The 57,671-nt window shown below is 29.7% G+C and carries 52 protein-coding genes, 1 tRNA gene and 1 pseudogene (1 of these 54 running past the window's edge); 35 read left to right on the forward strand and 19 right to left on the reverse strand.

Going from position 1 to position 57,671, the window contains the following annotated elements:
- Both LQ675_RS11840 and LQ675_RS11845 read left to right on the forward strand, forming a co-directional pair.
- A partial coding sequence (locus tag LQ675_RS11840; protein WP_239732948.1) for a Rib/alpha-like domain-containing protein occupies positions 1 to 338 on the forward strand: 338 nt, incomplete at its 5' end.
- A gap of 141 nt (positions 339 to 479) precedes the next feature.
- The gene (locus tag LQ675_RS11845; protein WP_239727544.1) at positions 480 to 2,102 is read left to right on the forward strand and encodes a poly(glycerol-phosphate) alpha-glucosyltransferase; all 1,623 of its coding nucleotides are present in this window, start codon (positions 480 to 482) and stop codon (positions 2,100 to 2,102) included.
- A gap of 248 nt (positions 2,103 to 2,350) precedes the next feature.
- Here the strand turns inward: LQ675_RS11845 and LQ675_RS11850 are convergent, their stop codons facing one another.
- From LQ675_RS11850 to LQ675_RS11865, 4 genes are all read right to left on the reverse strand, one after another.
- A complete protein-coding gene (locus tag LQ675_RS11850) occupies positions 2,351 to 2,803 on the reverse strand; it encodes a MarR family winged helix-turn-helix transcriptional regulator (RefSeq protein ID WP_239724304.1) in 453 nt (150 codons plus the stop codon).
- A 760-nt stretch (positions 2,804 to 3,563) separates the two neighbouring features.
- The gene (lip, locus tag LQ675_RS11855) at positions 3,564 to 5,702 is read right to left on the reverse strand and encodes a YSIRK-targeted triacylglycerol lipase (protein WP_239727560.1); all 2,139 of its coding nucleotides are present in this window, start codon (positions 5,700 to 5,702) and stop codon (positions 3,564 to 3,566) included.
- Between the two features lie 731 nt (positions 5,703 to 6,433).
- On the reverse strand, positions 6,434 to 6,661 hold the full coding sequence (locus tag LQ675_RS11860) for a hypothetical protein (RefSeq protein WP_239727562.1): 228 nt from the start codon (positions 6,659 to 6,661) through the stop codon (positions 6,434 to 6,436).
- Between the two features lie 327 nt (positions 6,662 to 6,988).
- Complete coding sequence (locus LQ675_RS11865; RefSeq protein ID WP_239727566.1) at positions 6,989 to 7,534, reverse strand: NAD(P)H-binding protein; 546 nt, start codon at positions 7,532 to 7,534, stop codon at positions 6,989 to 6,991.
- A gap of 367 nt (positions 7,535 to 7,901) precedes the next feature.
- Between LQ675_RS11865 and LQ675_RS11870 the strand changes: the two genes are divergently transcribed.
- The 3 genes from LQ675_RS11870 (at position 7,902) to LQ675_RS11880 (ending at position 9,710) form a co-directional block, all read left to right on the forward strand.
- A complete protein-coding gene (locus LQ675_RS11870) occupies positions 7,902 to 8,519 on the forward strand; it encodes a CadD family cadmium resistance transporter (protein WP_239727569.1) in 618 nt (205 codons plus the stop codon).
- Positions 8,520 to 8,537: 18 nt separating this feature from the next.
- The gene (locus LQ675_RS11875; protein WP_065381430.1) at positions 8,538 to 8,885 is read left to right on the forward strand and encodes an ArsR/SmtB family transcription factor; all 348 of its coding nucleotides are present in this window, start codon (positions 8,538 to 8,540) and stop codon (positions 8,883 to 8,885) included.
- 186 nt (positions 8,886 to 9,071) lie between these two features.
- The gene (locus LQ675_RS11880) at positions 9,072 to 9,710 is read left to right on the forward strand and encodes a LysE family translocator (protein WP_239727573.1); all 639 of its coding nucleotides are present in this window, start codon (positions 9,072 to 9,074) and stop codon (positions 9,708 to 9,710) included.
- Between the two features lie 915 nt (positions 9,711 to 10,625).
- On the opposite strand, the gene LQ675_RS15010 is transcribed toward LQ675_RS11880, so the two are convergent.
- The gene (locus LQ675_RS15010) at positions 10,626 to 10,760 is read right to left on the reverse strand and encodes a hypothetical protein (protein WP_255307886.1); all 135 of its coding nucleotides are present in this window, start codon (positions 10,758 to 10,760) and stop codon (positions 10,626 to 10,628) included.
- A 78-nt stretch (positions 10,761 to 10,838) separates the two neighbouring features.
- On the reverse strand, positions 10,839 to 11,378 hold the full coding sequence (locus LQ675_RS11885; RefSeq protein ID WP_058611737.1) for a hypothetical protein: 540 nt from the start codon (positions 11,376 to 11,378) through the stop codon (positions 10,839 to 10,841).
- A gap of 367 nt (positions 11,379 to 11,745) precedes the next feature.
- Here LQ675_RS11885 and chrA point away from each other — a divergent pair, with 367 nt between their 5' ends.
- The 4 genes from chrA (at position 11,746) to LQ675_RS11905 (ending at position 16,085) form a co-directional block, all read left to right on the forward strand.
- Entirely contained in the window at positions 11,746 to 12,909 is a 1,164-nt protein-coding gene (gene chrA, locus LQ675_RS11890; protein WP_239727576.1) for a chromate efflux transporter, read from the forward strand.
- A 108-nt stretch (positions 12,910 to 13,017) separates the two neighbouring features.
- On the forward strand, positions 13,018 to 14,055 hold the full coding sequence (locus tag LQ675_RS11895) for a 2,3-butanediol dehydrogenase (protein WP_239727578.1): 1,038 nt from the start codon (positions 13,018 to 13,020) through the stop codon (positions 14,053 to 14,055).
- Between the two features lie 185 nt (positions 14,056 to 14,240).
- Positions 14,241 to 14,756, forward strand: coding sequence for a type 1 glutamine amidotransferase domain-containing protein (locus LQ675_RS11900; protein WP_058611740.1), 516 nt, complete (start codon positions 14,241 to 14,243; stop codon positions 14,754 to 14,756).
- A 177-nt stretch (positions 14,757 to 14,933) separates the two neighbouring features.
- The gene (locus LQ675_RS11905; protein WP_239727581.1) at positions 14,934 to 16,085 is read left to right on the forward strand and encodes a zinc-dependent alcohol dehydrogenase; all 1,152 of its coding nucleotides are present in this window, start codon (positions 14,934 to 14,936) and stop codon (positions 16,083 to 16,085) included.
- A gap of 106 nt (positions 16,086 to 16,191) precedes the next feature.
- Here LQ675_RS11905 and LQ675_RS11910 read toward each other — a convergent pair.
- The 4 genes and pseudogenes from LQ675_RS11910 to LQ675_RS11925 form a co-directional block, all read right to left on the reverse strand.
- Positions 16,192 to 17,427, reverse strand: a pseudogene (locus tag LQ675_RS11910) (IS256 family transposase).
- A gap of 235 nt (positions 17,428 to 17,662) precedes the next feature.
- A complete protein-coding gene (gene arsC, locus LQ675_RS11915) occupies positions 17,663 to 18,058 on the reverse strand; it encodes an arsenate reductase (thioredoxin) (RefSeq protein WP_058611744.1) in 396 nt (131 codons plus the stop codon).
- Between the two features lie 17 nt (positions 18,059 to 18,075).
- Positions 18,076 to 19,365, reverse strand: a complete 1,290-nt coding sequence (gene arsB, locus LQ675_RS11920) for an arsenite efflux transporter membrane subunit ArsB (protein ID WP_239727583.1) — start codon at positions 19,363 to 19,365, stop codon at positions 18,076 to 18,078.
- Positions 19,365 to 19,679 carry an ArsR/SmtB family transcription factor gene (locus LQ675_RS11925; RefSeq protein WP_058611746.1) on the reverse strand — a complete coding sequence of 105 codons (315 nt, stop codon included), beginning with the start codon at positions 19,677 to 19,679 and terminating at the stop codon, positions 19,365 to 19,367. The genes arsB and LQ675_RS11925 overlap by 1 nt, the downstream gene beginning before the upstream one ends.
- A 679-nt stretch (positions 19,680 to 20,358) precedes the next feature.
- Between LQ675_RS11925 and LQ675_RS11930 the strand changes: the two genes are divergently transcribed.
- The 7 genes from LQ675_RS11930 to LQ675_RS11960 all read left to right on the forward strand — a co-directional run bounded on the left by LQ675_RS11930 (position 20,359) and on the right by LQ675_RS11960 (position 28,417).
- Positions 20,359 to 21,753 carry an NAD(P)H-binding protein gene (locus LQ675_RS11930; RefSeq protein ID WP_058611747.1) on the forward strand — a complete coding sequence of 465 codons (1,395 nt, stop codon included), beginning with the start codon at positions 20,359 to 20,361 and terminating at the stop codon, positions 21,751 to 21,753.
- Between the two features lie 645 nt (positions 21,754 to 22,398).
- Positions 22,399 to 22,899: a TspO/MBR family protein gene (locus LQ675_RS11935; protein ID WP_025907145.1), complete on the forward strand. Its 501-nt coding sequence runs from the start codon at positions 22,399 to 22,401 to the stop codon at positions 22,897 to 22,899.
- A gap of 4 nt (positions 22,900 to 22,903) precedes the next feature.
- A complete protein-coding gene (locus LQ675_RS11940; protein WP_037560298.1) occupies positions 22,904 to 23,377 on the forward strand; it encodes a glycosyl-4,4'-diaponeurosporenoate acyltransferase CrtO family protein in 474 nt (157 codons plus the stop codon).
- Positions 23,378 to 24,874: a phytoene desaturase family protein gene (locus LQ675_RS11945; RefSeq protein ID WP_025907141.1), complete on the forward strand. Its 1,497-nt coding sequence runs from the start codon at positions 23,378 to 23,380 to the stop codon at positions 24,872 to 24,874.
- Positions 24,875 to 24,934: 60 nt separating this feature from the next.
- Positions 24,935 to 25,978: a glycosyltransferase family 2 protein gene (locus LQ675_RS11950; protein WP_058611749.1), complete on the forward strand. Its 1,044-nt coding sequence runs from the start codon at positions 24,935 to 24,937 to the stop codon at positions 25,976 to 25,978.
- Between the two features lie 55 nt (positions 25,979 to 26,033).
- The gene (locus LQ675_RS11955; RefSeq protein ID WP_025907137.1) at positions 26,034 to 26,915 is read left to right on the forward strand and encodes a phytoene/squalene synthase family protein; all 882 of its coding nucleotides are present in this window, start codon (positions 26,034 to 26,036) and stop codon (positions 26,913 to 26,915) included.
- Positions 26,912 to 28,417, forward strand: a complete 1,506-nt coding sequence (locus LQ675_RS11960) for a phytoene desaturase family protein (RefSeq protein WP_239727584.1) — start codon at positions 26,912 to 26,914, stop codon at positions 28,415 to 28,417. The genes LQ675_RS11955 and LQ675_RS11960 overlap by 4 nt, the downstream gene beginning before the upstream one ends.
- Before the next feature lie 48 nt (positions 28,418 to 28,465).
- Here LQ675_RS11960 and LQ675_RS11965 read toward each other — a convergent pair whose 3' ends face one another.
- A complete protein-coding gene (locus LQ675_RS11965) occupies positions 28,466 to 28,891 on the reverse strand; it encodes a pyridoxamine 5'-phosphate oxidase family protein (RefSeq protein WP_025907133.1) in 426 nt (141 codons plus the stop codon).
- Positions 28,892 to 29,074: 183 nt separating this feature from the next.
- Between LQ675_RS11965 and LQ675_RS11970 the strand changes: the two genes are divergently transcribed.
- Positions 29,075 to 30,457: a cryptochrome/photolyase family protein gene (locus LQ675_RS11970; protein ID WP_239727594.1), complete on the forward strand. Its 1,383-nt coding sequence runs from the start codon at positions 29,075 to 29,077 to the stop codon at positions 30,455 to 30,457.
- Positions 30,458 to 30,495: 38 nt separating this feature from the next.
- Here the strand turns inward: LQ675_RS11970 and LQ675_RS11975 are convergent, their stop codons facing one another.
- A complete protein-coding gene (locus tag LQ675_RS11975; protein ID WP_239727596.1) occupies positions 30,496 to 30,645 on the reverse strand; it encodes a hypothetical protein in 150 nt (49 codons plus the stop codon).
- Positions 30,646 to 30,697: 52 nt separating this feature from the next.
- Positions 30,698 to 31,138, reverse strand: coding sequence for an antibiotic biosynthesis monooxygenase family protein (locus tag LQ675_RS11980; protein WP_232152089.1), 441 nt, complete (start codon positions 31,136 to 31,138; stop codon positions 30,698 to 30,700).
- A 214-nt stretch (positions 31,139 to 31,352) separates the two neighbouring features.
- Here LQ675_RS11980 and LQ675_RS11985 point away from each other — a divergent pair, with 214 nt between their 5' ends.
- The 4 genes from LQ675_RS11985 (at position 31,353) to LQ675_RS12000 (ending at position 35,436) form a co-directional block, all read left to right on the forward strand.
- Positions 31,353 to 33,326, forward strand: coding sequence for an AAA family ATPase (locus LQ675_RS11985; protein ID WP_239727608.1), 1,974 nt, complete (start codon positions 31,353 to 31,355; stop codon positions 33,324 to 33,326).
- An 18-nt stretch (positions 33,327 to 33,344) separates the two neighbouring features.
- Positions 33,345 to 34,586: a Shedu immune nuclease family protein gene (locus tag LQ675_RS11990; protein WP_239727610.1), complete on the forward strand. Its 1,242-nt coding sequence runs from the start codon at positions 33,345 to 33,347 to the stop codon at positions 34,584 to 34,586.
- A gap of 77 nt (positions 34,587 to 34,663) precedes the next feature.
- The gene (locus tag LQ675_RS11995) at positions 34,664 to 34,969 is read left to right on the forward strand and encodes a hypothetical protein (RefSeq protein WP_239727613.1); all 306 of its coding nucleotides are present in this window, start codon (positions 34,664 to 34,666) and stop codon (positions 34,967 to 34,969) included.
- A gap of 26 nt (positions 34,970 to 34,995) precedes the next feature.
- Positions 34,996 to 35,436, forward strand: coding sequence for an 8-oxo-dGTP diphosphatase (locus tag LQ675_RS12000; protein ID WP_239727615.1), 441 nt, complete (start codon positions 34,996 to 34,998; stop codon positions 35,434 to 35,436).
- A 110-nt stretch (positions 35,437 to 35,546) separates the two neighbouring features.
- Here LQ675_RS12000 and LQ675_RS12005 read toward each other — a convergent pair whose 3' ends face one another.
- Positions 35,547 to 35,933, reverse strand: a complete 387-nt coding sequence (locus LQ675_RS12005; RefSeq protein WP_239727617.1) for a carboxymuconolactone decarboxylase family protein — start codon at positions 35,931 to 35,933, stop codon at positions 35,547 to 35,549.
- 206 nt (positions 35,934 to 36,139) lie between these two features.
- Between LQ675_RS12005 and LQ675_RS12010 the strand changes: the two genes are divergently transcribed.
- Positions 36,140 to 36,664: a TetR/AcrR family transcriptional regulator gene (locus LQ675_RS12010; RefSeq protein ID WP_239727619.1), complete on the forward strand. Its 525-nt coding sequence runs from the start codon at positions 36,140 to 36,142 to the stop codon at positions 36,662 to 36,664.
- A 108-nt stretch (positions 36,665 to 36,772) separates the two neighbouring features.
- Here the strand turns inward: LQ675_RS12010 and LQ675_RS12015 are convergent, their stop codons facing one another.
- The 3 genes from LQ675_RS12015 to LQ675_RS12025 all read right to left on the reverse strand — a co-directional run bounded on the left by LQ675_RS12015 (position 36,773) and on the right by LQ675_RS12025 (position 42,712).
- Positions 36,773 to 38,077 carry a TrkH family potassium uptake protein gene (locus tag LQ675_RS12015; protein ID WP_239727622.1) on the reverse strand — a complete coding sequence of 435 codons (1,305 nt, stop codon included), beginning with the start codon at positions 38,075 to 38,077 and terminating at the stop codon, positions 36,773 to 36,775.
- A 300-nt stretch (positions 38,078 to 38,377) separates the two neighbouring features.
- Positions 38,378 to 41,398 carry a YhgE/Pip domain-containing protein gene (locus LQ675_RS12020; RefSeq protein ID WP_239727624.1) on the reverse strand — a complete coding sequence of 1,007 codons (3,021 nt, stop codon included), beginning with the start codon at positions 41,396 to 41,398 and terminating at the stop codon, positions 38,378 to 38,380.
- 276 nt (positions 41,399 to 41,674) lie between these two features.
- Positions 41,675 to 42,712 (reverse strand): 2,3-butanediol dehydrogenase, encoded by a 1,038-nt coding sequence (locus LQ675_RS12025; RefSeq protein ID WP_239727627.1) that lies wholly within the window; start codon positions 42,710 to 42,712, stop codon positions 41,675 to 41,677.
- A 323-nt stretch (positions 42,713 to 43,035) separates the two neighbouring features.
- Here LQ675_RS12025 and LQ675_RS12030 point away from each other — a divergent pair, with 323 nt between their 5' ends.
- Complete coding sequence (locus LQ675_RS12030; protein ID WP_119650421.1) at positions 43,036 to 43,722, forward strand: hypothetical protein; 687 nt, start codon at positions 43,036 to 43,038, stop codon at positions 43,720 to 43,722.
- Positions 43,723 to 43,922: 200 nt separating this feature from the next.
- On the opposite strand, the gene LQ675_RS12035 is transcribed toward LQ675_RS12030, so the two are convergent.
- On the reverse strand, positions 43,923 to 44,234 hold the full coding sequence (locus LQ675_RS12035; RefSeq protein WP_058590970.1) for a hypothetical protein: 312 nt from the start codon (positions 44,232 to 44,234) through the stop codon (positions 43,923 to 43,925).
- Between the two features lie 165 nt (positions 44,235 to 44,399).
- Between LQ675_RS12035 and LQ675_RS12040 the strand changes: the two genes are divergently transcribed.
- The 9 genes from LQ675_RS12040 (at position 44,400) to LQ675_RS12080 (ending at position 52,968) form a co-directional block, all read left to right on the forward strand.
- Entirely contained in the window at positions 44,400 to 44,987 is a 588-nt protein-coding gene (locus LQ675_RS12040; protein WP_058590969.1) for a class F sortase, read from the forward strand.
- 55 nt (positions 44,988 to 45,042) lie between these two features.
- Positions 45,043 to 45,600 (forward strand): RNA polymerase sigma factor, encoded by a 558-nt coding sequence (locus LQ675_RS12045; RefSeq protein ID WP_025905379.1) that lies wholly within the window; start codon positions 45,043 to 45,045, stop codon positions 45,598 to 45,600.
- Position 45,601: 1 nt separating this feature from the next.
- Positions 45,602 to 46,348 (forward strand): anti-sigma factor, encoded by a 747-nt coding sequence (locus LQ675_RS12050; protein ID WP_058590968.1) that lies wholly within the window; start codon positions 45,602 to 45,604, stop codon positions 46,346 to 46,348.
- An 88-nt stretch (positions 46,349 to 46,436) separates the two neighbouring features.
- Entirely contained in the window at positions 46,437 to 47,693 is a 1,257-nt protein-coding gene (locus tag LQ675_RS12055; protein WP_153654221.1) for a copper amine oxidase, read from the forward strand.
- Positions 47,694 to 47,789: 96 nt separating this feature from the next.
- On the forward strand, positions 47,790 to 49,265 hold the full coding sequence (locus tag LQ675_RS12060; RefSeq protein ID WP_239727629.1) for a Mur ligase family protein: 1,476 nt from the start codon (positions 47,790 to 47,792) through the stop codon (positions 49,263 to 49,265).
- Between the two features lie 208 nt (positions 49,266 to 49,473).
- Positions 49,474 to 49,544 (forward strand) — tRNA-Gly (locus tag LQ675_RS12065).
- Positions 49,545 to 49,929: 385 nt separating this feature from the next.
- The gene (locus LQ675_RS12070; RefSeq protein WP_107617295.1) at positions 49,930 to 51,303 is read left to right on the forward strand and encodes a cryptochrome/photolyase family protein; all 1,374 of its coding nucleotides are present in this window, start codon (positions 49,930 to 49,932) and stop codon (positions 51,301 to 51,303) included.
- 33 nt (positions 51,304 to 51,336) lie between these two features.
- On the forward strand, positions 51,337 to 51,768 hold the full coding sequence (locus tag LQ675_RS12075) for an antibiotic biosynthesis monooxygenase family protein (protein WP_239727631.1): 432 nt from the start codon (positions 51,337 to 51,339) through the stop codon (positions 51,766 to 51,768).
- A 159-nt stretch (positions 51,769 to 51,927) separates the two neighbouring features.
- Positions 51,928 to 52,968 carry an NAD(P)-dependent alcohol dehydrogenase gene (locus LQ675_RS12080; protein ID WP_058590963.1) on the forward strand — a complete coding sequence of 347 codons (1,041 nt, stop codon included), beginning with the start codon at positions 51,928 to 51,930 and terminating at the stop codon, positions 52,966 to 52,968.
- A 205-nt stretch (positions 52,969 to 53,173) separates the two neighbouring features.
- On the opposite strand, the gene LQ675_RS12085 is transcribed toward LQ675_RS12080, so the two are convergent.
- Entirely contained in the window at positions 53,174 to 54,154 is a 981-nt protein-coding gene (locus LQ675_RS12085) for a tRNA dihydrouridine synthase (RefSeq protein ID WP_025904672.1), read from the reverse strand.
- Between the two features lie 220 nt (positions 54,155 to 54,374).
- Here LQ675_RS12085 and LQ675_RS12090 point away from each other — a divergent pair, with 220 nt between their 5' ends.
- The 3 genes from LQ675_RS12090 to LQ675_RS12100 all read left to right on the forward strand — a co-directional run.
- Positions 54,375 to 55,772: an MDR family MFS transporter gene (locus LQ675_RS12090; RefSeq protein WP_078355398.1), complete on the forward strand. Its 1,398-nt coding sequence runs from the start codon at positions 54,375 to 54,377 to the stop codon at positions 55,770 to 55,772.
- A 188-nt stretch (positions 55,773 to 55,960) separates the two neighbouring features.
- Positions 55,961 to 56,824: an alpha/beta hydrolase gene (locus LQ675_RS12095; RefSeq protein ID WP_078355397.1), complete on the forward strand. Its 864-nt coding sequence runs from the start codon at positions 55,961 to 55,963 to the stop codon at positions 56,822 to 56,824.
- A gap of 258 nt (positions 56,825 to 57,082) precedes the next feature.
- Positions 57,083 to 57,671 carry the beginning of a DUF2075 domain-containing protein gene (locus LQ675_RS12100; RefSeq protein ID WP_078355396.1) on the forward strand. 1,142 nt of this gene lie beyond the right edge of the window, so 589 of the gene's 1,731 nt are visible here — the first part of the coding sequence; it begins with the start codon at positions 57,083 to 57,085; the stop codon falls past the right edge of the window.

The raw sequence follows: 57,671 nt of genomic DNA on the forward strand, positions 1-57,671 counted from the left end.
CGGATGGTAAAACACCAGGTACAACAGAAGTAGATGTGACAGTAACATATCCAGATGGCACAACAGATCACATTAAAGTACCAGTAACAGTCGGTGAAGAAGCAGACAGCGATTCAGATATGGGAATGGGTTCAACTGATTCAAACAACAATGATGGAAACGGCATTGCAAAAGCTGCAACTACAGATGATCATGATAAATCAAATAATGATAAGAAATTACCAGACACTGGTGAACAACCAATAAATAACGGTGCTTTATTCGGCGGTTTATTTGCTGGAATTGGATCATTATTCTTACTTGGTCGTCGCAAAAAAGACAACAAAGAAAATAACTAGAATTATATAAATGAAATTTTATGGCTGGGGCAAATTTTTTGTCCCAGCCTCTATGATTTTTAGGATAGTGTCATAATTTTCATTAATAAAATAGATTTAGGCTAGTTTTTATAAAAGTTAATACAGAAAGGTATGTAATGAATGGATATATCTAATCAACTAAAGAATTTATTCAATAGTCATTCAGATGCAGAAAAAATTTTTGTTAGTATTGGTCATCCTTCCCAAAAGGCTTTAGTAAAAATGTTTAAATCACATAATGATGACCGAAATATTAAAAAATATATAGAAGCATTTCGAAAAAATACTGGTAAAAAAGCCGAATGGATCAAAATAGATTTCGTTACATCAATTGAAAAAATTAAATATGAACAATTAAAGCATGATTTAACTCATACACGTAGAAATTATGTAGAATATGGCTTTTCATTAGATAATAATTGGGAGTTAGAATTCTTACCTGAAGAAATTAATAACAATGCATTTATAAGACCAGAACCTAATAGTAAAGAGCTTTTCATGTCTGAGAAGAACATTAACAACTATATTAAAAAGTATAAAAGAATAAGAAAATATTTCACACATCGTAATTATGAAAATGAAGATGTTTATAAGTTCTACACGAAAAGCTATTTTATTGAAAAAGATCAACTTATTGAATTAGAAGAAAAGGGATATCGTAAAGGTCTAAGAAAAATTGATAATATTAATGAAGAAATTGATCGATTAATTGAGACAAGTACTCATTTTTTGAAAAATCAAATTCAAGATAACGGAAAGTATATTTATGGTTATTTTCCACATTTCGATAAAGAAATAGGATTTTATAATAATTTACGTCATTCATCATCAACATATGCATTAATAGAAGGTCTGAGTTATTTAAATGAAGATGTGACGATTGTAGAAAAGGCGATTGATTATTTAATCAAACATTATTTATTTGAAGTTGATGGTGCGGGATATATTTTTGATGATACTGAAGGTGTGAATGAAATAAAATTAGGTCAAAATGCTGCATTTATCTTCGCGATTTGTGAATATTTAAAGCACGTACCTGAGAAAAATCAATATTTAGAAGCTGCACAGAAAGTTGCTAAAGGGATATTGACGATGATTGATGATCAACAACAAACGATTCATGTATTAAATTATCCTGATTTAACGACTAAAGAACAATTCAGAATTGTATATTATGATGGTGAAGCTGCTTTAGCATTATTAAGACTTTATCAAATTGATCATAATGAAGAATGGGTGAATACTGTCAAAATGTTATTCGAAATGTTTATAGAGAAAAAATATTGGAAATATCATGATCACTGGTTAGGATATTGTACAAATGAATTAGTACAAATTGATCCACAAGAGAAATATTATAAATTTGGCATTCAGAACGTATCGAGTTATTTAGATTATATGCAACAAAGGGAAACGACATTCCCAACATTTTTAGAAATGTTAATGGCGACTTATCACTTAGTCGAAAAAGCTAAAAAGACAGGATATGCTGAACTTGTTGAAACTTATTTAGATGAAGAAAAATTCATTAATACAATACATTTAAGAGCTGATTATGAAAGAATAGGCTACTTTTATCCTGAAATTGCAATGTACTTTAAAAATCCAGCACGCATTGTGAATTCTTTCTTCATTAAGCATCATGGGTACAGAGTAAGGATTGATGATATTGAACACTATTTATCAAAGTATGTTCAATATCAAAAAGTATTTAGCACTAAAAAAACTAATATTTATATTTAAATTATAAGTATTACTCGTATAAACCTTCTTATTTAAATAATTATAGGAAGACTATGGTATATATTTCATACTATCAAATTAATATAATATAATATTTAATACTAGGATTGATTCCAGTCCTGGTATTAAATATTAAAATGTAATTAATAATTAGAATCTAAGTTGTTGAAAAATAATTGTAAAAAAACATTGTGGAGGTTTATTGATATAATTTAAATATTTTTTCCTTTTAAATTAAATGAAATCACTTAATCCCTCAATAAATTAGTAATATGAGCATCAAGCCTTTTCATCAAATGTATAAAATTAGCTTTTTCTTTATCATTATAGATGATTAAAAGTTCATCTATAATTTTTGAACATTCTTCTTGTACATCATTAATCATATTCTCCCCTTTCTTAGTTATAAATATATACGTTTTTCTTTTGTCATCAATTTCCTTTTTTTTCTCTAGAAATCCTAAATTTATTAATTTATCAATTAATCTACTTAAGTTCCCTTTATCATCATTAAATTTTATGCTTAATTCATTTAAGTTTAATCCATCATGAAATTTAATAAAATATATCAATTTACATACCTTAACTGAATATCCACAATTATTAGTTGTTTTTTTAACTAGTGAATCAACATTTTCATTTAAATTGAGAATAGTGTTTCTAAATTCAATTTTAAATTGAGTTTCTTCTTTAATAACCATAAAAACAATCCCTCTTTCTATTGTTAATATAAGTAAAGTATCTTTTATAAAATAATTTTACCAAAATATGACAATTAAATAAAGGTTAAATAAGAAATTTATAAAAAAATATTGTTGTTTTATACAACATTATATAAATTATATTTTGGACAATTGTTTCGGTGGTTTTATAATTATTATAGTGTATAATTTTAGCAGAACTATTGATAAGGGGAACTCATCGAGAGATGGCAAATAAGATAGTTTTAGTACTCTGTAATTTTAGGTATAAGGTATATTATAACCGTTTTAGTCTACCCAGCCATACACAACCAGTATTCTGTAACTAATAGTTATAGTTAATATATGTTGAATGTCTCTTAATTCTTTATCACCCATTAACTGCTTAACTGTTTCATATAAAACTAATGCAGCATAAAAAAACCAATGTCCTTAACACTTAAATCTAAGTCATTACCTTGTTTTTTGTTCTTGCTTAATTTTTTTAACCATTTAGATTAAGTTTTCTACTACTTTTGAAATTACTACTACATAATTGAAATGTAACTTATATGTCCCTTTAATTAAGCACTATCTTATAAAACTTGACATTAAAAAGCACCACCCAATGATATGTGAACATTCCTATTCATTGGGTGGTGCTTTTTGTATGTTTAATTAAAAGAATAATGAATTTATGACTTTAAAAAATGAGGAAAATAATTGAAAGATATCTCCAGACATAAGATACAACCACCTTTCTTTTTATACATGTTTAAATTTAATCGTTTTGAGTTGAAGTGAGTGTTTCACTTTGAACTAAATCATCAGCTAAATCGTACCAGAATTGTTGTAGTTCTTTTTGATTACGATTTGTATCTTTACTATCTTGACCCACAAAATCGACATGATCCCAGTCGTGTTTTGTTGGTGTTACTTGCCAGATACCTTTTTGATTAACATCTGTTGCTTCTGTATAAGCTTGATTAAATGGATGTTGAGATGAAATTACAGAAACAAGTCCATCGTTTTCTCTCCATTCTTTCTCTGGTGCTTTACCAATGACATTTGCCGTAGCTGTGAATGGTAAGAAAAGATTATAGTCCGCTTTATATTTACCCGATAATGTAGGGTGTGTTGCTTCACCTGTATACGTTTTGTATACGATATTAGGATTGAGTGATGTTTTACGATTAAGATCTGTGGCACCATCACGTGTTAAATCGTAAAAAGCATTATCTTTTGTTTGCCATAGTTTAGAAGTTTTAGCTCGTGAAAGGTATGATAAATAAGATTCTCCAGGTTGTTGTATTAAACCCCATTGAGATAGACCGAAGTCTACACGAGAGTATTTATTACCAAGTTTTTTACCTAGATCAAACGCAATTTGACGAACAATGGGCTCATTACCCAATTTATCAGAGGCGTGTGTACCATTATGTGGTGTACCTAATGTCGTAATTGAGGAAACCATATTATCGTGCCCCCCTTGTAATAAAGGAGAAATATCGCCACCATGTGTCTTTTGATATGCAATTTCTTCTTTACTACCATTTCTTAATAATTCTTCTAATTGACGAATAGTTTGACCGCCCATACTATGTCCCACTAGATGTACTTTTTGGTCAGGTTGCCAATCTTGATAAACGCCTTCATATGTTTTGCCATAACGTTCATGTCCATATCTTTCAGCATGAGCAGCACCATAATCTACAGTACCACCTTTAATGTAATAATAAAGCTCTACCGCTCTATCATAGTTACTACCAAATGCACTAATACTTGCTTCATAAGAATTATATCCATTTTCCTCCAAATATTGTCGGATATTTAGTTTGTCTCCACCCCAATAGTGTGATAAGACATTGGGGTTAATATCATCAGTAAAGCCATTAAAACCATGAACAAGAATAATAGGATCTTGATTTTTGTACTGGGTTTGTTTAGCAACTTTATTAGTCTGATCTTTAGTTGTTGATGAAGATTGTGTTCTATTTTGATTATTTACTGTGGGAACTGTATTATTTTTTAGTGTATCTAAATCGGTTTGTTCATCTTTTTGATTTTTAGCGTCTTTGTTTGCGAGTTTTTCATTGGCTATACTATTATCTGAAATGTCTTCAGTATTCATGTCTGCACGTGATGTCATTGATGTTTTGATATCTTCTTTTTCAGTCTTATTTAGTGTTTTCTTTGTTCTGTCTGCTAGTATTTCAGCATTTGCGTTAGTTTCATTTGATGACGCTTTATTAATTTTATTTCTTTTTAATTCAGTAGATGTATCATCTTTTTTAGGTACGTCGTCTTGTTTTGGTGTTTGAACTTTAGTAATAGATGCATGTTCTTTTGTTTCAACTGAAGGTGTATACTTTTGAGATATTGTATTTTTAGTACCAGATGATGCAGTTAATTGGCCTCTTGTAATTTCTTCTTTTGATATTTCAGGCTTTTGAGAATTGTTGTTTTCATTATCTGATGATGTAGCTTCTTGAGATGATTGATTTTGGGAGTTTGCTTTAGAATTTGTTTCAGCTACTTGCTGCGTTTTAACCGTCAATGGCTCTGTAGTTAAATTTTGTTCAGGATTAGTCATTTCATTAATTGAGATTGTATCTTTGGTGTCGTTCTCTCTCTCAATTGGTTTATTTTTATTATGTATGCTTAACGAATTATCAATTTCATCATTATTATTTTGTGACTCAGTAGTTGATGATTCTGTTGATGAAACCTTTTCTATATGGGTGCTTTGATGATTATACCCAATAGATTGTACTGTTGCTGTATGAGAATTCCCCACTTCATGTTTTGTTTCTGCTGCTTGTGCAGTGAGACCTCCCATGAATAATAATGACGTTACTAAGGTAGATGCTAGTCCTACACTAAATTTACGAATACTATATCTATTTTGACTTACCTTCATTAATATCACCTCTATTAATTATTTTTAATATAAACTATATAAAAATATTGATAATTATACGTGGAATAAATCCAAAAATCTTACTAAATACCACTCCAATATTATCCAAAGTAATCATCCTTTCATAACTTATAAAATTGTAAACGCTTTCAATAACGATGAAAAAAATTTACTATATGTAAAATAAAATACATATGAGATAAACAATCAACGTTGTTGATTAAAATTAAATAAATTATATCGATATATGAAAGCGTTGTCAATAATTTATTTAAACCATATAAGGAATATGTATTTTAAAGGCATATAAAATTAATGCGGATAATAAAATATGGAATAAAAGTATATAAATATAACAATGTGTCTACTCTTAAAAAATATTAAATTTATGTATTTAGATATATATTTTTTTAAGTAGAGCATCCAAATAGAATAAACTGAAAGAATTCATAAATGAATCAACAAAAAATATTTACCGATTAGAAATATACTATAAATTATAATAAGGATGTAAATTCAATTTACAAAAGTTCATTTATTAACGCTAAGAAATTATAATTTTAGGGTTATAAAAGTTACGTATCTATAAATCAAATTAATAATCGTCTCACCTTCATCATTATAGTGTTCAACCTCAATAGCATTTGTAATTATTTCGTGGAAAAAGGTTATTCTCTACTATGCTAGGTTAAATATAAATAGTAATTGTACGTCATCTGTTTTAATACTTATCAGATTATTAAAACAAAGATATAAAAATTAATATGTAAAGTAAATAATATTTCTTTCACTATACTAGAAGTAAACCTTATAGAATTAAATCCGCTCATTGTGGCTTCAATTCTAAGTAATGCTTCTTTTTCAGTCCATTTGTTATACCATGGATCTCCCTCATAAGCTGAAACTAAATTTTTAGCACAAGCAGTATAGTCTTTATTTTGAATACTTCTAAATTTCATATACATCCCTCTTTTTGATTGTATATATTTTCTGTTATTACTGTTTTTTATCTAGTATTTCTTGTAATGGTGTTTGTTTTTGATTAAGTACCTTTTCTAAGTCATTGCTATATAAATTTAAATGATTTTCTTTTATGTCTTTTTGTATAGCTAAAGTAAAATCGATAAGGTCACTAGGTAGATTAGATTCTTCTAAGATTTTTTTGTTTTCCTTTTCGTTTACATTTATCAGATTAATATTTAAATCTAATATTTTTCCTAATTCTTCATAGGTAATAGGTGTACCACCTAATTCATATATTTCTTGCTTAGGTGCTAATTCTGATATTATACGTGCAGCTGCAATTGCATAATTTTTTTAAGAGCCCATCCTACTTTTCCATTACCAGCTGAATGTTTGAAGTCTTCTCCTTTTTTTGCAGCTTCTAATAAAAGAAATTCGTTTTCAAGATACCAGTTGTTTCTTAAAAATGCGTGTTCGATACCTGATTCTGAAATTAATGTTTCTGTTAGTTTGTGGTCAGGAGCGATTATAGATTCAGATTCTGTTGCATTAGATGCTGAAGTATAAGCAACAAAACTTACGTTTGACTCTTTTAATGCTTTTACTACATTTTCATGTTGTTCTTGTCGCCTTTCTAAATTTCCAGAAGATATAAATAAAACTTTATCAATGCCTTCAAAAGCTTTAATCAATGATTCTAAATTAAAATAATCTGCTTGTCGTATTTCTACTCCTAAATCAACTAAAGATTGTGCTTTATCAAGGGAACGAACAGTAACGGATACATTGTCTACTCCTACTATTTCAACAAGTTCTTTTGTCGCTATATTTGCTAAATCTCCAGTTGCGCTTGTTATTAAATATTTCATTTTATCTTCTCCTTTTTTATTACTTATTCTATTAATTTACTCGTTTTCTTTAAAAATCAAAGCGTTTTGCTTGGGTTTTTGATTATGATTAGTGGCAATAGACATTTATATTAGATCTACAGAGCAGACAAAGAAAGAACATGCATTTATGCCGAGAAAATTTATTGAAGTTGAGAAGAATCCTTAACTAAACTTGTAGACGAATGTCGGCATAACGTGAGCTATTTAGCCGACCATTCAACAAGTTTTGGGATTGTTAAGGGTCCCGAGGCTCAACGTCAATAAAGCAATTGGAATAAAGCATCTATAATTATTTGAAAATATAAGTTACAATATATTCAAAAATATTTTTGAATGAGGTGTAATTGTGATTCAGACTATTGTAACTGCTGCTATTCTTTATATTGCCACTGCAGTAGATTTATTAGTGATTTTATTAATATTTTTTGCTAGAGCAAAGACTAGGAAAGAATATCGAGATATTTATATTGGTCAGTATTTGGGTTCTATTATTTTAATATTAGTTAGTTTGTTTTTAGCTTATGTATTAAATTATGTTCCTGAAAAATGGATATTAGGATTATTAGGATTAATACCGATTTATTTAGGTATTAAAGTAGTAATTTATGATGATTGTGAAGGAGAAAAAAGAGCTAAAAAAGAATTAAATGAGAAGGGGCTATCAAAATTAATTGGTATTGTTGCTATAGTAACGATAGCAAGTTGTGGTGCTGATAATATTGGTTTATTTGTTCCGTATTTTTTGACATTAAGTGTTGCTAATTTATTAATTACTTTGTTTGTCTTTTTAATTTTAATTTTCTTCTTAGTATTTACCGCACAAAAATTAGCTAATATTCTAGGAGTTGGGGAAATTGTTGAGAAATTTAGTCGTTGGATTATGGCTGTTATTTATATAGCTTTAGGTTTATTTATTATTATTGAAAATGATACTATTCAAACAATTTTAGGTTTTATATTTTAATTTAGGGTGTGATTTTATATGAGTTATGAAAATGCTTGTGATGTGATCTGTGTACATGAGGATAAAGTTAACAATGCTTTAAATTTTTTAGAAGATGATAAATCTAAGAAATTACTTACCATTTTAGAAAAAATTTGTGATGAGAAGAAATTGAAAATCATATTATCTTTGATTAAAGAAGATGAGTTGTGTGTTTGCGATATTTCTTTGATATTGAAAATGAGTGTTGCTTCAACTTCACATCATTTAAGGCTTTTATATAAAAATGACGTACTTGATTTTTATAAAGATGGAAAGATGGCATATTATTTTATTAAAGACGATGAAATAAGAGAGTTTTTCTCTAAAAATCAGGAGGGTTTTTGAAACGAGTTCCTTCTTGTCTTGATGTGGATCGGGATTTTTGTTGTAGTTTTTATCTTACTATTTTGGAGAAAAGAAAAATAAATAGATCACGTATTTATACAGAGAAAATTTATTGATGTTAAGGGTTCCGAGGCTCAATGTCAATAAAGCAATTGGAATAAAGTAATAAATTTAAGGAGTGTTATTGTGGAATTTTTAGGTATTGAATTAGCACAATTTTCAGCATTTATGATTGCTGTTGTAATTATTATTATAGCTCCTGGTCCAGATATGTTTTTTATTTTAAGTAGGAGTATTTCAGGAGGTAGGAGATTAGGATTTTTAACAACTTTAGGGATACTACTAGGCGTAATGTTTCATATCTTTTTAGCTGCTTTGGGTATATCTTCTATTTTGATGGCTTCATCGTTAGCATTTCAAATCGTTAAATATATTGGGGCTGTTTATCTTATTTATTTAGGTGTTAAGAGGTTTAGAGAGAAAAGTTTTTTTGATACTAATATTGAACAAGTACCTGTTTCTGGTAAATCAGCGTTTATACAGGGAGCTATTACAAATGTTTTCAATCCAAAAGTTGCATTGTTCTTTTTAACGTTTTTACCTCAATTTGTTAATGAAAATACAGGTAATATCTTTATTCAATTTGTATTTTTAGGCTTTTGCTTTGCCTTTTCAGGATTTATATTTGATCTTATTTTATCTTTCTTAGCGAGTTCGATAATTAGTTATTTTGCTAAAAGTAAAATTGCTATGCTTTTACAGCAAAAAATTAGTGGTGCTATTTTGGTAATATTAGGTCTATTTTTAGCTTTAGAAAAAAGCTAATTTTTTTGTGATTTTGTAACGAGTTTCTCCTTGATAATCAAACATAATGAACAATATATAGAAGTAATTTAGGTAGAGTTATTTTTCATTATAAATTATGCTATAATCTTATTAGATTTGGTTACTTCCCCTGATTTAATCAAATTATAAATAAGTCTCTATCATACACCTCACTAATGTGGGGTGTGTTTGTTTAATAAATGACAAAGTTCAATGATTTTAGAAACATGTTCATTACTAGCGGAGTATATATTTAAAAGAATTTATATGTTAATGTGTATGTAGACATATTAAACACAATTATGCGGAGAATCTACTCGATTATTTGAGTAGATTTTTATTTTGATTAGAGTGTCCAAAGTGATATACTTAATATAGTTTAAACCTATATCTCTGTTTTAGATTTAAACTCATATTTGGTAATACCTTTTTCACCTCACTAATTAGTGAGGTGTTATTGTTTATAGGATAAAGAAATGATATAGTAGTTAGATGAAACTGTGTTACCCTAAAACACTTAACCTCTACACAATGCCATGATGTGGAGGTTTTTTTATTGATTAATATATAATGATGTAGTATTACTATATATGAGTACATTTTATGTACTTAATTTTCATATACAATAATCCATTAACTTACCCTATCATTTTTAATGATAGGGTAAGTTTTTCAATTTTATATTGCTATATTTAGAATTGTTTGGTAGTTTGGTTATACGAGGAAGGGCTTAACATCCAATTTATCTTTCCTTGTAGTTAAATGATTTATTTCGCTTTACCACTCTAGATCTCTTCCTAATAACTAGAGTGGTTTTTGTATGAAAAAAACTTTTAAATGAATACTAGATGTTAGATTATGTACTATCATTTTTCCAATTATGTTTTAATAAAAAAGCCCCGTTATGGGGCTTTTTTATTCCTCTATTATTTCGTCTATATCTTCAATCTCTGTCACATCGACATTATCTTCTTCAATAATAGAATCTAGTCTTTTATGAATCTCATCTTCAGTCCAACCTGTTTCTTGAAGTGGTTTACTAATTTTCATGATTTGTTCTTCTTAGTATGATATTTCACTCGTTTTTGCAGAAATATTAAATACTTATCGTTTGAAATTCACTATGGTTTATGAATTAAAAGTCTCAAATGTCATTTCATACAAATCTTTATCATCTAAATTAACAAACTCCTCAATATTTACTCTATATGTGATACTATTTTGCTTTTTAGAGATTTGGCTAAAATATTTTATATTTATATACATATTAGTTGTATAGCCATTATTCTTAATTGTATCTTCAAACTCTTCAAACGCCTTTTTATTAATAGGCATTAAATAAAATTTATTACTAGGCAAAATATTTATATGTTTTTCTTGTAAAATTTCATTTTCATTTTCATCTAAATAAACTTTTATATCAATATTTTTAGCAGTCCCACCACCTAAATTTTGTAGTTTAAAAGCAGTATTTACATAGTCAGTATCAGATTCAGTTAAATTCTTTAATTTCAAACGTTGAGTTTGTTCAATAATAATCTGATCGAAAGTCAAGAATGGTATAAAAGAAATCTTGATTTGTCTTATTTGTATCATTACTGAAACGAAATATAAAATCGCCATAATAAATGTTCCAATTGAACCAATTGCTTGTAAAATATTTAACATTAAATTCCTCCTTATAATAACTTATTTCTACTCTACCTATATAATACAAGCTATAGTTAATAATATAAAATAAATGATGTATAATTGCGTTATCATTTTAGTAATTCAGGTTTTAAAAATAAAGTTATAAATTAGAAAATCATCAATAATTATTATGATTTAAATGTCTCTAAATATATTTAAGTGATAAGCCAAACCACTCAATATACCGTTATCTTAATAATTTAGAAGACAAGGGAGAGTAAAATTAATGAAGATTATCTAACTAGTTTTTCTGTAGCACACATAAAGAATTTACACAAATGTATGATTAAAACTAAAAATGGAAAATTAAAAGAGTTAACAAACGAAATATAAGGAGCCCTTTATGAATAAATATACAAACATTTTTTTGGTAGCATTAAAACTTGGTTTATTATCATTCGGTGGACCTACTGCCCATTTAGGTTATTTTTATGATGAGTATGTGAAGAAAAGAAAGTGGCTTGATGAAAAAGAGTACTCTGATTTGGTAGCACTATGCCAGTTTTTACCTGGTCCTGCAAGTAGCCAAGTAGGCATTGGTATTGGAACTATGAGAGGAGGAATCATAGGAGGTATTATCTCATTTATAGGATTTACTCTTCCTTCTGTAATTATGCTAATGATATTTTCAATGCTATTTACAAATAGTGATGCGAATTTCACTTGGATACAAGGTTTAAAACTAGTAGCTGTTGCTATTGTAGCTCAAGCTATTATTGGTATGGGGAAAAAATTAACAAATACTAAAACCACTATTACGTTGGCATTATTTGTACTTATATTAGCATTAGTAATAAATAATCTTTATATACAAGTTATTGCACTATTAATAACTGGTGTATATGGTCTTATCTTTCTAAGAAAAGATACAACATCTAGAAATAAAATAAAAAACAAAACATTTAACTTACCTAAAAAATTAGGTTTAGTTTCTTTATCATTATTCTTTTTACTCTTAACTATATTACCTATAGCTAGTTCAATAACCAATAATCTATGGTTAAAAATGTTTGATAGTTTTTATAGATCGGGTTCTTTAGTTTTTGGGGGAGGACATGTTGTCTTACCTTTATTGAAAAATGAGTTTGTACCATCAGGTTTGATATCACCAGATAACTTCCTAACTGGTTATGCTGCTGCTCAAGCTGTGCCCGGTCCATTATTTACGTTTGCTTCCTATATTGGTATGTCTATAGAAGGAATTTCAGGGGGAATTTTTGCTACTATTGCTATTTTTCTACCTGCGTTTCTTTTGCTATTTGGAATTTTGCCATTCTGGGATAATATTAAGTCTAATATATATGCTGAAGGCTTTTTAAAAGGTATAAGTTCGGGCGTAGTCGGCATTCTTATTGCTGCTTTTTATAATCCAATTTGGACGTCAACGATTAAATCAGAATTAGATTTTGCTTTAGGTAGTCTATTGTTCGTATTATTAATGTATTTTAAATTTCCTTCTTGGTCTATTGTTTTAATAGGTATTATTTTAGGTATTCTATTTTATTAGTCTAATTTAAATAAAATAATTTAGAAGTACAGTATTAAAAGGTATTTATTTGAAAACCACTTTAAAAGAGCATACTATTAAATTAGATTAACTAAGGAGGTTTTATTAATGAGAGCAGCAGTTTGGTATGGTAAGAAAGATGTACGAGTTGAAGAGCGAAAATCTAAAGATTTAAAAGACAACGAAGTCAAAGTTAAAGTGACTTGGGCTGGAATTTGTGGTACAGATTTACATGAATACTTAGAAGGTCCTATATTTATTTCAACAGATAAGCCAGACCCATTTCTTGGTCAAAAAGCTCCTGTTACATTAGGACACGAATTTGCAGGCATAGTAGATGATATTGGTTCTAAAGTTACAAAATTTAATAAAGGCGATCGTGTTGTCATTAACCCTACAGTTTCAAATCGTAAAAAAGAAGAAAATATTGATCTTTATGATGGTTATTCATTTATAGGCTTAGGTTCTGATGGTGGGTTTGCAGAATTCACAAATGTCCCAGAAGAGAATGTTTATGAATTACCCGATAATGTTTCAGATAAAGAAGGGGCTCTCGTAGAACCTACAGCTGTTGCAGTTCAAGCAATTAAAGAAGGGGAAGTTCTATTTGGCGATACAGTTGCTATTTTTGGTGCTGGACCAATTGGTTTATTAACAATAATAGCGGCCAAAGCAGCTGGTGCTAGCAAAATATTTGTTTTCGATTTATCAGAAGAACGACTTAATAAAGCTAAAGCAGTAGGCGCCACTCATACTATAAATTCTAGTGAATCAGATCCAAGTGATATTATTAGTAAATACACTGATAACGGCGTTGATGTATCATTTGAGATAGCTGGTGTAGCCCAAACACTTAAATCAGCAATAGATGTTACTAAAGCAAGAGGTATTGTTGTTATAGTTTCTATATTCGGCCATCCTATTGAATGGAACCCAATGCAATTAACGAATACAGGTGTAAAACTTACTTCAACAATTGCTTATACACCTACTACATTTCAACAAACGATAGATTTGATTAATGAAGGTAATTTAAAAGTAAAAGATGTCATCACTGATGAAATTGAGTTAAATGATATTGTAGAATCAGGGTTTAAACAACTTGTAAATGATAAATCACAATCCAAAATTCTTGTTAAATTATAATATAGGTTATAACAACTAATGAGTTTACTACCTCACTTTTATCAATATATATAATAGATCAACTGACTACTAAGTGTTTAGCCATCTCTCAATCCTGAAATAAGACTGTTAGGAGCTTTATATGTTTTAATGATTATGGAGTGGGTATATATATTACTATTGATAACTTTAGGAGGAATTTATTTATGGCAAAAAAAATTGCTGTTGTACTAGATAATTATTTTGAAGACGTTGAATATACAAGTCCAGTTGAGGCTTTAAAAAACGAAGGACATGACATTACTGTAATAGGAAAAGAAACAGGTACAGTAAAAGGTAAGTCTGAAGATACTGAAGTAACAGTAGATAGAGCGATTAGCGATATAAAACCTGAAGATTTTGACGCATTACTTATCCCAGGGGGATTCTCACCAGATATGTTACGTGGAGATGAAGAAGGTCGTTTTGGGGAATTTACAAAACATTTCGTTCAAAATGAAAAGCCTGTATTTGCGATTTGTCATGGACCACAGCTATTAATCGATACAGACTTATTAAAAGGTAAAAAATTAACGAGTTTCTTATCAGTTCGTAAAGATTTAGAAAACGCTGGTGCAACAGTAGTAGATGAATCAGTTGTAGTTTCTGATAATATCGTCACTTCACGTACACCTGATGATTTAGAAGACTTTAACCGTGAATCTGTAAATTTATTAAAATAATCATTTTTTAAAGAGGAGACTATCAGTCTTCTCTTTAGTTTTATATAAAATAGTTATCATTAATACAAATGAAGATATTCTTAGTAAGATGATGGATTCTATAAAGGTTTATGTTTATAAGGTAAAAGGTATAGTTTAGCATGCTTTTAAATAATATTTAGAATGGAGTGTTATTTTATGAAAGCAGTCACTTATCAAGGACATAAGAAGATGAAGATGGAAAAAGTTGAAGATGCTAAGATTATTGAATCAACTGATGCAATTATAAAGATAACAGCATCTGGGATTTGTGGTTCAGATTTACATTTATATCATCAAGGTGATTTATTCATGGAACCTGGTTTTGTCATTGGACATGAACCGATGGGTATTGTTGAAGAGATAGGAAAAGATGTAAAAAAACTAAAGAAAGGAGATCGTGTGGTAATACCTTTTAATATTGGGTGCGGGGATTGTTTCTACTGCAATAACGACATGGAATCTCAGTGTGACAATTCTAATGAAACACCAGCGAACTGGAAGTTAGATAATGGTGGACTATTCGGTTTTGGTAATCTTCATGGTAATCACTGGGGCGGACAGGCAGAATACTTAAGAGTACCTCATGCTGACTTTTCTTCGTTTAAGGTTCCCGATAACAATCTAAAAGATGAGCAAGTTTTATTCTTATCAGACGTTGTACCTACTGCTTACTGGAGTGTAGAACACTCAGGCGTTAAACCCGGAGATACAGTTATTGTATTAGGTTGTGGTCCTATCGGTTTAATGGCGCAGAAGTTTGCGAAACTAAAAGGTGCAGAGAGAGTGATTGCGATTGACAATGTACAGCATCGTCTCAATCACGCTAAAAAGTACAATGGTGCTGAAGTGTATAACTTTGATGAAGAACAAGAAATAGGTAAACTTCTTAAAGAAAAAACGCGAGGTGGCGCAGATGTTGTTATTGATTGTGTAGGAATGGATGGACAGCAATCGAGTCCAGAACAAGAGCTATCTGAGCATTCTCAACAACGTGGAACAATAAGTCCTATACTTACTGCTACTGAATCAGTAAGAAAGTTTGGGACAATACAGCTTACCGGTATATATGGATCACCTGCTGATAATTTCCCTATAGATTTAATATTTAACCGTGATATTACAGTAACAAGTGGACAGGCTCCTGTTATTCATCTAATGCCTAAACTTTACGAGATGATTAAAGATGAAGTATTTGATCCTACAGAAATTATTACACATACTTTCCCACTTGAAGAGGCAGACGAAGCTTACAAAGTATTTGATCAGAAGAAGGATAACAACATAAAGGTTGTATTTAAACCAGAATAGACTATAAAAACTTTTGTTCTCGACTATTAAATTATTGGATATTGTTAGAGGAGATAGTTTATCTCATTAAAAAAAGGGGCTTTGTTAAATTAAGTGTGTAAGTTATTCAAGGATACTTAATAACTCTATCCTTAATTTGATCATGTAAAAGAAGCTGGTTCATAACCATAGACCAGTTTGGAATTTAACCAGTGGACCATTTCTTTTGAAGTTCTTTCGTTCGAATAAAGAGTAATTTTAAGAGTGCATTCTCATTTGGGAATGCACCTTTTTTTGTAACCTTTCGGTAACTAGAATGAATACTTTCTACCGCGTTAGTTGTATACATGATTTTACGAATATTACTACCATAATCAAACAGCTGTTCAACGTGAGTGAAGTTACGTTTCCAAACTTCAACCGCACCAGGATATTGAGACCATTGTTGTTTAAATGCTTCAAAAGCAGTATGACAAGCTTTAAGTGATGTTGCCCCATAAACCTTTCTTAATAAAGAAGTAAAAGCTTTATAGTCTTTACTTGGTACGTATTTAATAGAATTTCTAACTAAATGTACAATACATCTTTGAACAATTGTTTTAGGAAAAATAGCCTTAACTCCGGATTCTAAGCCAGAAACACCATCCATAGATAAAAAGAAGATGTCTTCGACACCACGAGCCTTTATTTCATCAAATATTTGCATCCACTTATGCTTGCTTTCTGTTTCATTAAGCCATAAACCAAGTATTTGTTTCTTTCCATCAATCGTGTACCCTAGAATAGTGTATACTGCATATTCTTTAATTTCATAATCAGTTCTAATTTTAGTATATAAACAATCCACAAATATAAATGTATAGCACTTTTCCAACGGTCTAGCTTGCCATTCTTCCATTTCAGGAATAACAGCATCAGTAATATCAGAGATCATTTCATGAGATACAGAGAAACCATAGATATCTTCTATTGTTGAAGAAATATCACGTTGTGACATGCCCTTGGCATACATAGAAATTACTTTATCTTCGATTTCAGAAACATCACGCTGACGTTTCTTTATTAACTGTGGTTCAAATGAGGCATCTCTATCTCTTGGGACATTGATTTCAATGTTACCTTTAGTGGTATTAAGTATTTTATTCCCATATCCATTGCGTCTATTTTCAGTAGTTTTGTCAGATTTATCATTCGAAGAATATCCTAAGTGGTTATTCATTTCACCTTGTAACATAGCTTCAAACATAGGTCCAAAAACATCTTTTAGTGCATTTTCCATATCTTCAACAGATTCAGGTGCATACTCAGCAATAATTTTATTAGCAAGTTCGACAGATTTAGGATCTCGTTTTTTTCTAGCCATAACAAACCTCCAAGTTTTATTAAGTGTATTTTAACACTATGCATAGTATTTAGCTTGGTATCCGTAAAAAGTAGTTGGTTTGAGTTTTAACCAACACTTTTTACACTCCCTGTTTTTTTGCGATTTCCTCACCTGTAAGTTTTTATTCGGCTGTCATTTTTGGAGTTATATGGCACAAATTTTGTTTTTTAAATGGCAAAACACCCCTTATTTAGTTAATAAGAGGTGTTTATTATTATCTCAATTTAAACTTTTCTATAGCTAATTTAATCTCGTCTCTAACACGTTGAAATTCTGACCATTCTTTACCTGCTGGATCCTCAAAACCCCAATGCTCTTTTTTAACGTTTGGTGGTAAAATAGGACAATTATCGTCTGCATCACTACATAACGTTACGACCAATTCTGATTGTTTTAAAATATTATTATCAATCAAGTCGGAGGTATGGTTTGATATATCAATATCTACTTCTTTCATAGCTTCTATTGCTTTAGGATTAACACCATGCGTTTCAATACCAGCAGAATAGACATTCCAATCTTCACCCAATATTTCCTTTCCCCAACCTTCAGCCATTTGGCTACGACAAGAGTTTCCTGTACATATAAAATAAATTGTTTTCTTATCCATAATTAAAGCCTCTTTTCTTAAAATATGATTAGTGTAAGGTATAAACCTAAGAGTGTTACAAATAGGACTGGAATAGTAATGATAATTCCAGTTTTAAAGTATGTTCCCCACGAAATCTTCACACCTTTTTGTGTTAAGACATGTAGCCACAATAATGTTGCTAAAGAACCAATCGGTGTTATTTTAGGTCCTAAATCAGAACCTATGACATTCGCATAAATCATACCTTCTTTTAATATACCTGTAGCACTGGATTGACCAATCGCTATTGCATCTATTAAAACAGTTGGCATGTTGTTCATGATTGAAGATAAGAAAGCAGCTATAAAGCCCATACCCATAATACTGCTGAACAACCCATAACTTGAAATATTTGTTAGGATATCCCCAAGAATCGTTGTAATACCTACATTTTTTAGTCCAAACACAACAAGGTACATACCAATAGAGAATACAACAATATTCCATGGTGCTCCTTTAATGACTTGTTTTGTATGAACTGCTTTAGATTTACGAGCTAATATTACAAAGATAAGAGCAATAATACCAGCAATGATTGACACAGGTATTTGAATAAACTCACTAACAAGATAACCCACAAGTAGTAATGCTAATACAATCCATGAAAGCTTAAATAATTTAGGGTCTTTAATTGCATTTTTAGGGTCTGAAAGATTTTCTGTATCGAACCTTTTAGGTATAGATTTTCTGAAATATAACCATAAAACAAGGATACTAGCAATCAGAGAGAATATATTAGGAATAATCATTCGACTAAAATAATCAACAAATCCAATATCAAAGTAATCTGCAGAAACAATATTAACTAAGTTACTTACAATTAAGGGCAGTGATGTAGTATCTGCAATAAAACCACAGGCAATAATAAAGGGGAAAATCATTTTTTTATTAAATCCTAGATTCCTTACCATCGCTAATACAATGGGCGTTAAGATTAAAGCTGCACCATCATTGGCGAAAAATGCTGCTACAACTGACCCTAATAACATAATAAAAACAAACATTTTTAAGCCGTTACCGTTTGACGCTTTGACCATATGTATCGCGGACCATTCAAAAAATCCAATTTCATCTAATATTAATGAAATAAGAATAACAGCTACAAAGGTTAAAGTAGCATTCCAAACAATGCCTGTTACTTCTATTACATCTGAAAAACTTACGACCCCTATAATAATCGCAACGACAGCTCCAATTAAAGCTGTAATACCAATATCTAAACCTTTTGGTTGCCAAATTACAAAGGTTAAAGTTAAAAGAAAAATAGCAATAGCAAAAATTGTCATTAACATTCACCTGATTTCATACTTTTACACAGGCAACGTTGATTAGATGTATTAATAACTTTTAAATTTTGAGTAATATCATCTAAAATAGCGTGATTAAGTTGATACATGTGTTTATTACCATTTTTTCGAGTAGTAACTAAATTGTTATCTATTAATGACTTCATGTGATGACTGAGGGTAGGTTGTGAGAACTGAAAGTGTTCTAACAACTCACAAGCACATAACTCACCACAAGATAATAAATCTAGTATTTCCAATCTACTTGGATCAGAGAAAATTTTGAATATTGATGATAGTTCTTTATAAGACATAAATATACCTCCTAGACATTACATAGACTATCATCTATATTGACTTTTGTCTATGTAATATGTTCTAGTGGCTAAATAGAGTTTGAAAATCAGAAAATATGCCGCACCACAACTTGATTAACAAAACCATTGTATATATCTATTAGAAAAATGAGATAACTAAAGAAATATAAAAAGAGTTCCATAATATATTCAAGAAAATCTTGTATCCGAAGATATGGCTGAACACAAATAGATACACAATAAATTTATTATAAAAAAATAAAATAATATAATTATTTAAAATTAGAAAAAACGCATAAAGTTAGTTAATGATAAGCATAATATATCTCAGGTATTATAAAGTTAATTTAAAAAATAATGATTAAATTAGATACTATTCCAATCACTATGTGCAGTAATAGTGAAAATCTTTTAGCTCTAACGAATCATTATAAATTTTATTTGTTTGAGTAAAGCTGAAACTGACATTAAGTTAAAAAATGGAATCGTTTTAATTAATTTATAAGCTTAAATGCTATTACCTAAATATTTGTTAGCGAATATTTAAAAAGGGTATTTACTCTATAGTATGAAAAAGAGAAAAAAATAAATATGTAGAAAATCAATGATTTAATAAGAATAACCCAAACTATTTAAAGTAAGAACTATCATTTAAAAGTTGAAAGGAATGAATGTTATGGCGCGTATATTATTAACAGGTGCTTCTGGATACATTGGAAGTAATTTGATGAAAAAATTAAAAGTTGAAAATGAAATAATTGCTATTTCAAGAAATATAGAAAATAAAGTAGATGAGAAGAATGTAACTTGGAAGAAAGCAGATATATTTTCATTAATTGATGTTGAAAATGTTATGAAAGATATTGATATTGCTATTTACTTAGTCCATTCAATGATGCCGAATTCTAAGCTTACACAAGCTAAATTTGAAGATATGGATTTTTTATTAGCTGATAATTTTGGAAGAGCTGCTAAAAAAGAAGGTGTTAAGCACATTATTTATATGAGTGGTCTAATACCAAAAGAGGATAATCTTTCTCGACATTTAGAGAGTCGATTAGAATGTGAAAAAGTACTTGGTTCATATGGAGTGCCAGTCAGTACACTTAGAGCAGGTTTAATAGTTGGATCGAACGGCTCTTCATATCCAATTTTAAAAAAATTGACACAACGATTACCATTATTGTTGTTACCTAAATGGGCAAATAATATTACACATCCTATCTATATTGATGATGTCATAAATTCAATTACTAAAGTCGTATCAAGAAGGCCTAAACTAAATGAATCAATTGATGTTGGTGGTCCAGATGAGTTGACATATAAGGATTTATTTAAGCAAACGGCTAGTGTTTTAAATAAAAAAATGCCAATGTTTAATTTGCCGATTATACCTTTGATTCTCTCTAAATACTGGATAAGACTTATTAGCGGTGAAAAGAAAGAAATTGTGTATCCTCTTATGGACAGTTTAGTTCATAATATGAGAATGGATAATAAGAATTATATAGAAGGGATATCCGATGGGAAAACTACATTTAAAGAAAGTGTTAAATTAGCATTAAAAAATGAATCATCGAGTAAGAAAAAGAAAAACAAAAGTAAAACGATAAAAAATGTGAAATCTGTTCAAAGGTTTCGAATACCTACTCATATGACTATAGAAGATATAGCAAATGATTATATGGAATGGTTAAATAATCTTAATAATAAAATAATCTCTACTAAATACATTAACGGTAGATACATGATTTCACTTTTTCCTATAAAGAACCCTATATTAATATTAGAAAAGTCGGACTCCCGTTCAGATGTAAATAGGCAACTTCTCTATATAACTGGGGGAGGATTTTCAAAAAATAAAAATAAAGGTAGAGCGAGAATGGAGTTTCGTAGAGTACTAAATAAAAATGAATGTATAGTAGCTATTCATGAATATGAACCTACACTTCCATGGATTATTTATAAACTAACGCAAGCAAGAATACACTTATACGTTATGACTTTATACAATATACATCTAAAATCAATAGAATATAAAGTTAATAAATTGAATTTAGATAAGATTTAATATCTTTGAATCATAGTAAATATTCAAGGGGGTATATACATGAAAATCTATATTACATTCTTAAAAATTTTAAGGTTTTTTATAAAACAATTTTTAAAATTTTATTGGACTATATGCGGAATAGTATCTTACGTTTTGATCAAATATAAAAAAAATTAAGCTAATACTATGTTTAAAGTTGTTATTAAAAGGTAATATAGGATTAAGAGACTAGAGCTCTTGTCATAATAAGTGAAAGCGAGTTGAAGGATTAATTCCTTGCTCGCTTTTTATAAAACTAAATAAATGAAAATTACTTATTTAGCGGACTTTAATATAAAAAATCTATTTAAAGTGTTTTAATTTAAAAAAACAGTTTTCAATAAAATAACACCCCACTAATCAGTGAGGTGAAAAGGATTTTCTAAATATGTGTTGAATAGATAACAAATATAAAACATTCAACCTAAATATATTATATATCAAAAAAAGATAAATTTAAATAAAATCAGCCTATTTTTTACATAAAATACTATATTAATATTTAAATGGGAATAGACTTTAAATTATATATTGAAAATGTTTTTGATAGAAGAATAACATGACTAATAGAGATGTGCAACCTCTAGAGATAAAAGCAAGTTACTCTAAAAAAGGAGAATAAATATGAATGTAATTGAAACAATAAAAACAATCATAAAAGTGATAACACCAATTATCGGTGGTAAATTTATAGGTAAATTTGCAGTGAAAAACGCGAGAAAAGATTATAAAAATAATGTTAGACCACCTTTTTCACCCCCCGGCTATGTCTTTCCAATTGTGTGGCCAATATTTTATACAACGATGGGCGTAGCTTATGCATTAGTGACTAATAAATCTACTAGTAAGGATTTAAAAGGTGCTTATTACACGCAATTAAGCCTGAATTATCTATGGTCGATATTATACTTCAAATATAAATTACGCTTTAGTGCGTTGATAGAGAGTGTTGTATTACTGGGCGCAGTAGTTACAACAACTGTGAAATTTTTCAATGTAAAAAAAGTTGCTGGCATTTTACTAGTTCCATATATGCTTTGGAGCGCTTTTGCTACTTATTTAACAGCTGGTAATTGGTATTTAAATAAAGATAACCCAAGCTATACAGAGAAATCTGAGAATTAAATTGATGAAAAAGATTATATATATTGCGCTATATTGGTTTATAGTTCAAATGATTATAGCTCAACTTGGTACTCGTATTAGTTATAAGTTCTTAGAAAAGGATAATAAGTATTTTCGAAGTTGGAATTTTGAACAAGAGGGTCAATTATGGCAACAATTAGTTAAAGTGCAATATTGGAAAGATCATTTGCCAGACGGTCAAAATCTTAACCCTAATATCAGTAGTAAAGCGACTTTCGATATATCTAAAAATATGAATGATATACAGCGATTTATATTAGAAACTAGACGTGCAGAGATGGTTCATTTGCTATCCATATTTCCTGTTATTGCGTTTTTTAAAGCGTCAAAAAGCGTTAAAATTATTAATTTCGTATATGTCATTATAGCTAATGTGCCTTGTATGATTGTTCAGCGCTATAATCGCCCTAAGTTAATACGTATTTATAATAAATTACAAAAAAGAAAAGGTGATTAAATGGGAAATAAGAAAGTGGTTGTCATAGGAGGTGGCTTGGGAGGGATTGCTAGCGCAATTTGTATGGCTCAAGCAGGCTATCAAGTGGATTTATATGAACAAAATAAGCATATCGGTGGAAAGGTAAATAGGTTGGACATAGATGACTATGGATTTGATCTCGGTCCATCAATTTTAACCATGCCTAAAGTATTTCAACGCTTATTTCAACGATGTGATGAAAGGCTAGAAGATTATGTTAGTATTCGTAAGTTAAGTTTACAGATTAGAAACGTTTATCCAGATGGCCAAATTTTAGATTTATATGAATCCATGGAAGATATATTAACAAATAATGAATCGTTAACAAATAAAGATATAGAGCAACTTTCTTCGTTTTTTAGTTACGCACAAAAGATACATCAAGTTGCTGAAAAAAGCTACTTTGATAAGGGATTAGATACGATGTTTGCAATTATTCGTTATCATGGTCCGTTTTCAGCTTTAAAGCAATTCGATTATTTTCATACAATGCAACAGGCCATTAATAAAAGGGTGGATAACCCATATTTAAGAGAAATGCTAGGTTATTTCATAAAATATGTAGGCTCCTCATCTTATGATGCTCCGGCTGTATTGAGTTTATTACCTCAAATGCAACATGAGGAAGGTTTGTGGTACGTAGATGGTGGCATTCATAATTTAGCGGAAGCGATGGAACAATTAGCGAGAAAATTAGGTGTGGGCATACATTTTAACACCCCTGTAAAACGTATCAATTATAATAGTCAAAATAAGGTGACAGGGATTACAATAGAAAATAATGAGGAAATATATGCAGATTACATTATATCTAATATGGAAGTAATCCCTGTTTATAAATATTTATTGAATTTTGATGCAAATCAAATAAACAAATTGGAACGTAAATTTGAGCCAGCTAGTTCAGGTTATGTCATGCATCTTGGTGTGGACAAAAGTTATCCAGAGCTTCAACATCATAACTTTTTCTTTTCAAGTAATTCTAAAGTTAATTATGATCAAGTTTTTCACCAGTATGTTTTGCCTGAAGATCCGACTATTTATGTAGTGAATACAAATAAAACAGATAAGACACAGGCGCCAGAAGGACACGAGAATATAAAAATATTGCCACACATACCATACATTCAGAATAAGTCATTTAGTGAAGCAGAATATCTGCAATTCCGAGAACGTATATTGGATAAATTAGAGTCCATGGGCTTGAAAGATTTGAGAAAGCATATTGTATATGAGGACATATGGACGCCACATGACATTGAAAATACATACAATTCTAATAAAGGAGCTATATATGGCGTAGTATCCAATAAGAAGAAAAATAAAGGTTTTAAATTTCCTAAAAAAAGTCAGTACTTCAAAAATTTGTACTTTGTAGGTGGTTCTGTAAATCCTGGCGCTGGTATGCCTATGGTCACTTTGAGTGGTATGCAAGTAGCAGAAGCTATTCTTAATGGAGAAAGTAGTGGAGATTAAATGATATTTTATATAATAGCAATAGTATTGACGATGCTATCACTAATAAGTGGAATGTGTATGTATGCGCGTCGAGCGATTATAAATAACTCAGGAAAAGAAAGAGGTCAGACAGCCGTCAGTGTTATTGTACCTGCTAGAAATGAAGCGGAGAACTTACCTAAATTAATTAACAGTATAAGTAAAGAGCAAGAAATAGAAGTAATTGTTATGGATGATGGTTCAACTGATGAGACACAAGTTGTTGCTAGATATTACGGTGCGAGCGTATATACTGTTGAAAATGATACTACATGGCAAGGTAAGTCACATGCTTGTTGGCAAGGTAGCAAATATGCAACGCATGATTTATTGATGTTTGTTGATGCTGATGTTCAGTTTGCTTGTGATGATAGTATTCAAAATATAGCCAATCAATATGATTTACAAGGTGGTAAAGGTTTGTTATCAATACAACCTTATCACAAGATAAAAAAGCTATACGAAAATATATCGGCGATTTTTAATTTAATGACAATCGTAGGTATGAATCAATTTTCAATCACGAAATCAGCAAATAATGAGCAAGGCGCGTTTGGACCAGTCCTTGTGACAAATAAGCAAGATTATAAATTGACACAAGGACATTTGAAAGCTAAAAATCAAATCATTGAAGGTTTTGCAATAAGTAAAGCATATAATCAGCAAGGTTTGCCAGTTAGTTTGCATGAAGGCCAAGGTGTAGTGAATTTTAGAATGTATTCTCAAGGATATAAAGCGCTATTAGAGGGTTGGAGTAAACACTTTGCACTTGGCTCTCAAGTAACTAAAAAGTCTACGCTTACGTTTGTATTTTTATGGCTATTTGGTTCACTTACAACAGTTTTAGCGATAATTTTTTCAATTAATTTAGGCTCGTTATATATATTATTAGCTATTACTCTATATTTTATATATGCGATACAATTTCATATATTTATTCGAAGAACAGGAAATTTTAATATCGTTGCGAGTTTATGTCATCCACTGCTCTTCATATGCTTTGTCGTGATATTTTTTAAATCATGGTTAGATATCAATGTATTCAAACGTATATATTGGAAAGGCCGTAGAATAGATTTATAGCTTAGTTTTTTATACAAATGTCAAGAAGTTCTATGCTTACTGAGGAGGCCAATAAATGAATCAATTAGAGAGAGATTATAACCATTGTCACAATATAATGAAAGAACATTCAAAAACGTTCTCATATGCCTTTGATTTTTTGGATTTAAAAAGGAAAAAAGCAATTTGGGCTATTTATGCAGTTTGCAGAATTATAGATGACAGTATTGATAAATACAAAGACCTTGAGCAATTAGACGGCATATCTAGAGATTTAGATGTGATTTATAGCGATTGTGATCATATTCAAGCGTATCAAAGTGATGCAGCTATTATGAATGCTTTAAGTAATACATTGAATACATATTCAATACCTAAAAAACCTTTTGAATCTTTAATTCAATATGTGAAGGAAGATTTAGTTTTAAAAGAAATGAAAACTGATTCAGATTTATATGACTATTGCTATGGTGTGGCAGGTACTGTCGGTGAATTGTTAATTCCTATATTAAATTCATCAAATGAAAATAATTTCGAGCAAGCTGAAGAAGCTGCGATTGCTTTAGGTAAGGCAATGCAAATAACTAATATTTTAAGAGATGTCGGCGAAGATTTTCAAAATGGAAGAATTTATCTAAGTGTAGAAAAATTAGCTCAATATCGAGTTAATCTACATTCTATATATTATGAAGGAGTTACGCGAAATTATATAGAACTGTGGGAAAGTTACGCTACAGAGGCAGTTAGGTTATATGATATTGCATTAAACGGTATTAATTATTTTGACGAAGAGGTACGTTACATTATCGAATTAGCTGCGATAGCTTATCATGAAATACTTGTGGAAGTAAGGAAGGCAAACTATACGTTGCATAAGAAAGTATATGTAAGCAAATTGAAAAAAATGAAAATTTATCGTGAACTTAGTGCGAAATATAATAGGAGTGAAACATTATGAAGATTGCAGTTATAGGCGGCGGTGTTTCAGGTTTAGCTGCAGCTACAAGATTAGCTGCAAACGGTCACCAAGTAGATTTATATGAAAAGAACCAACAAATAGGTGGCAGGATGAATCAGATCAAGCAAGATGGCTTTACATTTGATATGGGACCAACCATCGTTATGATGCCTGAGATTTATCGAGACGTTTTTAATTACGCTCAAAAAAATATGAATGATTACTTGGTAATTAAACAATTATCACATATATATGATGTTTATTTTAGTGAAACAGATCAAATTCGCGTTCCTACAGATCTTGCTCAATTAAGAGAGATGCTTGAAGGTATTGAACCTAACTCTACACATGGTTTTATGTCCTTTTTAACAGATATATACGAAAGATACGAAATAGCACGAAAATATTTTCTAGAACGTACGTTTAGGAAACCTACGGATTTTTATAATCCTTTTACTATATATCAAGGTATGAAACTCAAAACATTTGATAAAGCAGATAATTTAATTGAAAAATATGTTGATAATGAAAAAATCCAAAAGATTTTAGCGTTTCAAACTTTATATATAGGTATCGACCCTAAACGAAGCCCGTCATTGTATTCAATTATACCCATGATAGAGTTAATGTTTGGTGTTCACTTTATAAAAGGTGGTATGTATAGCTTTGTCAGAGCGCTTCAAACGCTAAATGAAGAATTAGGTACTCAAATTCATACCAACGCAAACGTTGAAGAAATTATCATTGATAGTAGGTATAAGCGTGCGGAGGGACTAAAAATAAACGGACATATAGAAAAGTATGACAAAATAATTTGTACTGCTGATTTTCCATATGCTACTTCATCTTTAATTAAAAATGAACATCATCCTAAGAAGTATACGACACAGAAAATTGATAATATGGACTACTCTTGCTCAGCCTTTTTAATGTACATAGGGGTTGATAAAGATTTATCTGAAGATATCTTGTTACATAATGTTATATTTTCAAAGGATTTTGATAATAATATCAATGAAATATTTTCCGGGGAAATATCCCAAGATCCATCAATATATGTATACGCTCCTAGCGTGGAAGATCAATCTTTAGCGCCAGAAGGTCAAACAGGTATTTATGTGCTGATGCCCGTTTCAGAATTGAAAACAGGTGATACGGATTGGTCTGATGAGTCAACAATCACACAAGTGAAGGATATTATTTACAATAAGCTTTCTACGATTAAAGCGTTAGAAGATTTGAAAAAGCAAGTTGTGACAGAAATTATTTATACGCCTAAGGATTTTGAAGGAGATTATAATGCTAAATTTGGAGCAGCCTTTGGTTTAATGCCTACTTTAGCGCAAAGTAACTATTACAGACCGCCTAATGTGAGCAGAGATTACAAAAATTTGTATTTTGCTGGAGCTAGTGTTCATCCAGGAGCAGGAGTGCCAATTGTACTGACGAGTGCTAAAATTACAGTTGATGCTATGTTAGAAGATATTAATAATGGTATATAAAACGCTTAAAATCACTTTTTAATAATGTGATTTTAAGCGCCTTTTTAACTAATCGAACGTAATGGTTTGTGGTGTGTCTAATATTTTATCGTTCATAATTTTTATGGATTTTGGTATTACTCTAATTACACACAAGTTTGGATCATCCTTAGAGTCAAAAAAGGACTTATCTTGTTTGTTCCAAATCCAATCAATAGTCTCTTGATCTTTCAGTATTTCAACAGTCGCATCAATTTCCAGAAAACTATGATTATTCGTTTCATCGTAACCTATAAGTACATGAGCTTTGGGATTATCTTTAAATTCAGCAATTTTTTTAGACTCTATACTTGTCTTAGTATAAAGTGTGTGTCCATAATTATAAAATACCATGTATCTACTATTAGGTGTATTGTTATGTGCAGTAGATAGGACACCTATTTTTGATGTATTTAATATATTTTCAATTTCATTTTGTAATTGTTCGTTATTCATAATTTAATCACCTCTGATAATAATATACCCTGAAGTTGCCTATAATATGTAAGGTATAAAAATTTATTTTATTTTTTAGGGAATTATACAAAAGTTAAAACGGGTATATGATTGAAAACACAATCTTAAGTTAAAGGACAATTATAAAGTGAATTTGTACAAAACAAAATGGGAGGCAATAAAATGCATTTAGGAGTCATACTTAACAGAGTTTTTAGAACGAAATATAATCCACTTTTTCAATATATAGTGAAGCATCAAAATGAGATAGATAAATTGTATTTTATCTTACCTTTAGAAGATTTAACTGACGCATCAGAAGTAAAACGTGACTATTACCATAAAGTTGTAAAAGGATTTGTAAATGCTTTAGATAAGCATGATATACAACCTCATATTGTCACATATGAAAAGCTAGGTGAATTAGCCGAAACATTGGCGTTATCTCACGTATTAGTAGCAAAAGATATTATGAGTTATCACAAAGAAATATATGACTATCCTCATGTAAAAAAGGCTTTTGAAAATCACCAAGTTACAGTAATTGGACAGCGCGTGAATCATTATTTTGAGCCAACAAAGACTTTTAATAAACAGCAACAGCCTTATAAAGTGTTTACTAGTTTTTATAAAGCAAATCGTAAAGATTTAGTACATACACCTGAAAAAAATTATCAATTTAAGCACTTGGCCCAAATTGCTGAAAAGGGTTTAAATCAAAGTGACTTAAATTTTAAAAATAATAAAGATTTAGAACAGTTAGCGCGCAAAAGATGGGGTGAATTTTTAAATGGTGACATAGCTCATTATGATAAATTGATTGACGATGTATCGCAGGATTTTGTAAGTGGATTAGGTAAATATTTAGCATATGGTCTACTTGATATTCGTGAAATTATAAATGATTTACTTGAAGGTTACGATAGTGATGAAACAAATTATGAAGGTTTTATAAGAGAGGTTATATTCCGTGAATTTTATTATGTGTTAATGACACAATATCCAGAAGCTGCCACTAAATCTTTTTCTGAGAAATATCGCAACATGAAATGGTCTTATAATAAAGCACATTTTGAAGCATGGAAAAAAGGACAAACTGGCTATCCAATCGTTGATGCTGCAATGAAAAAGTTGAATCGTACAGGGTATATGCATAATCGCTTGAGAATGATCGTATCTCAATTTTTAACGAAAAATTTATTTATTGATTGGACTTGGGGTGAGAATTACTTTAGACAGAATTTGATAGATTATGATAATGCATCTAATGTACATGGATGGCAGTGGTCGGCATCAACTGGGACAGATGCAGTGCCTTATTTTAGAATGTTTAATCCTATCCGACAAAGTGAAAAATTTGATTCTAATGGCTATTTTATTAAATCTGAAATTGAATTATTTAAAGAAGTACCGACACATTTTATACATAATCCTACTCTATATCGGAGTGAGCTTTATGAAAAATATAATATTGAATTTGATAAAGACTATCCTAATTCAATCGTAAATCATAATGAAAGCAGAAAATATGTTTTAGAAAAATTTAAATCTATAAATAAATATTAATTTGAAAAACACTCCATAAATAAAAGATAGGAGTGTTTTTATTCTTCAATTTTTAAATCATTTTCATTTGAAAGTTTAAATTCTTCATTACTTTCAATATCTTCAATATCTTCAGAAATTGAATCTAATCTTTTGTGAATCTCTTCTTCAGTCCATCCAGTATCTTTTAAATGCTTATTAATATTCACAAAATCAACTCCTATAATTTATCTATCCTATATATTTGTAACAAATATTTCATTAATTATTAGCTAATTCAAAACGTATATTATAAGATAAATTTCTATTTACTATATGTTGGTCAACCCCTTTATTTGTGCCTCTGTTTAAATGGGTTGCTTTGTATTGATTAGAATGTTGCCAGTTATAAAAATCTTGCCTATCTAACCATAAAGTTAATATTATATAGTGCTCATTTTCATTGTGTGGTTCTAAAAACCTTAAAGCTTTATAACCAGTTACCGTATTTAGTCTTTTGAATCTATTTAAAAATTTTTCTTTAAAATTATTTTGTCTATTGCTATTTACATATAAATGGTTCATAACACAGAAATAATTATTGTTTAAATTACCATCTTTCTCTAAAATACTATATGATTTTTGACAATTATTTTTGATAATTTGTATTGAATTGTTTTTTTCATGGATCACATAAGATTGATTCGAATTAAAAATAACCATTATTAACCTCTCTATTCCATCTAATAATATACTTATTGTAACATTGTTTATAAAACCAAACCATTATAATAGATAGTATTAGCAGTTTAAAATTTTTATTATTTTACTAAAAATATGATGAGGTCTATTTATTTAAATTTTAAATTGGACTTTATTTTAGCAAAATCACTAATTAGGGGAAAGTTATCATAAGTGAAAATAAAGGAGTAAGCAAATGGATAAAGTATACAAATTAATCAACGAAATAAAAGAAATACTATTTGGTTATAGAGAGTTTGTTTCTGAGTATGTCTTGTCTTTAGAAAATATAGAAGAGATGAATAAGTATATAAATTTTTTGAAAATAAGTGATATTTTAAATGAATTTGATAAAGAAATCGAAAAATTAATTGATTTAGAGTTCTCATCAAAATATAATGAAAACTTTATTAATTACATAAATGAAGAAAGAATCAATTTTGAACATCAATTCAATAATTATGAAAATATCAAACGAAATTCTTCTAAAATCAAAAATAATGAAATTATATATGAAAATATAAAAGTACAAAGAGAATATATAGGTTATGGTGGTGGAAGAGCACCATTAAACAAAGATGAAGAATTGATATATGATTTTGTGTATTTTGAAAATAATATGATTTATTTACTAGAGAGTATAAACAATTTTATTAATAATCTTTACATACTTAAAGATTTCTCAGAATTAAATACAAATGTTGTAATTATTGGTGCAAATGGATCAGGTAAAAGTACATTATCTCGTAGATTAAAGTTAGATAATATAAATCAAAGTATTAACATAATTCCTTCACATCATATTTTATATTTATCACAGCAAAATTATGTTGCATTTGAAAATAGTGATGATTATTTTGATGTAAATACTTATCAAGAAGATTCTAAAATGGTAACAATTGAAACTCCATTTAATTCTGATGAATTTAATCACTCATTTTATAACTTAATGAATTATTTAATTATTGATCATTATAGTAAAAAAGGTGATACTATAAAATCAAAAGAAGAAAAAACAAAATTAGAAACCGTCATAGATTTATGTAATTCTCTAATAAAGAAAAATATTATTTTAGATAAACATATTATTAAGTGTTTGAGCGAGGATAATGAGATATATGATTTTAATCAAATGAGTGATGGAGAGAGACAAGTTTTTTATTTTGTTGCAAGTGTTTTAGCCAATGAAAACGATGGATATATAATAGTGGATGAACCTGAAAATCATTTAAATTCACAGGTTTGTAAATTATTATGGGATAAGCTAGAAGTTATAAAAAGTGACTCAACCTTTGTTTATATTACACACGATCCCAAATTTGCAGTTTCAAGAATTAATTCTAAATTGATTTGGAGTAAGTCATTTATTTATCCAAATGTATGGGATTATGAAATCCTTGAAGAGGATGAAATTCCTGAAGAATTATTAATTGAAGTCCTAGGAAGTAAAGAAAATATAATCTTTTGTGAAGGTGAAAGTGATAGTATTGATAAGCAATTATATGAAGCTATATTTTTCGATGATAAAGTAATTGCAGTTGGTGGACACTTGAATGTAATTAATTATACAAAAGCAATTAATAATATATCTAATCTAAATATAAAAGCTAAAGGTCTTATTGATAGGGATGGTAAAACAGAAGAGGAAATAAATAAATATAAAGAGAATAATATTAATGTATTGCCGTTCAATGAAATAGAAATGTTGTTATTATCAAAAGAAGTACTAGAAGAATTGAATAAAGTAATATCAGTTTTAGATAAGGGAATTGATATTGAGCAATGGAAAAATAGAATATTACAAATTTGTGATGAAAGAAAAGAAAAAATTCTATTAGATATAGTTAAATCTAGAGTTGAAAACTTATTGTCTTCTAAAAAACTGCAAAATTGCAAAGAATTTAATGAATTATATGCTAGTTTCAAAATGATATTTGATTCAATAGATTTAGATAAAATTTATAACGCTGAAAAACTAAAATTAGAAGTAATACTAAAGAATAAAGAATATGAAAACTTATTAAAAATATGTAATTTAAAAAAAGAAATACTAATGAGAGTACCTAGTAGAGAAGGGTATAAAGACTATCATAAAGATGCAGTAGCATTGATTCAAAATAATAATGTTTTAAAAGAAATATTGAAAAAGAAATATTTCTCCAATTTTTAGCGATATGGAGGTAATAGAATGAGTAAAACTTTATTATTTGAAAAAACTAATGATATGTTATTAGCAGTTTATTATACATATGACTATCCCGAATTTGAAAGTATTTTATTTAAACAGCTAGAAACCAATGGATCATACAGGTTAAAAAATACTTTCTGCATAACATATGACTCGATAGTTGATTGCGATGATGAAGAATGTGTATGTTTTAAAATAGGATCGTTAGATAATGGTTATTATAAATTAGATTCAGAGATGTTTAACTTAGAAAATAATTTTTATTTCGATGAAAGCTTTAATTTTAAAAAAGACCATTTTATAGCTTATAGGAATATTTCAATTCTTAAAAAGATAGATAATATAATAAACGAAGATTTTAAAGTAATTTCTAAGAAATATGAAAAAGAGTATGACAATTTAACAGCTATATCAGATTTTGAATACAAGGAATTAATTAAAAATTTCCCTAAAACTACCGAGCTAGACAAGTATAGTAATTATAAAATAAGTCAAATTATTTCAGAAGTATTTAACGTTAAAGATGATTATATCGGTATATATGAAGAATTTTTAAATAGAAAAAAAAGGAAATTAAAAGAATTTGATAACAAATCTAATAAAAATATAAAAATGTTAAGCGACGTTTTATCTGAATATGAAGTAGATAAATATAAATTAATTTTAAACAGGCTAAAATATCTATTAAAAAACGAGCAAACTCTTGAATTAGATTGGCAAAAAGAGATTGTGGATATATTAACTTTAATTTTCCCGAAATATATAAATGTCTTCAGTGAATATGAAGTGATTAGAGATAGCGATAAGAGAAAAAGAGTTGATTTTGTCTTGTTAGATAATAATAATAATATAGATATTATTGAAATCAAAAAGGCACATGGAATTAATATATTAAATAATACAAAATCTAGAGGGAATTATCCTCCTTCAAAAAATTTAAGTAGTGCTTTGATGCAAGTTGAAAAATATTTGTATTATATAAATACTGAAAGTAATAAAGTTATAAAAAAACTTAAAAAATCAATTAAAGAAAGAGAAGATAAAGAAGTTGAGATTTTTATTAGAAGCCCTAAAGGTATAGTTATTTTAGGTCGAACAAACAACTTTAATCAACAACAATTAGAAGATTATAGACTCATAAAAAATGCGTACAAAAATGTAGTAGATATATATAGTTATGATGAGTTGATTTTAACCTTAGAAAATATTATAGATAAATTCGAAAAAAATAAGCATGATTAATATAATAATTTGAAATAGAGTCTTAGCTCATAGTAATAATAACCGACAAAGATTTTAATGACTTATTTTTTAGCGATATGAATCCAAATGAAGAAACGATGAAAGTATTAAGCAATAAAGTAGAAATCGGGACTAAATCTATATATCAAATAATTGTTGTGGAAGTACAGGATTTAAATAAATTTTATGAAAATTTAATTACTCTAACTAACGTCATTACAGAATCAACAAGTATGGAGCAATGGGAAATCAAATGTTTCCATATTCCTTATCCATATAATAAAGTTTTACAAGTCATTATAGCATCAAATTTATTCGTAATTCATGTATTTACGAGTGTAGAGGATATGTTTAATATTTATAATTTTAATATACTCAAATAATCTTTGGATATAGAGGTGATTTGTAAATGGAGAAAGTCATTTTTTATAATATGTGTATGATATATTATGCCGAAAGAGTAGTGGTAATTGATCGTAAAAAAGATGATTGGCCAGGTATTTCTTTTCCAGGTGGAAAAGTTGAGCATGGAGAATCATTCATTAATTCAACAATCAGAGAAATCAAAGAAGAAACGGGTTTAGATATAAGTAACCTTGAATTATGTGGAGTAAAAAATTGGATGGATGATGAGATAAGATATGTAATATTTTTATATAGAACAAATAATTATTCTGGTGAATTAGTTAGTTCTGATGAAGGACAAGTTAGGTGGGAACAAATTTCAAATCTTACTAATTTACAATTATCATTAGACATGGAAGAGATGTTAAGTATATTTCAAGAAAATAATTTAAGTGAATTTTTTTATTTCAAAGATAATGAAGAATGGAACTTTCATCTCAACTAGATTACTAATTCTATAGATAAAAAACCAGCGTTTAATCAACGGTATAAGCCCTATGGTGAGGGAATAAAATATAAATTACAAGTTGATCGGTAAAGAAGATTTTAATAGTTCTATTTATTTCCTGATGCTATTGAGATTTTATTCCAAAGGTTGACTTGATTGATTATCATAACGATCTCAAAGTATTCTTCTTTTGTATAATACTTTAATACTGTTTCATAATCTTTATCGTTTATTTTTGAATTCAAGTAAGTTAATTTTTCAGCTAGTTGTAATGCTGCTTTTTCTTTTTCGTTATATAGTTTACTTTCGTTAAAATTAGCGAGATCTTGTATTTTATTTGGGTCTATTTTAAATTTTTCGCTTTTCTTTTGATGTAAATTTTGACAGTAAGTGCAACCATTAATCTGGGAGCATCTGAGTTTAATAAGTTCTCGTAAGTCTTTATCAATGGATGTTTTATTTACTACTCTTTCTAAATCGAGTATTAATGCCATGTATTTTTGATTGATTTTAAAGTAGTTGAAGCGGTTATCCATTTTTTAAAAGCTCGCAATTTTAGACATAAATTTAGATAACATATTAACGCCTCCTTCGAGATTACTAATTAATGTATAATTAATTGTATAGATTAAATTTATGCCCTACAAACAAATTTAAGTAAATACAACACATTTGTTAATCTGTTGCAGAGGTGTTTAAAATGAGGAAAAAGACTGAAGAAAAACTATATAAAGCTTTAGTTATGCTGTTAGAAAATGATGATTATGAAAAAGTAACAATATTGCAGATTTGTCAGGAGGCAAGGGTCAATCGTTCTACTTTTTATAGGAAGTTTAAATCAAAGGATGATTTATTACGTTGGAAATCTAATCAACTCGTTCAAATATATATTCATGAACTTAATGAGCTTGGAAAAGTGAATATGGATGATGTTGTAGTCTTTTTTTATCAATTTTGGATAAAATACAAGTCATTTATATTAATGCTTCAGAAACAAAATATGCAACTGTTCTTACTAAACGAGTTTAATCGTCATATTTTAAATGTACATCAATCAACAAGAGAAAAATTTCAGCATAATTTAAACGATGAATATATGATGTTATCTTTATCTTTTAATGTCGGTGGATTATGGAACATGTTGCTTTATGCTATAGAAAATAATTATAGCGAGGAAGAATTTTTAAAAGGTTTTCAAGAAATCAAGTTATTCTATAATGTATGATAACGTTATCCATGCATTTTGTTCATATTATATGAGTAGTTAGAATAACCAAAAACCGCCCGTTCCTGTAGCTCACTGCTACGGATCGGGCGATTATTTTTTTTAGAATTATAAATGAATCTTTTCGGTTGAGTAATAATATAACTCTTTTTTGGGATGTACGAATATCGAAATGATAATGAGTACGCCTATTTTACCAACTATCATTAGCAATATGAGTATAACTTTAGACATAGAATTCAAATCAGCGGTTATGCCAGTTGAAAGTCCAACCGTCGCAAAAGCTGAAATCGTTTCAAATAATACCTTTGTTGTATCAAGTTTTGGATTTTGAATTAAAATACTCAATGTTGAGATGAAAATCAAAGAACTTGATAAAAAACATACAGTTATTGCTTTATTTATTTGTTCCGTCATAATACTTTTCTTAAATATATGTGGATGTGTCTGACCTTTTAATAAAGTATATAAATATACGATAATGATAGCAAAGGTCGTAACTTTTATACCACCACCGGTACTCATAGGTGCGGCACCAATAAACATTAATAAATCAAATATAAAAAGTGTAGGGTCGTGTAATTGACCTATGTCAACGGTATTGAATCCAGCAGTTCTAGTTGATATTGATTGGAAAACGGATTTAAAGATTTGAACAATCCAATTATCGTTTTTTAATACATTATTTGCTTCTAATAACCAAAATGAAAGTGATCCAATCATGATTAATATAGCTGTAGTAGTTAATACGATTTTTGAATGTAGACTTAATTTACTCAAGCGATTAGCTTTCCACAAATCTAATAAAACAATATAACCTATACCGCCAATTACAATTAATAATGGAACAATGACGTTAACAATTAAGTTATCACTGTAACTCATCAGACTATCTGAAAATAAAGAAAAACCAGCGTTATTGAATGATGATACAGAAGTAAATATACTGATGAATCCACCTCTAACAATACCGTGATCTGGAATGAAAACAAGGGATAAAAAAATAGCACCCAAAATCTCGATAATAAAGCTGAATAATACAAGACGTATAGTTATATTTAGTAATCCTGAATCATTATCAAGACTCCACGTATACTTTAATAGTTCTCTATTTTTGTACGTAATGTTTTTTCTAGTGAAAATCATTATAAAGATCATTAAAGTAACAATTCCTAACCCACCAATTTGAATCAGTAGAAGTATTACTAAATATCCTAATTCATTAAACTGGTTAGGTATATCAACAGTTGAAAGCCCTGTAACTGTAAATGCACTTGTAGCGATAAAAAAAGCATCCACAAAATCAATAGGTTTTCGTCCAGTAACTGGCAAGTAGAGTAATATTGAACCTATGATTGTAGTCGTTAAAAATAGAGTCATATAAATCATAGTAACTTTGAATATATTATTCATTTTTTATCACCTGCATTATAAGATATAAAGATAATAGTCCTATTAATAAAAAATAGCAATAAATTTATAAAACAAAATGTTTTAGTACTCTGCATTATTAAGTATAAGGTTGGACCGTCTACACTTAATTGGACAACTTCTATGAAGAGAAATATTGTTAAAATTAAGAAGGTAGGGGGTCTTATTATGAGAAGAGAGTATACAGTTATGTATTCAAACAGCAATTTAACTCAACCAAAAACCGCCCGATCCTGTAGCTCACTACTACGGATTGGGCGATTATTTTTATACATAATTTAATTATTCCATTAAGTAACTGTCTTCGGCGCGTTTGATTGTTTTCTTTTTCCATGGGTCGAGTATTGGTTTAACGATAAATCCTATTGTGAATATGACAACGCCGAATAATACAAGACAAATGAGATTGTATATGAGTATTTCTGGTACGACGCCTCCGACCGCTTCTCTTAAAGCATCTACGGCATAAGTAAATGGCAAATATGGATGTATGGCTTGGAAGAATTTTGGTGTGACTTGTATCGGGAATGTTCCACCTCCACCTGCTATTTGTAATACCATAATAACAATTGCTAATGCTTTACCTACGTTACCGAATAGGGACACTAATGTATAGACGATACATATAAACACGATTGAAACGAGTACGGATAATAGTATAAATAATAATCTATTATCGATTGCTGCGCCTAAAATAAACATATCTCCTAGTGACACGATAATGGACTGTATGACACCTATAATAATGAATATAAAGCTCTTTCCAACGAATGTTTCTCTCAATGAATATTTCTGCTTAATTTCTGGATTTTTAATATCTGTTGTTAATAAGTTAGATAATAGTAAAGCACCTACCCAAATTGCTAAAGATGTATAGAATGGTGTACTTGCTGTTCCATAGTTTGGCACACTAAATAACGATTCTTCTTTTAATTCTATTGGATGTGCAATAATATCAGCTTGTTTCTTTAAATCATTTTTCAATAATTTAATCAGCTCGTGAACTGTATCATCTTTATCTATTTCTCTTACTTTCTTCGCAGCTTTCTTAATATCTTCTTCAATACCTGGTAAATTATTTCGTGCAAATTCTGCTAAGTCATGAATTTCCTTTTGAGCTTCTGGTAAGTTGTCATCTATTAATTGAACAGCACGGTCATATTTATCAATCATTGTTGGTAAATCGTTATTTGAGAACTGTGCGAGCTTTTTAACTTCTGATTGAACATTTGGTAGTTCATTTTCAACGTAATAAGCACCTTTACCAACTTGCTCTTTAAATTTAGGGAAGTTTGTTTGAGCTACTTCATTAATGTTATTAAACTTTCTTTCAAGTTCAGGTAATTCATTGTTGATGCTGACTAATAAATCATGACCATTTTGTAAGGAACTTTTCCCAGTTTGAATCACATTATCAATCATGTTCATAGAACTTCTAATCTTCGAGATATCATCTATACCTTTAGTTAACGCTTGATCAATTTGATTAACGCCTTCCATTAAAGTCGTCTTAAAATCACTGCTTGTATATTTCAATAAATTGTCTAAAGATACGAGATTAGAATCAATTAATTTATCTAAGGCTAATACTTCTTCTTTGCCAGATTTACCATTATTTAAAGCATTAATCAGATTGCTTTGGCCATTTATAACACTTTGTAAATCTTTGTTAGCTGATTCAAATTGTGAAATAGCTGATGAAGTATTAATACCTTCAGATTTCTGAAGTTCATTTAAAATATCAATCATTGAATTATTAAAAGCGACACCTTGTTGTAATCGTGATTGATTGTTTTTCACAGTGTCTGCAAGTTGTTTACTGTCTTGGCTCATTAAGATACTTTGATTGATGGCTTGCATGCTTTCTAAATCTTTTTTATTCATAGTTGCTTGTTCGTTACTATAGTCTGCGAGGGCTGTTAAAGATTCGCTCAGTGCAGATTTCATTTCATTTAATTCTTGATCAGTTAATACGTTTTTAGAAGCTTGGTTATTCTCTTCTTTATGAGTATCTTCTTCATCGTAAGCTTGTTGCGTTGTTACGATATCATTATCTTTCTCTTGATCTTCAGTTGATGCTTTTTCTTGTGTTTCTTCTTTAGAAGTGTCTGCTTGTTCTTTATCACTTTCTTGTTCTTCAGCATTTTGGTCAGTCTGATTGTCTGCTTTGTTTTCTTCTTCTGACGACTGTTGAGGTTCTTCTGTGCTTTGTTCAGGTTTTGCTTTGTTATCCTTAGTGTCTTTCTTTTCTTTATCTTGATCAGCTTTCAGTTTTTCGTTCGCTTTTTCAGTTTTTTCCTGAGCTTTTTTAGCATCTGCTTCATACTGATCTAATTTACGATTTAATTCAGGTAAGTATTGCTCTGCTTTATTGATAGCTGCTAATGCTTTTTCAGTTGCTTCAATACCTTGAGGCACACCTTTATTGATTTTAGGAAATTGTTGTTGTACTTTATTCGCTTTTGCTAAAGCACTTTCGATTTCAGGCATTTTGGCATTAAGCTTCGTAATTAATTGAGCAGCTTGATTAATGTCACCCATTTTACTGTTTACTTCATTAATTTTTGTTACGCCTTCATTAATGTCGCCTTTGTAATTTCCTAGCGCTTCGAATTCATCTTTATACTTCGTAATGTCATCTTGATGTTCATCAATTTCAATGACTTTCTCTTTGAATTCTTCTATTTTAGGAAGATTATCTTCAGCAGTATATACAGCATTTTTAATTTTGCTTAAAGTAGGTAATTCATTTTCAAGATCTAAACCAACTTGATTCGCTTCTTTTAATAATGCTTGCGTTGCATTCTCGCCAAATTCTTTATTTAAAGAATCTACAATGGATGATGCACCAGCGTTTGTCATTTTAGGTGCAATCGCATTTAATTTCTCATTTACTTTGTAATCAATAACGGCTTTCTTTGGTTTCTTATGATAGATACTTGTGACTTCATCAGAAAAAGTCTTATGTAAATATATAGAGGCATAATAATCACCTTTTTCAACACCATCGTCAGCCTTCTTACGATTCACAAATTCCCAGCCGAACTTATCATTCTTCTTCAATTGTTCAACTAATTGGTCACCAACATTAATATCTTTGCCTTCAACCTTAGCACCCTTATCCTCATTTACGACCGCAATTTTAATACCTTGCGTATTGTTGTAAGGATCCCACGTAGAACTTAAATTAAACCACGCATAGAATGAGGGCAAAATAGAAAGACCCAATAATAATATAATCACAAACGGCACACGTCTGATATTTTTAATATCTTCAATAAAAATTTCAAATGGTTTCTTCAAAATCATAACTCCTTATCCATTAGTACATGACATGTACTATAAATATCAATACCGCTATCATAACCCATGTTCAAAATCAATTCAATCCCATTTTGTTATATCAGTATATTTATAAAGTCTAATATATAACTAAAATAGCATGTTATATCTATATCAGTATATTAAAATAGAAAATATTTCTATTTTTGGAGATCAATAAAAAAGCCACTTTCAAAGACTACATGTGTAATGTTCGCTTTAAAAGTGGCTTTTAGCAATTATTTTTTATAAACTGTACTATAATTTAACGAGAATTTTTGCTTGTGATTTATCGTTTACAAGTTGTTCAAAACCTGATTCTACAATATCAGTTAACTCAATTTCATCAGTTATGACGTCTTTAACTTTTAAATTCCCTTCATTAATTAAGTCTATTGTTTGTTGAAATGTAGAAGGTGTATAAGCAATAGTCGATGTAAGTTTTACGCCAGTGTTTGTTAACTGCATTGGATTCCATTCAATTGAATGTCCAAATATAGAAACAATAACAACAGTGCCTCTTGGTTTAGTAACATCAATGGCAGATTTAAATGTAGGTGCTACACCTGCTACCTCAAATGACACATTAACACCATTATCAGTATGTTTATTAATAACATCAACTGGGTTTGATTCACCAGAATTTATAGTATGAGTAGCGCCTACTTCTTTCGCCTTTTTCAATCTTTCTTCAGATAAATCAAAAACAAATATTTTACTAGCACCTGCAGCTTTAGCAGCTATAGTTGTCAATAATCCGATTGGTCCAGCTCCAAAAATAGCAACAGTATCACCGAAAAGGACATTTCCTTCTTTAATTGCTTGAACTGCTACAGCTGTTGGTTCAACAAGGGCACCTTCTTTATCAGAAACATTATTTGGCAGTTTATACACATTCTCTTCTGGGACATTTGTAAATTCTGCAAATCCACCATCTGAACCTAGGCCTATAAATGAATAACCATCATAAAGGTCAATATTTTCTTCTTTTTCATGATTAGAAACTGTAGGATTAACAACAACTCGATCGCCTTTATTGAATTTAGTAACTTTTGAACCAATATCCTCTACTACACCTGCAAATTCATGACCTAATGTTACAGGCGCTTTTTGTCCAAGGAACGGGTCCGGTTTATCGGTTGAAATAAATATAGGACCTTCTAAGTATTCGTGTAAGTCTGTACCACATATACCAGCCCAAGAAACTTTAACTTTAACCTGATTACTTTGTAATTCTTTCGTAGTTCGTTCTTCAACACGTACATCCTTTTGACCATACCAAACTGCTGCTTTCATTTATAAAACCTCCTTATAGTATTTAATTTAATAATATGCCTTTTAAAAGTTAATTTCAAATAAATAACTTTTAAAAATAGAATATATATATATGTTTGAATATAAAGTTTATAATAATGATAACGTGTTAAAAGTTTGCAACGATAAATGGTGATAAGGGTTTCTAAAATTAGATTAGTAGGAGAAGTTAAAAAGATTAATAAAGTGACATTGGCATATTAATATATACCTAAATAAAAGTGGTTAGTAAAATAGGTGTGAGTGTAATATATAAGACATAACATAATTGAATATATTAATTAAAAAATATAGGAGTGATTTTTATGTATCTTATAGATACTTTGATTTTTAATAGTAAATCTGAAAAAAAGAAATATCAAAGAATCTTCTCAAAAAAATTAAATGATATAAATATAGAAACATATACTTTTTATACATCTAATTTATTTTTTAATAGTAGAGGAGATAAATGGAATTTATTATGTGTAATTGATTTGTCTAAATATAATAGAGATATCATAAATACAATACCTTTAACAAAGAATGTAACTATACGTCGTGAATGCATGGAATTAACCCCTAATGCTCATGTGAAAAGCTTGAAGCCTTTAAAATGTAATTTAAATATTGTTGAACATGTGGATGTTGCAGATAAATATTTAGAAGAATTTCAAAGTATTATGATACAAAATAATATACCAGCCATGACAGAAATCATTCATAAGAGAAGCTGGTGTAATGAATTTATAGCACTTGAGACAAGAAATATCATATATCATAAATCAAAATTTCCGAAATGGAATCAAATACATTTAATATCATTAAATCTTAAAGGGGTGTTATTATTCAAGAAAGATTTCTCCACTGTGCTTAAAACTCATAGTAATATATCGTTTGAGCAAAATTTTAGTAGATTAAAAAAAATACGTGTTTTTACATATAAAGCTAATGCTTCGAAAACAAAAAATATTTTAAGTAATACTCACAGTATGGATGGAAATAGTCAATAGTATCAATCAAAAGAAAGGCATATTATAAAGATATTAATAGTTGCTGGTATATTAATTAATAGTAGAACTACTTATAAAGTAGTTATCAGTTAAATAATTAGTCATTAAATCTGGGATATAATATTACTCCCAGATTTCTTTTGTATAATGCATTGGATAGCTAAACCCAAAATACACTTGCATCAGAGCTTTTCAATTATCTATTTATTATTTCTTTTAAACGCTTCATAATGATTAATGATATCATTTGCCGACATATTTTCTAGTTCATATTTAATATTATGATTCATAGTATCAACTTTTTCGTTTTCAGAACTGTCACTAGATACGACAGAATAAATAAATGATATATGTTCATCATTTAAGTCTTTTAAGAACTGTGGTCTTAAATTCTTGTTAAAACCTAATAAACTTTTTAATTGTTTTTCTGAAGAGTAGAAATTCTTAAAGTCTACACCACTTTCTTTTTTGACGACTTCAACAAATTCTTCTAATTTTTCTACTTTACCCATCATATCACTCCTATTTATATTAACTGTATGAAGTATATATACCTTTTTTTAGAAAAATATAAACTTATAAAAATAAATAGAATATCCAAGTATGTCTAGATATCGATACATAGAGTGATCTTATTCATAAAAATATACGTATATATATAAAAGGATGTGATGGCTATGCGTAAAATGATAACGGTATTAATGACAGTTTTAATACTCAGTGGATGTCATAATCAAATGAATCATGTAGATAAAAAAACAAGCGAAGAGAAAAATGTTCAAACTGTAGAATCAAAGGCATTCGAAACATATCAAAAAGGTATCGTACCTTTGAAAATAAATATTAAAAGAATAAATGTAAATCACGAATTAGATCACACTGGAACTAATCAAAAGAATGAAATGGCAGTACCAAAAGATATTGATACGCCTAGTTGGTTTAAAGATGGTTTTAAAGTTGGTGAACTTGGTAATGCTGTGATTGCGGGACATGTTGATGATGGTGTGAATCCAGGTGTATTTACAAATCTTCATAAACTTCAAAAAGGTGATAAAGTTGAGGTTAGTGATAGAAATAATAAGAAATTAGTATTTAAAGTATATGATAAAAAATTATATAAATTAAGAGAAGCGCCAGTAGATAAAATATTTGGATATTCTAGTAATAGACATTTAAATTTGATTACTTGTGAAGGAGAATATAATACTTCACTAGGAAGTACACCAAATAGATTAGTAGTTTATACAAAATTAATAAATGGTTGAAAGTATGCATATGACATTTACTAACATATAATAGTAAATGTCGGGGGGTAAAACAATGCGAGAGTCGGATATAGAATTATACGATAAAATAGTATCTAAAGATACAGATAGCTTAGAAACATTATATGACCGTTACGAATCGCTGCTATACAGTTTTATTTATAAAATCACTCAAGATAAGCAATCGAGTGAAGAAGTACTTCAAGATGTATTTATGAAAATTTGGAATCAAAAAGCTAAATTTGATAGTAGTAAAGGTAAGATGTCGACATGGCTTATTACGATTTCACGAAACTTAGCAATTGATTATATACGTAAGAGGAAAACAACGTCTTATGAATATGATGAAGAAAGGGATAATATAAAGACGGATAATGTACCTGAATCAGAACTCATAACTAAAGAAGAAGCTGAACAGATTAAAGGATGTATAGATGAGTTAGACGCAAAGCAACAAGCTATTGTGTATTTATTTTATTTTAAAGGTTTCAATCATAAAGAAATATCGAAGACGCTTGAAATACCTTTAGGAACTGTAAAGAGTAGGCTAAGATTATCTATTCAACATTTAAAGCACAAATTAAAAATAAACAAGAAGGGAGAGAGGAAATAATATGGAATGTGAAAAATTATATGATTATTTCAATGATCAATTAAGTAAAGATGAAAAACAAAAATTTGAAGAACATTTAAAAACTTGTAAAAATTGTCAAGAAGAACTAGATGAACTGAATATATTAAATGAATCTCTTCCTTACCATGTTGAAAATATTGTTCCTCCTAAAGATATGAAAAGTAGAATAATGAATAATATTCTAAATGATGAAAATAATGAAGATACTTCAGCTCAAGAATATAATGATAACAGTCAGCATAGACCTTTAAATACAAAGCGAAATATCATTAAAAACGTATCTCTCATTAGTATGGCCGCATTATTATTAATATCTATAGTAGGCAATTTATATCAGTTTAATACAAAAGATCATGGAAGTAAGAATAAAGACCATCATTTAATAAATAAAAGCAGTGCACAAATAATAAAATTAAAATCTACTGAAAAAGATCAAGTTCAAGGCGAAGCGTTTATAGCTAAAAATAAAAAAGAAAGACAATTAGTAGTACAAGCACAAAATTTACAAGAAACGAAAGGCAATGAAGCATATCAAGTTTGGATTCTTAAAGGAGAAAAGCCATATCGAGCAGGTACTTTTGTTTCCAGTAAAAATTCTGGAATAGTTATCTTTGATTTAAGTGATATCGAATTAGATAAGCAAGATAAAATAGCAATTACTTTAGAACCATCACCAAATAATCAGGCTCCTGAAGGTGATATTATTATGGCTGGTGAAAAAGGTTAGATATTTTTAGAGATTACATTAATTAATGTGATCTCTTTTTTTATTTATTGCGTATACCATATGAACAAAAAAACAAAGGAGTGATTGGATGAATATTTCACAGAAAGTATTAGCCATGTCATTATCGGTTTCATTGTTAGGAGCTGGAACAAGTGTATCGCAAATTGCACAAGCACATGATGCGTCACATGAATCTGTTGCAAAAACAGATAGTAAAGCAGTTGAATTAAGAAGTAATTTAGATATGTTGCTAAGTGAACATGCGTATTTAGCTACTGATACAATGAGAAAAGGTGCAGAAGGGTCTAAAGATTTTGATGCATCAGTAAAATCACTAAATATGAATACTAAAGATTTATCTAAAGCTATCGGTGATGTATATGGCCAAGAAGCAGGTAACGAGTTTGAGAAAATGTGGGCAGAACATATTGGGTACTTTGTAGATTATGTGAATGCTACAAATGATAATGATGAAAATGCACGACAAGAAGCATTAAAGAACTTAGATAATTATAGAGAGCACTTCTCTCAATTTTTAGCATCAGCAACAGATGAAAAATTAGAAGCGAAAGGTTTATCAGAAGGTTTACAAATGCACGTGAATCAATTAGTAAGCGCATTTGATGCCTCAGTAAATGGGGACTATGACAAAGCTTACAAATACGAAAGAGAATCCATTCATCACATGTATATGGTTAGTAAAGGATTATCAAATGCTATAACACAACAATTTCCTGAAGATTATCATCATACAAGTGCAACAACAAAAGCAGCCGACTTAAGATCAGATTTAAATTATTTAATGAGTGAACATGCCATCTTAGCAGCCGATGCGATGCAAAATGGGTATGATGGATCTAAAAATTACAAAGCCTCAGTAAAAGCGTTAGAAATGAATACAAAAGATTTATCAAAAGCAATAGAAGGTGCGTATGGTAAAGAAGCGGGTATGGAATTCGATAAAATGTGGACAGAGCATATTGGGTATTTCGTTGATTACGTAGAAGCTTCAAAAAATAAAGACGAAGACGCTAAAAAAGAAGCAAAAAGCAACTTAGATAATTATAGTAAAGAGTTTGGCGCATTTCTATCTAAAGCTACAGATAATCAATTAAAGAGTGATGAGTTAGCTGAAGGATTAGGTATGCATGTGAATCAGTTGTTAGCTTCATTTGATGCTTACACTAAAGGAGATTATAAAACATCAACAATGAAAGTAAGAGAAGCATATGCGCATATGTTTATGCCAGCTAAAGGTTTAAGTCAAGCAATCGTAATGCAAAATAAATCAAAATTTGAAATGAATATGCCAAAAGAAATGCCAGACACAGGCGCACAAAAATAGGCTCGTTATATAGAATAAAGAAAACTAAATTCAAATTTGAATCTAGTTTTCTTTTTGAATTTTCAAGGATATTATATTTATTAAAAAGGAGAAAATATGAAAATACTCGATGTAATATCACAAATTGAACAAGAAATATTAGTTAGTAATAATAATTATAAAATCAATATAGATAAAGAGTGTACTGATATTACAACCATGTACCAAAATATTAAAACTTCTTCTGTTTTTATATTAAAGGCGTCTAATCGCTCTAAAATTTATGCAGAAAAAGCTATAAGTAAAAATCCAATATTAATATTGACGAATATGGAAGCAAATAGTTTGGATGATATGAAGTGTGATATTCCAGTTATATATTTATCTAACTATGCATCAGCGATAAATAAATTAGTACATTTATTTTATGATAAATATATCGAAAGCTTAAAATTTATTGCAGTAACGGGTACTAATGGTAAAACAACTACAAGTCATATGGTAGGAAAAATATTATCAAAACTAGATAAACGAGTAGCTGTTGTTGGTACATTAGGCGTTTATGATTCTAAATTTAACAAAATGAATTTTAACCATTCTACACCAACTACACCAATGCATATTGAATTTGCTGAAATTATAAAGTATTTTGCAGAAAAAAATTATGACTACATTGTATATGAAGCTACATCTATTGCGTTAGACCAAAAAAGGGTTAATTTTATATATAACGAACTAGCAATATTTACTAATTTTAGCTCTGAACATCTTGAGTATCATCATACACTTGAAAATTATTTAGAAGCTAAATTAAAACTGAATGCGCTAAGTAAAAAAAGTATTGTCAATTATGATAGTGAAGAATACAGAAAAATAGGTTATGATAGGTATCATTTTTCTAATAACCAAAAAAATGATATGTATTATAAATATTCTATAGAGGAGAATAAGTTATCTATTTGGATAGATGGAAATGTTTATCAAATCAATATAGCATTGAATGGAATTCATAATTATATAAATCTTGCTATTAGTATATTTGCAATACATAAATTGAATTTTGATATAAAAAATATTTTAGAGGTTGTTAAGTATATCAAACCACCTGATAATAGATTTGAAATATTTAAAATAAGAGAATTTGAATTTATATTAGATTTTGCACATACACCATTAGCAATTAATGAATCAATTAGCGAAGCTATAAAATATTCTTCAAAAAAGAGAAAAAAGCTTACAGTAATGATTACAGGTATAGGCTTACGCGGTTTAGATAAAATAAGAGATACAATGAATTTAATTCCTAATAATATTGATCAAATTATTTTAGCTTCTGAGCAAGTAGGTTTTGAAAATGAAAACCATATTATTGCAACGATGATTAAATATTTACCGGAATATTATGATTTAAATAATATTATAATTGCGAGTTCGAGAAAAGAAGCAATCAAAAACATTGTTGAGAAAACTAAAAGTGATGAAAGTATTATTTTATTAACCGGTATCAATGAACCGCAGCATTATAGAGGGGATTTAATCAATCACGACGATAAATCATATATTAAGATGTGTATAAATAATAAATTGGTATAAATAGTATTTTTTATTTTAAAGATTCTTGTTGGTATGAGTTGTTTAAATATAACTAATATAAAAAGATAGTGAAATGGATTTTACTCGCTTTTATATAGGGTTAGCTGTTAGATATATTGATTTTAAATTTATGGTTTGGTACTATATAATTCTAAATAGTAAATATTTCATTTGTTTTTAAAGGTAATAAATCGAATGAAATATTTGTGCGGGTGTAGTTAAATGGTATAACCTCAGCCTTCCAAGCTGATGTTGCCAGTTCGATTCTGGTCACCCGCTTTGAATTTATAAAAACTATGAAATGTGACTCATATTTAATAATTAATTTCATAGCGATACAATTTTTCGAGAGTCTGGGACATAATATGATTTCCCAGACTCATTTTTTATATTGTTAGTAGATAACTGAACCCAAAATACTTGTATCAAGCTTTTTAAAATCTAGTAAAAAGATTATATACAGGTATTTAAATATTTTTAACAGGTTATCTTTTAGGAGGCAGGCGATAAGGATCGATCTGATAAAGTTATTAGTCACACAAATGAAAAATATTAATAAACGGATATAAACCGCGCTTAAAACTGCTCATAAGAAAGTGATTTTAGCGCTCTTTTTAGCGAAATTATAAAGTTACTATGTAAAAATAATCCAGGAGGCGTTCAAATGCATTTAGGAGTCATACTCAACAGAGTTTTTAGAACACAAGATAATCCACTTTTTCATTATATAGAGAAGCATCAAAACGAGCTAAATAAATTATATTTTATCTTACCATTAGAAGATTTAAATGATGCATCAGCAGTAAAGCGTGAGTATTATTATAAAGTAGTAAAAGGGTTTCTAAATGCTTTAGAAAAGTATGATATACATCCCCATATTGTTACGTATGACAAGCTAGGTGACTTAGCTGATACATTGGGGTTATCTCACGTATTAGTAGCAAAAGATATTATGAGTTATCACAAAGACATATACGATTATCCTCATGTTAAACAAGCTTTTGAAAATCATCAAATTACAGTAATTGGGCAGCGCGTGAATCATTATTTTGAGCCAACAAAGACATTTAATAAACAAAATCAGCCTTATAAAATATTTACGAGTTTCTATAAAGCAAATCGTCAAGATTTAGTACATACACCTAAAAAAAATTATCAATTTAAGCATTTAGCCCAAATTGCTGAAAAGGGTTCAAATCAAAGTGACTTAAATTTTAAAAATAGTAAAGATATAGAACAGTTAGCGCGCAAAGCATGGGGTGAATTTTTAAATGGTGATATAGCTCATTATGATAAATTGACTGATGATGTATCACTGGATTTTGTAAGTGGTTTAGGTAAATATTTAGCATATGGGTTGCTTGATATTAATGAAATTATAAATGACTTAATTGAAGGATACGACAGCAATGAAATTAGTTATGAATCTTTTATTAGAGAGGTTATATTCCGGGAATTTTATTATGTATTAATGACACAATATCCAGAAGCTTCCACTAAATCTTTTTCTGAGAAATATCGCAACATGAAATGGTCTTATAATAAAGCACATTTTGAAGCATGGAAAAAAGGACAAACTGGCTATCCAATTGTTGATGCTGCAATGATAAAATTAAATCGTACAGGATACATGCACAATCGTTTAAGAATGGTCGTATCACAATTTTTGACTAAAAATTTATTTATCGATTGGACTTGGGGGGAGGACTATTTTAGACAGTATTTGATAGATTATGATAATGCATCTAATGTACATGGTTGGCAATGGTCGGCATCAACTGGGACAGATGCAGTGCCTTATTTTAGAATGTTTAATCCTATACGTCAAAGTGAGCGCTTCGATGCCCAAGGGTATTTTATTAAAACAGAGCTAGAAATATTTAATGATGTGGCAAGTAAATATATTCATGATCCAACTAAATATAAAGACAATTTGCAAGAAATTTATCATATCGAAATTGGAAAAGAATATCCAGAGGCTATCGTGAATCATAAAAAAAGCAGAGATTATGTGATGGATAAGTTCAAACAATTTTGATATGTTATTCATTAAAAAGGAGTGATTTATTTGTTGAAAAATGAAATGCATGGTATTTATCTAACTCAAAATAACAATGAGGTTACAATCAATAAATTTAATGCAAGTTATCAGTATGTTATTTTAGAACAGATTAATAATTTACCTCAAAATGGATATGTCATGTTTAACCATTTATATGCAAATCCTGGTTTTGAAGAAGATTTTGAGCGTGTTTTTCTAAATCGAGATATAAACCTAACAAATACTCAAGGGTTTGAAAGTTTATTGTTTTTAAAACCATGCAGTACGAATGAACATTATGTAATCATAACTATTTGGAAAAACGAAGAATCATACAAACAATGGCAAGATTCTCAAGAATATAAAAACACACATCAAAAAAGAGGTACTAAAAAAGGAGCCGATCAAGCTATCGTAAACAGAAAGCTATCCTTTAATATTAGCTTAGAATTAAAAGAGTAACGATTATAAAGATGGTCACTAATTCGGAAAATAGAGTATAAATATTATAAAGTAGCCTTCAAGACTTTTGAATTGACCTTGCTTACACACGGGTCTAATATTAGCAAAGAAGAATACGTATTACTGTATTCTATTAAGTAAGTAACGGAGGAATTTATGATGCTAAATGCTAAAGCGAGAGCTGTAAGTAGTCCGGATTCTAATTTTTTTGCAACAGAAATTACAAGAAGAGATCTTGATAAACATGATATTTTGATAGAAATTAAATATGCAGGAATATGCCATTCGGATATTCACACTGCACATGGAGAATGGGGACCAGTGAACTATCCTTTAGTACCGGGCCATGAGATTGCGGGTATTGTTAAAGAAGTTGGTTCTGATGTGAGTAAATATCAAGTAGATGACCGTGTTGGTGTTGGTTGTATGGTTGACTCATGCGGTGAATGTGAACATTGTCAAAATGGCGAAGAACAATATTGCTTAAAAGGAATGGTTGGTACATATGCAGGTACTGACAGATATGGTGAACCTACTCAAGGTGGTTATTCAACACATATCGTCGTACATGAAGATTTCGTACTACGTATTCCGGATAATATTCCTTTAGATGAAGCGGCACCTTTACTTTGTGCTGGTATTACAACGTATTCACCTTTAAATCACTGGAAAGCATACGAAGGTAAAAATGTAGCTGTTATCGGTATGGGTGGACTTGGTCATATGGCCGTTCAAATTGCACATGCAATGGGCGCTGACGTAACAGTATTATCACGTACATTAAATAAAAAAGAAGATGGCTTAAAATTAGGCGCTTCTCATTATTATGCAACAGCTGATGAGTCAACATTTGAAGAACTTGCTAACTCATTTGATTTAATTATTAATACCGTAAGTGCTAATTTACCAATAGATGATTATCTTAAACTATTAAGATTAGACGGTACGATTGTTAACGTAGGTGCACCAGCAGAACCCGTATCATTACGTGTAGCAAACTTAATAGGTCACCGTAGATCATTTGCAGGTTCAGCAATTGGTGGTATAAGAGAAACACAAGAAATGTTAGACTTCTGTTCAGAACATAACATTAGACCACAAATCGAACTGATTTCAGCAGATCAAATAGACGAAGCATATGAAAGAGTCTTATCATCAGACGTTAAATATCGTTTCGTAATAGATACAAGCACAATGTAATAACGAAAAAAGTGTCCATATGATGGGCACTTTTTTTGATTTAAGAGGGTTGTTAGTAACACTTGTGCCGAGTTTTGTAATTAAGGCGCCCGTTAATTACAGATTCCCTAACTTTTGTAATTAACTCTCCCAACAATCCCATAATACCCAACAAAAAATCCCCTGCTAACTCCAACGTTAACAGGGGATGATTTATTTATTAACTTTAAGATTCAACGACGTCTTCCATTTGGGCTTCGAATTCATCTAGTAATGCGCGTACTTCATCTGTTGTTTCTGTACTCATTAATTGATGCCTTAATTCGCTAGCGCCTCTCATGCTACGTACGTATATTTTGAAGAATCTACGTAAGCTTTTGAATTGTCTTGTTTCACTTGTTGCGTATTTATCGAATAATGTGAGATGTAATCTGAGTAGGTCTAGTAGTTCTTTACTTGTATGCTCACGAGGCTCTTTCTCAAATGCAAATGGATTATTGAAGATACCTCTACCGATCATAACACCATCGATGCCGTATTTTTCAGCAAGTTCAAGACCTGTCTTTCTATCAGGTATATCACCGTTAATTGTTAACAATGTATTTGGTGCGATTTCGTCACGCAAATTCTTGATCGCTTCGATTAATTCCCAATGTGCATCTACTTTACTCATTTCTTTACGCGTACGAAGGTGAATAGATAAGTTTGCGATGTCTTGTTCGAAGACGTGCTTTAACCAATCCCTCCATTCTTCTATATCATAATAACCGAGTCGTGTCTTAACACTTACCGGTAGACCACCAGCTTTAGCTGCTTGAATAATTTCAGCGGCACGTTCAGGTCTTAGAATTAAGCCAGAACCTTTACCTTTGCCTGCAACATTTGCCACAGGACAGCCCATATTCAAATCAATACCTTTAAAGCCCATTTCTGCCATTCCGATACTCATTTCTCTGAAATGATCTGGCTTGTCGCCCCATATATGTGCGACGATAGGTTGTTCATCTTCACTGAACGTTAAGCGTCCGCGAACACTGTGTATACCTTCAGGGTGACAAAAACTTTCCGTATTTGTAAACTCAGTGAAAAAGACATCCGGTCTCGCTGCTTCACTGACTACGTGACGAAAGACGATATCCGTAACATCTTCCATAGGTGCCAAAATAAAAAATGGACGTGGCAATTCACTCCAAAAATTTTCTTTCATAATATATTTTAACCTTCTTATTTATTAATTTATTAAATATTTATCCATGATGATATTACCATAAAAGTGCAACTTATACAAAAGGATATTTACTCATTTTAATGCAAATTATCTATCGTAACATCTAAACGTTTTGATACGTAAAGCATGCATTTTGACTTTATCATGTGCCTTTGTATAACATGATGATATTAGAGAAAGATTTCGAGGAGATGTCGTCGTGGAAGAGTTGAAACACCGGGATAAGACTTTGCTTATTACGATTTTGATGGTAGGGTCATTTGTGGCCATTTTGAACCAGACACTCATGACTACAGCCTTACCAAGTATTATGAAAGAAATGCATTTAACGAGCAGTACAGTACAATGGCTAACTTCTATATTTATGTTAGTGAATGGAATCATGATTCCCATTACCGCATATTTAACACAGCGATTTACGACAAGAACGTTATACTTTGCAGCTTTAACATTCTTTATAGTAGGTTCTATTATTTGTGTTATAACGGATCAATTCAGTGTCATACTCGTAGGACGTGCAGTTCAAGCAATGGGTGCTGGGATTATGATGCCTTTAATGCAGACAGTCCTATTTCTTGTTTATCCAGCTGATAAAAGAGGGCAAGCTATGGGGATGTTTGGATTAGTTGTCAGCTTCGCACCAGCAATTGGTCCAACATTGTCAGGTTGGGTTGTTTCTCACTACAGTTGGAAAGTGATATTTTATATTTTATTAATCGTAGTCATTATAGACTTATTATTTGCGTTGAAATTCGTGAAGAATGTAACAGATGTTACGAAACCGAAGCTTAATAAACTATCTGTCACACTGTCTACATTAGGCTTTGCGGCATTGTTATTTGGCTTTAGCGAAGCGGGTAATTTAGGTTGGCATCATCCTTTAGTGTATTCAATGATTATTACAGGTATTGTCATCTTAACAATGTTTATCGTGAAACAATTAAGTATGACTGAGCCGTTTCTTAACGTACGTGTCTTCACCTATAAATCCTTTACGATCAATATGATTATTGTCTGTATCGTCTTTGTTTCATTTATAGGTAGTCAAACAGTACTGTCATTCTACTTACAAAATCTACACGGATATTCACCATTGATGTCAGGGTTAGCACTCATGCCAGGTGGAATTATAACAGGTTTACTTTCACCATTCACAGGTAAAATATTCGATAAATACGGCGGTAAGTTATTATCCATCATAGGCGTTTCAATCGTTGTAATTACATCATTTGCTTTCACACAACTTGATACACACACATCATTCGCTTATGTCACAATATTCTTTGCCATTTCACTCGCAGCAAATGCGATGGTCTTCAATCCATTAACAACAGCAGCATTAAATAATTTATCACGTGAATTAGTACCACATGGAACATCGATGAATAATACAATGAGACAAGTCGGCGCAGCAATGGGTTCAGCAATATTAGTAACAGTTATGAACACAGCAATTTTAAATCCACATGAATATGGAATAGAAGGATTAGTGCACGGCGTACGCGTCGCATACGTTGTTATATGTATCGTAGCAGTACTCGGCTTAATATTAGCAATTATCAACCCAACATCTAAAAAAGGCTATAAAGAAGCGTAGCGAAATGAAGCATATCACTAAACTGACAACCTCAGATTGAAAGTGATATGCTTGTTTTTATAGGGCGAGCAGTGTGATATCAGACAACCCTCAGACTGACTCTTGTGGGGTTTATAAGTAATACATAAGGAAATTTATGTAAACATATTTTATACTTAAATCAAAATAACAGAATTGAGGTTATCGTAGTGAAGAAGTTATGGTTTTTGGGGATGGGTATTATTATGCTGATGATCATTGTGATAATGACGAAACCATCTAACGAACATCATTCAGCAACAGTTAAATCAACAGACTCAACTTATATAAAAAGCCAAATACCGACATTATTTCTACATGGTTATGCAGGAAGTGCGAATTCAGAGAAATATATGGTTCAACAAGCGAAGAAAAAGGGCGTCACTAAAGAAGTCATCACAGCATATGTATCTGAAGATGGAAAAGTTGAATTAAAAGGAAAACTTAAAAAAGATGCGACGAATCCTATTGTTCAAATAGAACTTGAAAATAATAAACAAGGTGATCTGGATCTCAATGCAGAATGGTTTAAAAACGTGCTAGCTAAATTACAAAGTGAATATGGCATTAAGAAATTTAACTTTGTCGGACATTCAATGGGGAATTTATCGTTTGCTAAATATATGTTGAAATACGGGGATGATGAAACATTACCTCAGTTGAATAAAGAAGTGAACATTGCCGGTACGTTTAACGGTGTATTAAATATGAATGAACAAATAAATGAAATTAGTGTGGATAGAAGCGGGAAACCAAGTCGCATGAACCCACCATATCCAGATCTACAACAATTGAAAGACATCTATAAAGGACAAGAAATAGAAGTATTAAACATATATGGTGACTTACAAGACGGCACCAACTCAGACGGCCGCGTATCCAACAGCTCATCAAAGTCTTTGAAATATTTACTAGGAAATAGTCCAAAAAGCTATAAAGAATCCAAATACGAAGGCAAAACAGCGCAACACAGCGAACTACACGAAAACAAACAAGTCGCGAATGAGATAGTAGAGTTCTTGTGGGGGAGGTAGGATTTAATCTTAATTGAATTAAGAAATATACCTAAAGATTTAGGTGTTTATGTAAGGATAAATGAGTAAAACATTACTCATTTATCCTTTTTTAATGTCCTTTTTATATTAATAAATTTGGAAGATCGAAATTACATTTTAATAAGCATAAATTATAAAAATCCGCTCTTTCTTATGAAATTTTTAAAAAAGTGGATAAAATTATCACAAAATTGATAAAATAGAATCTAATAGATGATAATTCAACAGGTGATAATTATGCGAAACTCGTTAAAGATAGAAAATATACAATATTCAATAGAAAATCTTAATAATTCTGTTCGAAAATGGCAAACTTCAGCAGATGGAAAATATTTATTACGCTATCCAACTGTATACATAATAAATGATAAGAAACGTGAAAATAACTTTGAAGTTTATGTTGGAGAAACAGCTGATATTAGAAATAGAACTCGTCAACATCTTAATGTAGATACAAAGTTAAAACCATTTTGGGAAAATTTCTCTACTTCTAGTAATTCTTCTATGTATGTTATTGGTCATGAAATGTTTAATAAATCATTAACACTCGACATTGAAAATAGACTGATGCAGTATTTATTAAGTGTGGATAATATTAGTAGGGTTCATAATAGTAGAACGAATCAACAGAATGAATATTATACATCAGAAAAACTTGATGAGATTTTTTCTGATATATGGGGAACATTAAATAAGAAAAATAAAGTCCTGTTTCCAATTGAAAGTATTATTAAAGATTCGGCAATATTTAAAGCGTCGCCTTTTCATAAATTAACACAAGAACAAATTAATGCTAAAGAAGAAATTCTAAATAAAATTAAAGAAT

The organism is Mammaliicoccus sp. D-M19 (assembly GCF_022386695.1).
GTDB lineage: Bacteria > Bacillota > Bacilli > Staphylococcales > Staphylococcaceae > Mammaliicoccus > Mammaliicoccus sciuri.

Coding starts and splice junctions, on each gene's coding strand:
- LQ675_RS11960 (WP_239727584.1), top strand. CDS start 26,912: ATGAAGATTGCAGTTATAGGCGGCGGTGTTTCAGGTTTAGCTGCAGCT.
- LQ675_RS11955 (WP_025907137.1), top strand. CDS start 26,034: ATGAATCAATTAGAGAGAGATTATAACCATTGTCACAATATAATGAAA.
- LQ675_RS12080 (WP_058590963.1), top strand. CDS start 51,928: ATGCTAAATGCTAAAGCGAGAGCTGTAAGTAGTCCGGATTCTAATTTT.
- LQ675_RS15010 (WP_255307886.1), bottom strand. CDS start 10,760: ATGAAAATTAGTAAACCACTTCAAGAAACAGGTTGGACTGAAGATGAG.
- LQ675_RS11980 (WP_232152089.1), bottom strand. CDS start 31,138: ATGGTTATTTTTAATTCGAATCAATCTTATGTGATCCATGAAAAAAAC.
- LQ675_RS11990 (WP_239727610.1), top strand. CDS start 33,345: ATGAGTAAAACTTTATTATTTGAAAAAACTAATGATATGTTATTAGCA.
- LQ675_RS12025 (WP_239727627.1), bottom strand. CDS start 42,712: ATGAAAGCAGCAGTTTGGTATGGTCAAAAGGATGTACGTGTTGAAGAA.
- LQ675_RS12005 (WP_239727617.1), bottom strand. CDS start 35,933: ATGGCATTAATACTCGATTTAGAAAGAGTAGTAAATAAAACATCCATT.
- LQ675_RS12010 (WP_239727619.1), top strand. CDS start 36,140: ATGAGGAAAAAGACTGAAGAAAAACTATATAAAGCTTTAGTTATGCTG.
- lip (WP_239727560.1), bottom strand. CDS start 5,702: ATGAAGGTAAGTCAAAATAGATATAGTATTCGTAAATTTAGTGTAGGA.
- LQ675_RS11865 (WP_239727566.1), bottom strand. CDS start 7,534: ATGAAATATTTAATAACAAGCGCAACTGGAGATTTAGCAAATATAGCG.
- LQ675_RS12040 (WP_058590969.1), top strand. CDS start 44,400: ATGCGTAAAATGATAACGGTATTAATGACAGTTTTAATACTCAGTGGA.
- arsB (WP_239727583.1), bottom strand. CDS start 19,365: ATGACAATTTTTGCTATTGCTATTTTTCTTTTAACTTTAACCTTTGTA.
- LQ675_RS12070 (WP_107617295.1), top strand. CDS start 49,930: ATGCATTTAGGAGTCATACTCAACAGAGTTTTTAGAACACAAGATAAT.
- LQ675_RS11930 (WP_058611747.1), top strand. CDS start 20,359: ATGGCGCGTATATTATTAACAGGTGCTTCTGGATACATTGGAAGTAAT.
- LQ675_RS12085 (WP_025904672.1), bottom strand. CDS start 54,154: ATGAAAGAAAATTTTTGGAGTGAATTGCCACGTCCATTTTTTATTTTG.
- LQ675_RS12055 (WP_153654221.1), top strand. CDS start 46,437: ATGAATATTTCACAGAAAGTATTAGCCATGTCATTATCGGTTTCATTG.
- LQ675_RS11940 (WP_037560298.1), top strand. CDS start 22,904: ATGAAAAAGATTATATATATTGCGCTATATTGGTTTATAGTTCAAATG.
- LQ675_RS12030 (WP_119650421.1), top strand. CDS start 43,036: ATGTATCTTATAGATACTTTGATTTTTAATAGTAAATCTGAAAAAAAG.
- LQ675_RS11945 (WP_025907141.1), top strand. CDS start 23,378: ATGGGAAATAAGAAAGTGGTTGTCATAGGAGGTGGCTTGGGAGGGATT.
- LQ675_RS12015 (WP_239727622.1), bottom strand. CDS start 38,077: ATGAATAATATATTCAAAGTTACTATGATTTATATGACTCTATTTTTA.
- LQ675_RS12035 (WP_058590970.1), bottom strand. CDS start 44,234: ATGGGTAAAGTAGAAAAATTAGAAGAATTTGTTGAAGTCGTCAAAAAA.
- LQ675_RS12060 (WP_239727629.1), top strand. CDS start 47,790: ATGAAAATACTCGATGTAATATCACAAATTGAACAAGAAATATTAGTT.
- LQ675_RS11950 (WP_058611749.1), top strand. CDS start 24,935: ATGTATGCGCGTCGAGCGATTATAAATAACTCAGGAAAAGAAAGAGGT.
- LQ675_RS11925 (WP_058611746.1), bottom strand. CDS start 19,679: ATGTCTTATAAAGAACTATCATCAATATTCAAAATTTTCTCTGATCCA.
- LQ675_RS11860 (WP_239727562.1), bottom strand. CDS start 6,661: ATGAAATTTAGAAGTATTCAAAATAAAGACTATACTGCTTGTGCTAAA.
- LQ675_RS11845 (WP_239727544.1), top strand. CDS start 480: ATGGATATATCTAATCAACTAAAGAATTTATTCAATAGTCATTCAGAT.
- LQ675_RS11970 (WP_239727594.1), top strand. CDS start 29,075: ATGCATTTAGGAGTCATACTTAACAGAGTTTTTAGAACGAAATATAAT.
- LQ675_RS11985 (WP_239727608.1), top strand. CDS start 31,353: ATGGATAAAGTATACAAATTAATCAACGAAATAAAAGAAATACTATTT.
- LQ675_RS11995 (WP_239727613.1), top strand. CDS start 34,664: ATGAATCCAAATGAAGAAACGATGAAAGTATTAAGCAATAAAGTAGAA.
- LQ675_RS12045 (WP_025905379.1), top strand. CDS start 45,043: ATGCGAGAGTCGGATATAGAATTATACGATAAAATAGTATCTAAAGAT.
- LQ675_RS11965 (WP_025907133.1), bottom strand. CDS start 28,891: ATGAATAACGAACAATTACAAAATGAAATTGAAAATATATTAAATACA.
- LQ675_RS12050 (WP_058590968.1), top strand. CDS start 45,602: ATGGAATGTGAAAAATTATATGATTATTTCAATGATCAATTAAGTAAA.
- LQ675_RS12000 (WP_239727615.1), top strand. CDS start 34,996: ATGGAGAAAGTCATTTTTTATAATATGTGTATGATATATTATGCCGAA.
- LQ675_RS11895 (WP_239727578.1), top strand. CDS start 13,018: ATGAGAGCAGCAGTTTGGTATGGTAAGAAAGATGTACGAGTTGAAGAG.
- chrA (WP_239727576.1), top strand. CDS start 11,746: ATGAATAAATATACAAACATTTTTTTGGTAGCATTAAAACTTGGTTTA.
- LQ675_RS11875 (WP_065381430.1), top strand. CDS start 8,538: ATGAGTTATGAAAATGCTTGTGATGTGATCTGTGTACATGAGGATAAA.
- LQ675_RS11935 (WP_025907145.1), top strand. CDS start 22,399: ATGAATGTAATTGAAACAATAAAAACAATCATAAAAGTGATAACACCA.
- LQ675_RS11850 (WP_239724304.1), bottom strand. CDS start 2,803: ATGGTTATTAAAGAAGAAACTCAATTTAAAATTGAATTTAGAAACACT.
- LQ675_RS11885 (WP_058611737.1), bottom strand. CDS start 11,378: ATGTTAAATATTTTACAAGCAATTGGTTCAATTGGAACATTTATTATG.
- LQ675_RS11905 (WP_239727581.1), top strand. CDS start 14,934: ATGAAAGCAGTCACTTATCAAGGACATAAGAAGATGAAGATGGAAAAA.
- arsC (WP_058611744.1), bottom strand. CDS start 18,058: ATGGATAAGAAAACAATTTATTTTATATGTACAGGAAACTCTTGTCGT.
- LQ675_RS11900 (WP_058611740.1), top strand. CDS start 14,241: ATGGCAAAAAAAATTGCTGTTGTACTAGATAATTATTTTGAAGACGTT.